Source organism: Ruminococcus sp. MSJ-25 (assembly GCF_018917825.1).
Taxonomy (GTDB): Bacteria; Bacillota; Clostridia; order Oscillospirales; family Ruminococcaceae; genus Hominimerdicola; species Hominimerdicola aceti.
In genome coordinates this window covers 1-57,671 of the sequence record NZ_JAHLPI010000013.1, presented here as the reverse complement: position 1 = coordinate 57,671, position 57,671 = coordinate 1, and the positions used below count along the sequence as shown (strand labels likewise).

50 protein-coding genes are annotated in these 57,671 nt (G+C 43.4%); 43 read left to right on the top strand and 7 right to left on the bottom strand.

What is annotated here, in order from left to right; genetic code table 11:
• Positions 1-639 precede the first annotated feature (639 nt).
• The 26 genes from KQH97_RS04140 (at position 640) to KQH97_RS04015 (ending at position 26,049) form a co-directional block, all read left to right on the top strand.
• Positions 640-945: a hypothetical protein gene (locus KQH97_RS04140; RefSeq protein WP_216552895.1), complete on the top strand. Its 306-nt coding sequence runs from the start codon at positions 640-642 to the stop codon at positions 943-945.
• Positions 946-1,024: 79 nt separating this feature from the next.
• Complete coding sequence (locus tag KQH97_RS04135; protein WP_167539803.1) at positions 1,025-1,189, top strand: hypothetical protein; 165 nt, start codon at positions 1,025-1,027, stop codon at positions 1,187-1,189.
• Between the two features lie 35 nt (positions 1,190-1,224).
• Complete coding sequence (locus tag KQH97_RS04130; protein ID WP_216552893.1) at positions 1,225-1,830, top strand: L-2-amino-thiazoline-4-carboxylic acid hydrolase; 606 nt, start codon at positions 1,225-1,227, stop codon at positions 1,828-1,830.
• 21 nt (positions 1,831-1,851) lie between these two features.
• On the top strand, positions 1,852-2,436 hold the full coding sequence (locus KQH97_RS04125; protein WP_117897619.1) for an L-2-amino-thiazoline-4-carboxylic acid hydrolase: 585 nt from the start codon (positions 1,852-1,854) through the stop codon (positions 2,434-2,436).
• 20 nt (positions 2,437-2,456) lie between these two features.
• Positions 2,457-2,894: a GNAT family N-acetyltransferase gene (locus KQH97_RS04120; protein WP_216552892.1), complete on the top strand. Its 438-nt coding sequence runs from the start codon at positions 2,457-2,459 to the stop codon at positions 2,892-2,894.
• A gap of 25 nt (positions 2,895-2,919) precedes the next feature.
• Positions 2,920-4,719, top strand: a complete 1,800-nt coding sequence (locus KQH97_RS04115; protein ID WP_216552890.1) for an HAD family hydrolase — start codon at positions 2,920-2,922, stop codon at positions 4,717-4,719.
• Positions 4,712-4,957 (top strand): acyl carrier protein, encoded by a 246-nt coding sequence (locus KQH97_RS04110; protein ID WP_022288344.1) that lies wholly within the window; start codon positions 4,712-4,714, stop codon positions 4,955-4,957. Before KQH97_RS04115 ends, KQH97_RS04110 begins: the two co-directional genes overlap by 8 nt.
• Positions 4,958-5,140: 183 nt before the next feature.
• Positions 5,141-5,704, top strand: coding sequence for a hypothetical protein (locus KQH97_RS04105; RefSeq protein WP_022288345.1), 564 nt, complete (start codon positions 5,141-5,143; stop codon positions 5,702-5,704).
• Positions 5,705-5,723: 19 nt separating this feature from the next.
• Positions 5,724-6,254, top strand: coding sequence for an inorganic diphosphatase (locus tag KQH97_RS04100; protein ID WP_038670519.1), 531 nt, complete (start codon positions 5,724-5,726; stop codon positions 6,252-6,254).
• 1,155 nt (positions 6,255-7,409) lie between these two features.
• Positions 7,410-7,829 carry a division/cell wall cluster transcriptional repressor MraZ gene (mraZ, locus tag KQH97_RS04095; RefSeq protein WP_256320806.1) on the top strand — a complete coding sequence of 140 codons (420 nt, stop codon included), beginning with the start codon at positions 7,410-7,412 and terminating at the stop codon, positions 7,827-7,829.
• The gene (rsmH, locus tag KQH97_RS04090) at positions 7,829-8,764 is read left to right on the top strand and encodes a 16S rRNA (cytosine(1402)-N(4))-methyltransferase RsmH (RefSeq protein ID WP_022288348.1); all 936 of its coding nucleotides are present in this window, start codon (positions 7,829-7,831) and stop codon (positions 8,762-8,764) included. The genes mraZ and rsmH overlap by 1 nt, the downstream gene beginning before the upstream one ends.
• Positions 8,765-8,837: 73 nt before the next feature.
• Positions 8,838-9,314, top strand: coding sequence for a cell division protein FtsL (locus tag KQH97_RS04085; protein WP_216552888.1), 477 nt, complete (start codon positions 8,838-8,840; stop codon positions 9,312-9,314).
• A gap of 155 nt (positions 9,315-9,469) precedes the next feature.
• Complete coding sequence (locus KQH97_RS04080; protein WP_216552886.1) at positions 9,470-11,803, top strand: penicillin-binding transpeptidase domain-containing protein; 2,334 nt, start codon at positions 9,470-9,472, stop codon at positions 11,801-11,803.
• A gap of 25 nt (positions 11,804-11,828) precedes the next feature.
• Positions 11,829-13,277 carry a UDP-N-acetylmuramoyl-L-alanyl-D-glutamate--2,6-diaminopimelate ligase gene (locus KQH97_RS04075; RefSeq protein ID WP_117859042.1) on the top strand — a complete coding sequence of 483 codons (1,449 nt, stop codon included), beginning with the start codon at positions 11,829-11,831 and terminating at the stop codon, positions 13,275-13,277.
• Between the two features lie 165 nt (positions 13,278-13,442).
• A complete protein-coding gene (murF, locus tag KQH97_RS04070; protein ID WP_022288352.1) occupies positions 13,443-14,804 on the top strand; it encodes a UDP-N-acetylmuramoyl-tripeptide--D-alanyl-D-alanine ligase in 1,362 nt (453 codons plus the stop codon).
• Positions 14,805-14,821: 17 nt separating this feature from the next.
• Positions 14,822-15,844 carry a hypothetical protein gene (locus tag KQH97_RS04065; protein WP_216552884.1) on the top strand — a complete coding sequence of 341 codons (1,023 nt, stop codon included), beginning with the start codon at positions 14,822-14,824 and terminating at the stop codon, positions 15,842-15,844.
• Between the two features lie 24 nt (positions 15,845-15,868).
• On the top strand, positions 15,869-17,095 hold the full coding sequence (locus tag KQH97_RS04060) for an FtsW/RodA/SpoVE family cell cycle protein (protein ID WP_117863108.1): 1,227 nt from the start codon (positions 15,869-15,871) through the stop codon (positions 17,093-17,095).
• A 15-nt stretch (positions 17,096-17,110) separates the two neighbouring features.
• Positions 17,111-18,238: an undecaprenyldiphospho-muramoylpentapeptide beta-N-acetylglucosaminyltransferase gene (gene murG, locus KQH97_RS04055; protein ID WP_216552882.1), complete on the top strand. Its 1,128-nt coding sequence runs from the start codon at positions 17,111-17,113 to the stop codon at positions 18,236-18,238.
• A gap of 28 nt (positions 18,239-18,266) precedes the next feature.
• Positions 18,267-19,172, top strand: a complete 906-nt coding sequence (locus KQH97_RS04050) for a hypothetical protein (RefSeq protein WP_216552880.1) — start codon at positions 18,267-18,269, stop codon at positions 19,170-19,172.
• Between the two features lie 61 nt (positions 19,173-19,233).
• A complete protein-coding gene (murA, locus tag KQH97_RS04045; RefSeq protein ID WP_117863110.1) occupies positions 19,234-20,493 on the top strand; it encodes a UDP-N-acetylglucosamine 1-carboxyvinyltransferase in 1,260 nt (419 codons plus the stop codon).
• An 18-nt stretch (positions 20,494-20,511) separates the two neighbouring features.
• A complete protein-coding gene (locus KQH97_RS04040; RefSeq protein WP_216552878.1) occupies positions 20,512-21,615 on the top strand; it encodes a cell division protein FtsQ/DivIB in 1,104 nt (367 codons plus the stop codon).
• 255 nt (positions 21,616-21,870) lie between these two features.
• The gene (gene ftsZ, locus KQH97_RS04035; protein WP_022288359.1) at positions 21,871-23,001 is read left to right on the top strand and encodes a cell division protein FtsZ; all 1,131 of its coding nucleotides are present in this window, start codon (positions 21,871-21,873) and stop codon (positions 22,999-23,001) included.
• A 319-nt stretch (positions 23,002-23,320) separates the two neighbouring features.
• Positions 23,321-24,310 (top strand): hypothetical protein, encoded by a 990-nt coding sequence (locus KQH97_RS04030; protein ID WP_022288360.1) that lies wholly within the window; start codon positions 23,321-23,323, stop codon positions 24,308-24,310.
• A gap of 9 nt (positions 24,311-24,319) precedes the next feature.
• Positions 24,320-24,877: a FumA C-terminus/TtdB family hydratase beta subunit gene (locus tag KQH97_RS04025; RefSeq protein ID WP_022288361.1), complete on the top strand. Its 558-nt coding sequence runs from the start codon at positions 24,320-24,322 to the stop codon at positions 24,875-24,877.
• Positions 24,878-25,113: 236 nt separating this feature from the next.
• Positions 25,114-25,674: a sigma-70 family RNA polymerase sigma factor gene (locus KQH97_RS04020; protein ID WP_046440300.1), complete on the top strand. Its 561-nt coding sequence runs from the start codon at positions 25,114-25,116 to the stop codon at positions 25,672-25,674.
• A 96-nt stretch (positions 25,675-25,770) separates the two neighbouring features.
• The gene (locus KQH97_RS04015) at positions 25,771-26,049 is read left to right on the top strand and encodes a zinc-ribbon domain containing protein (protein ID WP_022288363.1); all 279 of its coding nucleotides are present in this window, start codon (positions 25,771-25,773) and stop codon (positions 26,047-26,049) included.
• Positions 26,050-26,099: 50 nt separating this feature from the next.
• On the opposite strand, the gene KQH97_RS04010 is transcribed toward KQH97_RS04015, so the two are convergent.
• Complete coding sequence (locus KQH97_RS04010; RefSeq protein WP_242993788.1) at positions 26,100-26,954, bottom strand: AraC family transcriptional regulator; 855 nt, start codon at positions 26,952-26,954, stop codon at positions 26,100-26,102.
• 70 nt (positions 26,955-27,024) lie between these two features.
• On the opposite strand from KQH97_RS04010, the gene KQH97_RS04005 reads away from it, so the two are divergent.
• Entirely contained in the window at positions 27,025-30,027 is a 3,003-nt protein-coding gene (locus tag KQH97_RS04005) for a glycoside hydrolase family 2 TIM barrel-domain containing protein (RefSeq protein WP_216552876.1), read from the top strand.
• Between the two features lie 10 nt (positions 30,028-30,037).
• Positions 30,038-33,523, top strand: a complete 3,486-nt coding sequence (locus tag KQH97_RS04000) for a sugar-binding domain-containing protein (protein ID WP_216552874.1) — start codon at positions 30,038-30,040, stop codon at positions 33,521-33,523.
• Positions 33,524-33,560: 37 nt separating this feature from the next.
• Here the strand turns inward: KQH97_RS04000 and bsh are convergent, their stop codons facing one another.
• On the bottom strand, positions 33,561-34,535 hold the full coding sequence (gene bsh, locus KQH97_RS03995; protein ID WP_216552872.1) for a choloylglycine hydrolase: 975 nt from the start codon (positions 34,533-34,535) through the stop codon (positions 33,561-33,563).
• Between the two features lie 166 nt (positions 34,536-34,701).
• Between bsh and cls the strand changes: the two genes are divergently transcribed.
• The 7 genes from cls (at position 34,702) to KQH97_RS03960 (ending at position 42,945) form a co-directional block, all read left to right on the top strand.
• The gene (cls, locus tag KQH97_RS03990; protein WP_253286361.1) at positions 34,702-36,282 is read left to right on the top strand and encodes a cardiolipin synthase; all 1,581 of its coding nucleotides are present in this window, start codon (positions 34,702-34,704) and stop codon (positions 36,280-36,282) included.
• Positions 36,283-36,571: 289 nt separating this feature from the next.
• Entirely contained in the window at positions 36,572-38,002 is a 1,431-nt protein-coding gene (gene mgtE, locus KQH97_RS03985) for a magnesium transporter (protein WP_216552870.1), read from the top strand.
• A 311-nt stretch (positions 38,003-38,313) separates the two neighbouring features.
• The gene (locus KQH97_RS03980; RefSeq protein WP_022288371.1) at positions 38,314-38,850 is read left to right on the top strand and encodes an RNA polymerase sigma factor; all 537 of its coding nucleotides are present in this window, start codon (positions 38,314-38,316) and stop codon (positions 38,848-38,850) included.
• Positions 38,843-39,514, top strand: coding sequence for a DUF4367 domain-containing protein (locus KQH97_RS03975; protein WP_216552868.1), 672 nt, complete (start codon positions 38,843-38,845; stop codon positions 39,512-39,514). Before KQH97_RS03980 ends, KQH97_RS03975 begins: the two co-directional genes overlap by 8 nt.
• Positions 39,515-39,778: 264 nt before the next feature.
• Positions 39,779-40,990, top strand: coding sequence for an ABC transporter permease (locus KQH97_RS03970; RefSeq protein WP_216552866.1), 1,212 nt, complete (start codon positions 39,779-39,781; stop codon positions 40,988-40,990).
• A gap of 1 nt (position 40,991) precedes the next feature.
• Positions 40,992-42,269: a hypothetical protein gene (locus KQH97_RS03965; protein WP_216552864.1), complete on the top strand. Its 1,278-nt coding sequence runs from the start codon at positions 40,992-40,994 to the stop codon at positions 42,267-42,269.
• A gap of 13 nt (positions 42,270-42,282) precedes the next feature.
• Complete coding sequence (locus KQH97_RS03960; protein WP_117876409.1) at positions 42,283-42,945, top strand: ABC transporter ATP-binding protein; 663 nt, start codon at positions 42,283-42,285, stop codon at positions 42,943-42,945.
• A 216-nt stretch (positions 42,946-43,161) separates the two neighbouring features.
• Here the strand turns inward: KQH97_RS03960 and KQH97_RS03955 are convergent, their stop codons facing one another.
• The 5 genes from KQH97_RS03955 to KQH97_RS03935 all read right to left on the bottom strand — a co-directional run bounded on the left by KQH97_RS03955 (position 43,162) and on the right by KQH97_RS03935 (position 48,665).
• Positions 43,162-45,027, bottom strand: coding sequence for an AAA family ATPase (locus tag KQH97_RS03955; RefSeq protein WP_216552862.1), 1,866 nt, complete (start codon positions 45,025-45,027; stop codon positions 43,162-43,164).
• Between the two features lie 2 nt (positions 45,028-45,029).
• A complete protein-coding gene (locus KQH97_RS03950) occupies positions 45,030-45,731 on the bottom strand; it encodes a hypothetical protein (protein WP_216552860.1) in 702 nt (233 codons plus the stop codon).
• 272 nt (positions 45,732-46,003) lie between these two features.
• A complete protein-coding gene (locus KQH97_RS03945) occupies positions 46,004-46,765 on the bottom strand; it encodes a hypothetical protein (RefSeq protein WP_216552858.1) in 762 nt (253 codons plus the stop codon).
• A gap of 22 nt (positions 46,766-46,787) precedes the next feature.
• Positions 46,788-48,065: a VirD4-like conjugal transfer protein, CD1115 family gene (locus KQH97_RS03940; protein WP_216552856.1), complete on the bottom strand. Its 1,278-nt coding sequence runs from the start codon at positions 48,063-48,065 to the stop codon at positions 46,788-46,790.
• 12 nt (positions 48,066-48,077) lie between these two features.
• Positions 48,078-48,665 carry a ClpP family protease gene (locus KQH97_RS03935; RefSeq protein ID WP_216552854.1) on the bottom strand — a complete coding sequence of 196 codons (588 nt, stop codon included), beginning with the start codon at positions 48,663-48,665 and terminating at the stop codon, positions 48,078-48,080.
• A gap of 899 nt (positions 48,666-49,564) precedes the next feature.
• On the opposite strand from KQH97_RS03935, the gene KQH97_RS03930 reads away from it, so the two are divergent.
• The 8 genes from KQH97_RS03930 to KQH97_RS03895 all read left to right on the top strand — a co-directional run bounded on the left by KQH97_RS03930 (position 49,565) and on the right by KQH97_RS03895 (position 57,260).
• Positions 49,565-53,041 carry a DEAD/DEAH box helicase gene (locus KQH97_RS03930; RefSeq protein ID WP_216552852.1) on the top strand — a complete coding sequence of 1,159 codons (3,477 nt, stop codon included), beginning with the start codon at positions 49,565-49,567 and terminating at the stop codon, positions 53,039-53,041.
• A gap of 464 nt (positions 53,042-53,505) precedes the next feature.
• The gene (locus KQH97_RS03925) at positions 53,506-54,483 is read left to right on the top strand and encodes a reverse transcriptase family protein (protein ID WP_216552850.1); all 978 of its coding nucleotides are present in this window, start codon (positions 53,506-53,508) and stop codon (positions 54,481-54,483) included.
• 367 nt (positions 54,484-54,850) lie between these two features.
• Complete coding sequence (locus KQH97_RS08850; RefSeq protein ID WP_181987725.1) at positions 54,851-55,096, top strand: hypothetical protein; 246 nt, start codon at positions 54,851-54,853, stop codon at positions 55,094-55,096.
• A 161-nt stretch (positions 55,097-55,257) separates the two neighbouring features.
• On the top strand, positions 55,258-55,476 hold the full coding sequence (locus KQH97_RS03915) for a hypothetical protein (RefSeq protein ID WP_118054240.1): 219 nt from the start codon (positions 55,258-55,260) through the stop codon (positions 55,474-55,476).
• Positions 55,473-55,670: a hypothetical protein gene (locus KQH97_RS03910; protein ID WP_118054238.1), complete on the top strand. Its 198-nt coding sequence runs from the start codon at positions 55,473-55,475 to the stop codon at positions 55,668-55,670. Before KQH97_RS03915 ends, KQH97_RS03910 begins: the two co-directional genes overlap by 4 nt.
• 159 nt (positions 55,671-55,829) lie before the next feature.
• Positions 55,830-56,165 carry a hypothetical protein gene (locus KQH97_RS03905; protein ID WP_147343124.1) on the top strand — a complete coding sequence of 112 codons (336 nt, stop codon included), beginning with the start codon at positions 55,830-55,832 and terminating at the stop codon, positions 56,163-56,165.
• Positions 56,162-56,602, top strand: a complete 441-nt coding sequence (gene vapD / locus KQH97_RS03900) for a VapD family protein (protein ID WP_216552848.1) — start codon at positions 56,162-56,164, stop codon at positions 56,600-56,602. The genes KQH97_RS03905 and vapD overlap by 4 nt, the downstream gene beginning before the upstream one ends.
• A 22-nt stretch (positions 56,603-56,624) precedes the next feature.
• Positions 56,625-57,260: a hypothetical protein gene (locus tag KQH97_RS03895; protein WP_216552846.1), complete on the top strand. Its 636-nt coding sequence runs from the start codon at positions 56,625-56,627 to the stop codon at positions 57,258-57,260.
• Positions 57,261-57,671 lie beyond the last annotated feature (411 nt).

Sequence of the window (57,671 nt, the reverse complement as noted above, 5' to 3'; positions counted from 1 at the left end):
ATTTCTGCTTTGCAGAAATCCGACGTCCCGACCCCCTCGCACGTCTTTGTACATCTGCATGACTTTATGGTAAATTCAAACCTCGTCACTTCGAGCGGGCTGTCGCATTTCTGTGAGCTTGCGAACAGAAATTTCGCCAAGCCCCTACAAGCGTGATAGGATAGTTTTTTGTTCTGTCCTACAATGGTTGTAATCGTGGACTTGTTTCTTCGACGGGCGAACGATGTTCGCCCCTACAGACTTGTTGCCGTAATTTTGTCCGATATATATATTCAATTTTCAAGTTGCGTTCGGGGTGCGACATTGGGTATTATGCCCTTGGTTGCGTATACACAAAATACCGCAATGCACACCCACGCTTTGACACAAGTTCTCTACAGCCTGTTCCAGAAACGCACCTCGGTTTCACTAAGTCGCAGGGCTTGTACGTGCCCGCAAGTATCAAAACGCTTTCTACTTATCCCCGAAAATCACCACTTTTGTTGCATAAAAAATGCAACAATTGCAGAAATGTTGCCAAATTAAAATATAAATCATTTGTTTGCATAAATTTGTGGGGCGAATTTTGTGCAGGGTGATGATAAAATGTGAGCTATCAGAAAATAAATAATAGATGCTTTTGGCATAGGGGGTATGCTTATGAAGAAATTTTTGGCTATAGCGGCTCATGTTATCAGTGGTCTGGGAAATGACATTTTGGGCTGGGTGATAATCATTAGCTTTGAGCTGACAGGCAGTGAGGGGAAGTTTCCGGACGATGTTTTTCATTGGATAATTTTTGCTTGTGGTTTGATACATATTGCGGTGAGCGTGCTGTACAGTTTGTTGGTTTGGAAAAAGGGTACGGCGAATGGTCATGCTCTGTCGGGAAAAATTCTTGCAGTTTATGATATCATTATGACGCTGGTACCTTATATGTACTGGTTTGTGGTTTGTGTGCTGTAGGTTTGGGTAAGGTGAAACTAACGGACGAGGTTTGCCGTATGGCTTTTGATAATATGAGATAGGCTGGAGGTTGAGCGTTATGAAAAAATTTAGGACGGTGGCGGCTGTTGTTATCATGTTTTTTGCGGCTATGGCTGGCTATTTTGTCGGGGCAGCATTGCAGGAGGAAATGGGCGGTGCGATACTGTTTGCGGTGATAGCCGGATTTGCTTGTGTTATTTACAATATGGATAATCGGGAATAGAGTTGGCGTTGTTTAACGGATAAAAAGGTGAAAATATGGAAAATACGTTTAGTGTGAAGATGATATTTCACTTTTATCACAGTGTGGTAAAGGCGGAGCTTAAAAGGAGAGGCTTTCCTAAAGAGGTGGCTAAGAAGATAGAGGAAGAACATGGAAAGATAGTTGCGAGGGCTAAGGATATTGGCAAGTCAAAGCTTTTGAGTTCGTACATTATGGCGAGCTATTACATTGCCATGAACAGGAGCACCGAGAAGTCTGCGGAGGAGAATTTTGAGATATTCCGTGACGGGCTTTGCGCTTCAAAGCTTTTTCACAAGGTCATGGGTGATGTGGACAGTTATCTTGACCCTAAGAAGATGCCTGGGCGTTTGAAATGGTCGGAGGACAGCCACAAGAGGTTATATGAAAACGACTGGGTGGTGGACATACTGCCGGGCAATGGTGAATATGACCTTGGGTATGATTATCACGAATGTGGGGCGTGCAAGCTTTGTAAGGACGAGGGGTGTCCTGAGCTGGCGGCTTACATATGCAAAATGGATTTTGTGCTGGCGGACATGATGAACATGAAACTCGTTAGGACGGGAACTATTGCTGAGGGTGCATCATACTGCGATTTTAGGTACAGCAGGAAGAAGTGACAGCAGAAAGGTGCGGTGAAAGTGAAAATAAAACAGCAAAAGCAGATAAAGGCGTTTTTGGCAGAGAGTTTCGGCAATGACAGGGGCGGAAAGCTGTTTGAGATGCAGGACAAGGCTCTTGGGGAAATCATCGGGAACACAAAGGGCAAGACGGAAAATCAGATGAAAACGCTTATACAGACCATTTTGCCGAGGATAGCCCTTTACAAGAGTTTCATTGCGGCGGGGCTTTCTGATGATGATGTATACAAGTATATGCGCAAATATATGCTGGAGATAGTGGCGGCGAAGAAACATTCTTCCACGGTGAAAATGGAGATAGTGCCTGGGTTTTATGCGATATACAGCAGGGTATTTTTGAAGATAATGCGCACCACTGATCTTCAGGAGAGCGTTCAGGAGCATGGTAAGGATTATTTCAACGTCACCATAACAAAGTGCCTTTGGCACACGGCTTGTGTTGAAAACGGCTGTGAGGAGCTTTGCAGGCTGTTTTGTGATGTTGATGATGTTACATACGGCGGACTTAAAAAGATAGGGTTTACCAGGACTAAGACGCTGGGGTACGGCGGTGACTGCTGTGATTTTCATATGTTTAGGAAGTAGTGGACGCTTGGTGAATTATCATGCAGATAAGAAAGTTTCAAAAATCGGACATTGACAGGGTGGCTGATATATGGCTAAATGCCAATCTGAATGCACATTACTTTATTCCCTCTCAATACTGGAATGATAATTTTGAGCCAGTAAAGGATATGCTGCCGCAGGCGGAAGTTTATGTATACGAATGTAATGGAAAAATACAAGGCTTTATCGGGATAAATGGTGGATATATCGAGGGCATTTTTGTTTCAGAAGAAGTGCGGTCGCAGGGGATAGGAAAACTGTTGCTGAACTATGCAAAAGATAGAAAAGCTAAACTGTCTTTAAACGTTTATCAGAAAAATACTCGGGCGATACGTTTTTACGAGAGAGAGGGCTTTGATATCAAATGCGAGGGTCTGGACGAAGCTACCGGTGAAAAAGACTATGAAATGATATGGGAACGAAAATCGGATCTATAGGTCATATATAAAAAGCGAGGGCAATATGAAAGAGTTGGAGTATCCATTTGACAATGGGTTTATAATGAAAAAGAAAAGGTCGCTGAAAAGGCAGCTTTTGGGCGACGGAACGGTGCGGCTGAAAAAGAGGGTGGCTGTGCTGGGCGGCTCGACTACGGACGATATTGTGTCGGTATTGGAGCTGTTTTTGCTTGACATGGGCTTTGAATGTGAGTTCTATCGATCGGAATACGGACAGTTCTGGCAGGACGCTGTGTTCTCAAACGAGGAGCTTGACCGCTTTAAACCTGATATCGTTTATATACACACGAGCCTTAGAAACCTCAGCTTTTCACCTACCCCCAGGTCGGGTGAAGAGGAGATAGAGCAGGGGTTGAACGCTGAGCTTGACAGGCTTTCTCAGGCTTGGGACGGAGTGAAAGAGCATTTCGGCTGTCCTGTGATACAGAACAATTTTGAACTTCCGTTTTTCCGCCTTATGGGAAACATGGACGCTTCTGACAGGCGTGGAAAGGTGAACTTCGTCACAAGGCTCAATTCGGCTTTGTATGACAGGATAGCCCGAAGGTCTGAGGTTTATCTCAATGATATAAACTGGCTGTCAGCGGCATATGGGCTTGAAAAGTGGAGCGAGCCGAAGTATTGGTATCTCTACAAATATGCGCTAAATATCGAGGCTATACCTGAGCTGGCTTTTCAGGTGGCGAATATTATAAAGGCTATCTTTGGCAAGAACAAAAAGGCGCTGGCTCTTGATCTTGACAACACTCTTTGGGGCGGTGTCGTTGGTGACGACGGTGTGGAAAATCTGGAGATAGGCAAGGAAACGGCTGAGGCAATGGCTTATTTTGAGTTTCAGCAGTATGTTAAGGCGCACAAGGACTTGGGCGTGCTTTTGACGGTATGCTCCAAAAACGAGGAAGAGAACGCTTTGGCTGGGCTTTCCCACCCTGAGGGCGTGCTAAGACCTGATGATTTTGTGGCGATAAAAGCCAACTGGCTGCCAAAGGACAAAAATATCGTTGACACGGCTGAGGAGCTTAACATTCTTTCTGAGGCATTTGTTTTTGTGGACGATAACCCTGCGGAGAGGGAGATAGTCAGGGGACAGCTTGGGGGAACGGCTGTGCCTGAGATAGGAGAGGTCACGGACTACATAAGAGTGCTTGACCGTTCGGGATATTTTGAAACTGTTACGCTGTCGGAGGACGATCTCAAACGCAATGATATGTACAGGGCGAACGCTCAGCGTGCAAAGGCGCAGAGCAGGTTTGCGGATTATCATGATTATCTTTTGAGTCTTGAAATGACGGCAGAGATAGGGGATTTTTCGCCTTTGTATCTGCAAAGGATAACTCAGCTCACCAACAAGAGCAATCAGTTCAACCTCACCACAAAGAGATACACTGCGGAGCAAATGGAGGCGGTCTATAACTCTGATGAATACATAAGGCTGTATGGAAAGCTTTATGACAAATTCGGTGACAACGGCGTTGTGGCGGTGACTATCGGAAAGACAGACAGCGAGGACAAGGGCAGGCTTGATATCGAGCTTTGGCTGATGTCATGCCGTGTGCTGAAAAGGGATATGGAGCTTGCTATGCTGGATAGTCTTGTGAAACAGGCGAAAAAGCGTGGCATAAGGGAGATATACGGGCATTATTACCCTACGGCGAAAAATAAAATGGTGGCAGGGCTTTATGAAAGCTTCGGCTTTGAGAAGATATCTCAGGACGAAGAGGGCAACACGGCTTGGCGGCTTTTAGTTGAGGGGTATGAGGATAAAAATACTGTTATAAAGGTGAAGGAGGAGCATTATGCTTAGCAAGGACGAGATAATTGAAAGACTTGATGATGTTTTCAGAGATGTTTTTGATGACGATACTTTGGAGGTGGACGAGAACACCACGGCTGATGATATCGAGGATTGGGACTCTATCGAGCATATCACTCTTATCGGTGCGGTGGAGGACGAGTTCAAGATGAGGTTCAAAATGGGCGAGGTTTCGGGTATGAAAGATGTGGGCGAGATGATCGGCATTATTGAGCAGAGAGGCAAGTAACAGGCTGTTTGCGAAATATGCGTGAGAACGCTGCTCTTTTTCTGAATTTTGTGATCTCTAGCGGCGGTATGGCTGAAGGGCTGTACTGCTGTAAACTTTTAATGTAAATTCATAGGTTATACTTGAAATATCTGCGAAAATGGTTTATACTATTGTTAATAAAACTATTTTACGGAGGATATTATGGAAGATAATTTTACCCTCTGTCAGGGCGTATCTGTGGGCGGAGCGGAAAAACTGCGGTCTTGTTGCCACATTCAGGGGGATAATATAAGGGGTGTGCTGAGTTGTGACATCATGGCGAAGGTCGCCTGCGGTGTGATAGAGAAGCTCGCTGAGCCTATATTCTTCTTTCTGGAGCTTCCTGACAGCGAGAGAGATGGATACAAGACCTATTATCTTGATAACTGCACGAAAGAGGTCGCCCTTGCCATAATGAAGCGTTACGGCACTGTGCTTGTAAATGACGGAGTATCGAGATTTGGATTTGGCTCGCACAAGAATGACGAGGAGATATATTTCACAGACTATCAGGAATTTCAGATATACTCACGCAATCCAAAGAAGCTTGAGAAGCTTTTTGACAGACTTGGGATAGACGTTGTGGGCGAAGATGAAGTTGTAACACTGTGGGACTTGATAAACGAGGACAACGCCGGTTGTATCTCATGCGTTGAGGCGGACGGCGAAACGGTTTTTGACATACCTGAAAATCTAAAGTCTGAGGGTATGTACGAGGCTGAATAAAAATACAGGAGGAATGTACATGAACATCTGGCACGATATTTCACCAAAGGTGATAACAAAGGAAAAATTCACGGCGGTAATAGAGATACCAAAAGGATCAAAGGTAAAATACGAGCTTGACAAGACCACGGGTCTTCTGAGAATGGACAGGATACTTTACACATCGACCCACTATCCTGCAAACTATGGTTTTATCCCTAGGACGTATGCAGAGGACGGCGACCCGTTGGATGTACTGGTGCTTTGCTCGGAAACGCTTGCGCCTTTGTCTTTGGTTGACTGTTATCCTATAGGCGTTATCTCCATGCTTGACAATGGTGCGGCTGACGAGAAGATAATCTGCATTCCGCTCAATGATCCTACATACAACATATATAAGGACATTTCAGAGCTGCCTAAGCACATTTTTGATGAGATGTGTCATTTCTTCTCGGTATACAAGGCACTTGAACACAAGGACACTGTGGTCGATGATGTTAAGGATCGTGAACACGCTACTGAGATCGTGGCACAGTGTATCGACAGATACATTGAGAATTTTTGCAAGTAAATAACTGAGGCTTGGCGGACGCACTCCGGTGCGTCCGCTTTTTTTGTTTTCTGATACAAGGTTGTGAAGCCAACGGGCGAACGATGTTCGCCCCTACATTTTGGTGCTATGGTTTGCTATGCCGCAAAATCGCTGCGCTCTTTGCGGATTTACATTTGCTAAGGGATAGGGAAAACGGTGCAGATTTTGTACTCAGATATAACTTCTGTTTAAAGCACCACTTTTGTGTGCTTTTTCTCATTAAATCTGCACCTTGTCGGCTTACGCCGATTGAGGCTTTGCCTCAAACTCCACAAGGGACTCTATCCCTTGACCCTGCAAGCCCTCTAACGCCGGGCTTGAGCCTGCGTTTTATCTCTCGCTACGCTCGGTGCTGGGGCACGACTTTGGTTAGCTATGCTCATTCCTCATTTGAACGCCGCTTTCCACTGCATATTGTATCTCGTGGTTTGTTGTTGCCTTTTTTGCCACTTTATTTTGCGGTTTTGTGCAATTTTACTATTATTTTTGGCTGTTTTAACGTTAAAAACCCTCTCTCATGCTCCATTCCTCTTCAAACTTTATTTTCTTTATCTAAGCAATGAAAATTTACAAAATCGGATAGTGTAATAATTAAATTAGAAAACAAATTTCCTTGTTACCGAATTTTAACCTTTTTACGACACTATATTCTACCGTTCATCACCCTTCTTGCTTTTTCTGTCACAGCGTCAGAAATAATTGTGCTTTTTTTTGCAAAACCTATTGACGTATACTATATGTTGTGTTACAATAGCTTTATAAGGTCAATACGATGTGAATGTATGGGAGTTTTGCGGAAATATCTGCTATCTTTATACAGGTGCAAATGTTTAAAACACTACAAGATATTGTATGACGTAAAATTAATTAAAAGTTTACAAATTACAAGATGGTGACAAATCAAAAGACGAAAGTTACAAAATCCCCCTAAAATCTCTCTTAAATTGACCAAGTGTCCAAGAAAAATCCCTTGCAAAAATTCACTTTGGGAAATATTACTGTTGCAATTTTCTATAATATAGTGTATAATTATTGTACGGTGGTTAAAAGTGCAAAAAAGTGGTGATGAGTGCTTCAAAAGTGGCATTTCATTGCTTAACTCGGTCAAGGGAGGTGAACGGCTTGCAGGCGTGCTTGCTTAAAGGTACTTACAATCAGACTATGGACGCTAAGGGAAGAATGACTTTTCCTACTAAGCTCAGAGAGCTTATCGGCGAGCGGTTCATTGTAACTAAAGGTATAGACGGCTGTCTGTTCGTTTATTCCCTTGAGGATTTCGAGAAAAGAGCCGAAAAGATCAGAAGTCTGCCTATGGCTAAGGCGAGAGCTTTACAGCGAAGCTTTATGGCGTGGGCGTGCGAGGTCGAGCCTGACAAGCAGGGCAGGATACTTGTTCCGCAGTCACTGAGAGAGGTGGCAGGGCTTGAAAAGGAGATCGTTGTGGCCGGAGTATCTGACAGATGTGAGATATGGGATAAAAAGCGCTGGGACGATTTCAACAGCAGCATTGATGATAACGAGCTTATGGAAGCTCTGGAGGGGCTTGATTTTTAATGGAATTTAACCACATTCCCGTACTGCTTGATGAGTGCTTGGAGGGTCTGAACATTCGACCTGACGGCATTTACTGCGACGGCACTGCCGGAGGAGCAGGACATTCGAGAGAGATTGCTAAAAGGCTTGACGGCGAAAAGGGCGGCAGGCTTGTGGCTATAGACAGAGATCCCGAGGCGGTGAAAACTGCGACTGAGCGTTTGGCAGGCTATCCTGCGACTGTTGTGAGAGGAAATTACTCTGAGATAGACGAGATATTTGAAAGGCTCGGCATAAGCGGTGCTGACGGCATTCTTATGGATCTGGGCGTTTCCTCTTATCAGCTTGACAATGCGGAGAGAGGCTTTTCCTATCACAATGACGCACCTCTTGACATGAGAATGTCAGGGGAGGGGCTTTCTGCCAAGGACGTTGTGAACGGATATGATTATCAGAGCCTTGCGAGGATAATTTTCGAGTACGGCGAAGAAAAGTTTTCAAGAAGCATTGCTTCTAAGATAGTAAAATACAGAGAACAAAAACCGATAGAGACAACTATGGAGCTTGCCGAGATAATAAAAAGCGCAGTTCCACAGAAGGCAAGGCGTGAGAAAAACCCTTGCAAAAAGACTTTTCAGGCTATCAGGATAGAGGTAAATAAGGAGCTTGAACATTTGAATATCGCTCTTGACAAGGCATTCGATTGTCTTAACGTGGGCGGCAGGCTTTGCATAATCACTTTCCACTCGTTGGAGGACAGATTGGTAAAGCAGAGATTTCAGAGCTTCTGCAAGGGCTGTATATGTCCGCCTGATTTTCCTCAGTGCATATGCGGAAGAACGCCTAGGGGAAAGCTTGTGAACAGAAAGCCTATAGAGGCTGATGAAAAGGAGCTTGCGGAGAATAACAGAAGTCGCAGCGCTAAGCTCAGGGTGATCGAGAAGATCAAGGACTGAGTGAAATTTGTGTGAAATTGGGAATGTGTAAATAACGGGCTTGCCCGTGGATCGTGAGAGGTGTTTTACCGCAATGGCAAAGGTACATAACTTGGCATTTGATTACAGTGCCTATGACAACGCTCAGGAGGCGGAGGCTCAGAGAGCCATAAAATATAAGAAAAACCCTGCACTAAAGCAGAAAACCATATCGGTAGTAACTGTGATAGGCATTTGCCTGCTGGTGGCTGTTGTTCTTGGAACGATGATATACGGCAGAGTCGAAATATCAAGCCTATGTTCGGAGCAGACCAGACAGGAGGAACAGCTTGCTCAGCTTCAGGGAGAGAATGTAAGCTTACAGTCAGAGCTTGCTCAGAAGACCAATATGTCAAAGGTCGAGGAGTATGCTGAGAATGAGCTGGGACTTAAAAAGCTGGATAAATCTCAGATAGAGTATGTAACTGTGGATTCAGACTCGGTGGCAAAGGTGGTAAAGGCCGAGGACGACAATGTGTTCGTTAAGATAAAACACTGGTTCAGCTCTGTTCTGGAATATATCGGGGCTTAGTGAATAAAATAATTATGGGGAAAGTTAGGGACAAGATATTTGTGCTTAGCTTTCTTGTTCTATTAATTTGTATGTGTGAAAATATGATATTTGCCGTATCATGCTAAATTATTGAAGATTTTGTATGTGCGGTGATGTCCTGAGAGGAGATATTTATGACCGACAGACCAAGTGCCAGAATGAAACAACGTCTGAATATTTGGCTGAGCCTGCCTGTGGCGGCGATACTTATATATACGGTTGCGACCATATTTTCGGTGTCTATAAAGGACGGCAAGAGGTGGCAGTCCCTTGCAAACGCTCAGCAGCTTAAAAGCACGGCTGTTTCGGCGTCAAGAGGCACTATTTATGATTCAAACGGAACGGTGCTTTCTCAGAGCGCAACGGTCTATACTGTTTATGCAGACCCTCTTATGCTCAAAGAAAAGCTTGATGACAACGACAAGAAGATAGAGGAGCTTAAGGGATATATAGCCAAAGAGGACGATGCGTCCAAGAAGGCTACATATCAGCAAAGACTTGACGCAACGAAATCAGGGGACGAATGTCTTGACGAGCTTGTGGAGTTTTTGGCACTCAATCTTGAGATAGACACTAACACTGTGAGAGAAAAACTCACTAAGACGGATACTCAGTACATCGTGCTGAAAAAAGAGGTGGAAAAGACCGTTTCCACGGCTATCGAGGATAAGCTCACGGAGCTTGGCATTGACGGCGTAAGGTGCGACCCTACCACAAGGCGACTTTATCCACAGAATACTCTTGCTTCTGTTGTGCTTGGTCACACGGACTATGAGGGCAACGGCATATATGGTCTTGAAGCTTACTATGACGATTATCTCAGCGGAATTGACGGCAGGATAATCACTGCAAAGGCAAGCGACGGAACTGAGATACCATACAGATACAAGCAGAGCTATGACGCTCAGGACGGCGACGATCTTAATCTGAATATCGACGCCAACATTCAGTTTATACTTGAAAAAGAGCTTGCAAAGGCAGTTGAGGAAAATCAGCCTACTGACAGAGCCTGCGGTATCATAATGAATCCTAAGACAGGTCAGATATACGCAATGGCGACCTCTGATCCTTATGACCCTAACGAGCCTGCGGCTATCTCCGATGAAAAGACGGCGGCGGAGCTTGCGGGGCTTGATGAAGATTCAAACGATTACAAGCAGAAACAGCTTGACGCATGGTCGCTTCAGTGGAAGAACAAGGCGGTTTCAGAAATATACAATCCGGGTTCTGTATTCAAGGTCATAACAGGTGCTTCGGCTTTGGAAGAAAAGACTATCACTCTTAATGATACTTTTGGCTGCGGCACTCAGATACAGGTGGAGGACACGACTTTCCACTGCTGGTCATTTACCGACCACGGTTCGCAGGATTTTGCCCAGGCAATGCTAAACTCATGTAACCCTGTTTTCATTCAGATAGGCATGAAGCTTGGCTCTGAAAAGTTCTGTCAGTATTACAATGCGTTCGGTTTCAACGAGCTGACAGGTATCGACCTGCCTGCGGAATCAAATTCTATCAGTATGCCGCTTAGCAACATGGGTCCTGTTCAGCTTGCTTCATCTTCATTCGGTCAGACAAATAAGGTAACGCCGATACAGATGATAACAGCTTACTCGGCGGCTATAAACGGCGGTTATCTTGTTACACCGCAGGTAGTGAACAGTATAACTGATGAGAACGGCAACATTGTAAAGAAAATGGACACTGTTGTAAGACGTCAGGTCATTTCTGAGGACACCTCCGCTACTATGAGAGAGATACTCGAGGGCGTTGTTGAAGGTCAGCCTGGCTCTAACTGCTATATAAAGGGATACAGGATAGGCGGTAAGTCGGGTACTTCACAGAAAATGGACGAGGACCCGACCGGTCAGACGTATGTTTCTTCATACTGTGCATTCGCTCCTGCTGACGATCCTGAGATAGTAATGCTCGTAATGGTAGACCACCCCACAGGCGAGAAATTCTACGGAAGCCAGGTGGCAGCGCCTATATGCGTGAACGTGCTTTCAGATGTTCTGCCTTATGTGGGAATTTTCCCTGAGTATGACGAAAGCGAGCTTGCAGACTTGCAGGTATCAGTACCTAGTGTTCAGTATTATACTGTTGAGGAAGCCAAAAAGACACTTGAAGATCTTGGACTTGAGGTCAAGGTCAAGGGCGAGGGCGACACTGTTGTTAAGCAGACGCCTGTTGCCGCAAAGATAGAGCATGGCGGATCGGTCGTGCTTTACACAGAAGCAAACGCCAAGGAAGAAACTGTTACGGTGCCTGAACTTAAAGGACTTACAAAGGAGCAGGCAAGGGCTACGCTTGATATGTATGGTCTTAACTTGACGGCAGAAGGCTCAGGCTACGAGGAGGAGGGTGCAGTTGCACAGTCCGATCAGAGCGTGGGAGCAGGACAGAGCGTTCCAATGGGAACAGCTGTGTCGGTAACATTTGCAGTGACCTCGGTAGGTTCACAGTAAGAAACCATGATAAGGAATGATAATTATGAAACTATATGATATCATAAAGGACGTTGCGAAAACTTCTCTGCCTGATATGGAGATAAGCGACGTCACGAGCGACACAAGAAAGGCTGTCAAGGCAGGCTCGATGTTCGTGTGCATAAAAGGAAAGACCTTTGACGGACATGACGCTGCTAAGGACATGATAGAAAAGGGCTGTACAGTTGTAGTCTGCGAAAGAGATCTGGGGCTTGACTGTCAGATAATCGTGGAGAACACAAGAGAGGCTTTCCCTCTGCTGTGTGCGGCATTTTTCGGTCACCCTGAAAAGGAACTTACTCTTATCGGTGTAACAGGCACTAACGGAAAGACGACTATAACAACTGTTATAAAGAAGGTGCTTTCTTCATTCGGCTGTAAGGTTGGTCTTATCGGCACTTGTCAGAACGAGATAGGCGACGACGTTTATCCTACTGCAAGAACTACTCCTGAACCTTATGATCTTTATGAGCTTTTCAGAAAAATGGCTGACGAGAAGTGCGACTATGTTGTTATGGAAGCATCTTCACAGGGCTTGGAGCAGAAAAGACTTTCAGGCTGTCATTATAAGGTAGGCGTTTTCACTAACCTGACGCAGGATCATCTTGACGTTCACGGCACGATGGAAAATTACTATCAGGCTAAGAAGATACTTTTCACTATATCTGACAACGCTATCATCAATATAGACGATGAATACGGCAGAAGGTATCTCAAAGAGATAAGCTGTCCTGCGAAAACCTATTCATGCTGTACAAAGGCTGATTTCAGAGCAGAGGATATACTGCTTTCAGCAAGCGGTGTGAAGTATGTTTTCACTGACGGAAAGATAAAGCACAATGTTTCATTCAATATGCCCGGACTTTTCAACGTTTCAAACTCGCTGGCTGTTATAGCCTGCTGTGAGACCCTTGGATTTGACGTTGACAAGACTATCAGAGCTTTGGGGACTATGCAGGGCGTAAGAGGAAGAGCGGAGATAGTTCCGACGGGCAGAGATTTCACTGTTATATGCGACTATGCTCACACTCCTGACGCACTTGTGAACGTGCTTTCGGCTATAAAGAACAGTGCAAGCGGAAAGGTAAAATGCCTTTTTGGCTGTGGCGGAAACAGAGACGCTTCAAAGAGAAGCCTTATGGCTGCGGCTGCGGCGGACAATGCTGATTTTCTTATCGTCACTTCCGACAACCCGAGAAATGAAGATCCGCAGGATATCATAAACGATGTTCTGGTTGGTCTGGAGGGCAAGACGACTCCTTACATAACTATCGTTGACAGGCGTGAGGCTATCCACTGGGCTATACATCATGCGGAAAAGGACGATATCATCGTGCTTGCCGGCAAGGGTCATGAGGATTATCAGATACTTGCAGGTGGTGTGAAGATACATTTTGACGAGAGAGAAGTCGTTGCGGACGCTCTTAAAGAGCTTGAAGCTGAGGGCAGATAAGAGATAGAAAATAACATATTTGTTATGTAGTGGAGCAGCGCAATTTCTGCTTTGCAGAAATACGATGTCCCGTTTACATCGTTTCGGCGATGAATGAAAATAGATATATATTTATAAGAAAAGGGAAAGGAGATACTGCCGAGAAATTGGCGGATAAGAATTAAAATGGAAAAATTAAGCTTACAGGAGATAATATCGGCGGTTCACGGAAGCTACGGCTATCCTGCTGACGTTGAAATTTCCGATATCTCCACCGATACGAGAACAATAAAGCCAGGTTCGCTTTTTATTGCACTAAAGGGTGAGAATTTTGACGGACACAACTTTGCCGCAAAGGCTATGGAGCTTGGTGCGGAGGCTGTTGTCACGGAAAGACCTGTGGAGGGTGCAAGATGTATGATAGTTGACTCCACTGCAAGGGCATTGCTCGACATTGCGGGGTATTACAGGTCTAAATTCGATGTTAAGGTAGTTGGCGTAACAGGAAGCGTGGGAAAGACCACCACTAAGGATATGATAGCCCTTGTTGTGGCGCAGAAATACAAGACGCTGAAAACTCAGGGCAACCACAACAATGAGATAGGTATGCCACAGACGCTTTTCGGTCTTGACAGCAGTTATGAGGCGGCTGTTATCGAAATGGGTATGTCGCATCAGGGGGAGATATCGAGAATGTCAATGTCATGTCAGCCTGACGTGGCTGTTATAACCAACATCGGCATTTCACATATTGAAAATCTCGGCACGCAGGAAAACATTCTCAAGGCGAAGCTTGAGATACTTGACGGTGCGGCTTATGACGCTCCGCTGATACTTTGCCGTGATGATAAATTGCTTGCAGGGGTGCAGTTACATTCTGACAGAAAGGTTTATTACTATTCTGTATCAAAGAAGGACTGCGATGTTTATGCAAGCGGTGTTAAGACTGTTGACAACAGCATAACATTTACTATAAACTATGAGGGCGGAAAGATAGCCGCCCAGATAAACTGCCTGGGCGAGCATAATGTAAAGAACGCTCTTGCGGCGTTCTGTGTGGGTCTTGCGCTTGATATTCCTCCTGAGGATATCGTAAAGGGCATTGCTCAGTTCAAACCTGAGGGTTTAAGACAGAATGTTACCGTCATTGACGGAGTTACATATATAGTTGACTGCTACAATGCGGCGCCTGACTCAATGAAAGCGAGCCTTTCGGTGCTTTCACAGGCACAGGCGGAGGGCAAGCGCATTTGCGTGCTTGGAGATATGCTGGAGCTTGGCAAGAACTCAAAGACCTATCACAGAAATGTGGGAGAGTATGTTGCGGCTTCAAAGGCTGACCTGCTTTACTGCTTTGGCGAGGACTCAAAGTGCTATATAGAGGGTGCTGAGAAAAAGGGCTTTGCAAAGGAAAATTGCAGGCACTTTGAAAGCAGAGATGACCTTGCGGCGGCTTTGAAAGAGGTAGTTGCAAAGGGCGACGCTGTGCTTTTCAAGGGAAGCAGAGGAATGAAGCTTGAAGAAGTGTTCAATGCACTGACAAAATGAGCTGGAGCGTGCAGGCGGTGATACTGGGGTGTGAAATGGTGCTGGGATATGTTCTCGGCAGAGTGTTCATACCATATTTCCGCAGGATAAAAACAGGCAAATTCGATTTTTATATAGGCGACAGGTTCGCAAAGGACGGCTCTGAGCCAAAATTCGGCGGAGTTGTCATAATGCTCTGCGTTATATTCGGCATTGTTACGGGAGTTATATTTTATGACTCACAGGCGGTGCTGAGTTTTGAGAACGGAGAGTTTTCAAGGCGTGTGTTTATCGCTCTGGGCGGAGTTTTGATGCTCACGGCTATCGGGCTTTCGGAGGACTATGTTAAGGAGAAAAAGCTTGGCATAGGCATGAAGCCTTTTTACAAGATATGTATGGAGTATCTTATATGTCTTGGTGTATGCGTGGGGCTTAGATACTGCGGAGGAGTGCAGACGGCTGTGCTTATGCCTTTTCACTTGGGCTATGTGCAGTTCGGCGGGCTTTTTTATCCGCTTTTTCCGCTGTTTATGACAGTGGGGATAAACATGGTGAAGATACACGATTGCGCAGGCGGTAAGACCGACACTGGTACTGACGGGCTGTGTGCTGTAACGGCTTTGATATTTTCAGCAGGGCTGTCAAGCGGTCTTGCGGCAGGGGCAGGCTCTGACGCCGCTCAGCTTTTTGCTGTTTGCACAATGGGTGCGGCAGGAGGCTTTCTCTTTTGGGGGTGCAGTCCTGCGAAGCTTTATTTGGGCGAGTCGGGTGCGCTGGCGCTTGGTGGTCTTATGACTATGGCGGTGCTGCTTTCGGGAGAATATTTCGTTTTCCTGCTGGCAGGTGCGGCGGTGGTCGTTGACGGAGCTTGCGGGCTTTTGCAGTATATCGTGTTTAAGATAAGAAAAAAGCTGCTTATGAGAGGTTACACGCTTCATGAGCATTTACAGAAAAAAGGTCACGGAGATCACGCCGTGATAGGGATATTCGCTGTGATATCTGTGGCAGGGGCTGCGGCGGCGATAGCGTTTTTGATATATTCGGGAAAGTTTTTCATATAGAGATTTTGTTGGGAGGTTGTTTGTTTGGCTATAAGAGGTCCTAGACGTGAACGTGACGGAAGCATAGTGTATAATAGTCACGTTCCTCTTAAACAACCTGTGGCACAGGCAAAAAGAAAACATAGATTCAGATTTATACTTACGGAGATAGACAAGCCGTTTTTTATTCTTGTAATGGTATTGCTTGTATTCGGACTTCTGATGATGTTTTCTGCAAGCTATGCGTGGGGGCTGAGTGAATATAACGATGGATATTATTATCTGGTGAGCCAGCTCAAGTCTGCCGGACTTGGTCTTCTTCTGATGTTTGCCACGAGCTATCTTGATTATCACTTCTTTCAGAACACTAAGATAGCATATATTGCGTTTATCGCCACATATCTTCTTACGTTTTATACAGCTCTTTTCGGAATAGACGTTGCCGGTGCAAAGCGTTGGATACAAATAGGTCCGATCAGCTTTCAGCCGTCGGAGCTTCTGAAGGTAACGTTCATTATTATTTTCGCATACATAATGTCGGTGAATTATCCTAAGTTCAAGGATTGGAAATTCTGTATTATACCGTTTACTGTGATAATGGGCGCGGTGGCGCTGGTGCTTATTTTTCAGAGGCATATGTCGGCTGTTATGCTGGTGGGTATCATGGGCGTGTCTATGATGTTCATAAGCGGTATGCCAAAAAAGACCTTCTGGAAATTTATCGGTGTGTGTGCTGTTTTCGGGGTGCTGCTGCTGATATATAAAATGGCGTCAGGCTCAGGCTTTTCTTATATTTCAGATCGTATACAGAGCTGGAAAAATCCTGAATCCGACCCTAGCGGAAAGACCTTCCAGACCTATGAATCTCTATTGTCTATAGGCTCGGGCGGCTGGTTCGGTCTTGGATTTGGAGAGTCAAGGCAAAAATACTATCTGCCTGAGTCGCAAAACGACTTCGTTTTCGCAATTATCTGCGAGGAGCTTGGCTTCGTGGGTGCAATGGTAGTGGTACTGCTGTTTGTGCTTTTTATAATCGAGGGCTTCATGATCGCTTCAAGAAGCAAGGATCGTTTTGGTATGCTTCTTGCGGCTGGTATAACAATACAGATAGGCTCGCAGGCACTTTTCAACATTATGGTAGCCTGCAACGCTTTCCCTAACACGGGTATTTCACTGCCTTTTTTCAGCTACGGCGGTACTGCACTGATGATACAGCTTGCAGAAATGGGTATCATGCTCAACGTTTCACGTCAGTGCATCAAAAAAAAGTAAAGAGGTATTAGTTCTATGCTCAGAGTTTTACTTGCAGGCGGCGGTACGGCAGGTCATGTAAATCCTGCTCTTGCCATTGCGGAGATCATAAAAAAACATTATCCTGACGCTGAGATAAGCTTTGCGGGAAATCCTGAAAAGCTTGAGGCTAGGCTCGTGCCTGCGGCGGGATATAAGTTCTATCCTATAAAGATAGAGGGCTTTCGGAGAAAGCCTAACTGGGTAAATCTCAAAAGAAATATCCATGCGGCAGGGTGTCTTGTAAAGTCAGGAAGCACTGCAAAGAAGATAATAAAGGAAGCAAAGCCTGATCTTGTTATAGGAACCGGAGGCTATGTTTCAGGACCTATAGTTAGAAAAGCCGCTAAAATGGGCATAAAGACGGCTATTCACGAGCAGAACGCTTTTCCGGGCGTGACAAACAAGATACTTGCAAAGTCTGCGGACGTTGTTATGCTCACTGTGAAGGAGGCAGAAAAGTATATGCCCGAAAATGCTAAGACGGTGGTGACAGGTCTGCCTGTAAGGGGAGCTTTCAACACCATGTCAAAGGCGGAGGCTAAAAAACAGCTTGGTTTTGATGAGAACGAGATATGTGTGCTTTCAACAGGCGGAAGTCTGGGTGCGAGAGTGCTTAATGAGAATATCGCAAAGCTTTTGAAATGGTATCAGGACAATGATGTTAAGGTCTGTCATATACATTCCTACGGCACTTATCAGGGATATAAGGATTATCCTGAAAAGCTCAGGGCTATGGGTATAGATATCAACAACAGCAGACGTATCATAAAGGATTATATCAATATGCCTGTGGCAATGGCTGCGGCTGACCTTGTTATATCAAGGTGCGGAGCAGCTTCGCTGGCGGAGCTTGAAGCAATGGGCAGAGCTTCTGTGCTTATCCCGTCGCCTATGGTGGCTGAAAATCACCAGTATTACAACGGCATGGTAATGCAAAACGCAGGAGCAGGCTTTGTTATCGAAGAAAAAGACTTGACGGAAAAGCTTTTCATTGATACTGTAAAGGGGCTTATAGAAGATCCTGAGAAACTCAGACAGTGCTCGGAAAACGCTGCAAAGCTTCATGTTGCCGATACTGAGGACAGGATATTCAAGGCTTTAGAGCCACTTATTAAGGGATAAGGAACGCAAAATTTAAGGGGATAAAATAATGGATAAGAATTACAGACAGTATAACAAGAGGGCTTCAATGGACAGCATTGAAGTGCCTGATGTTGACAAGATAAAAAAGCTGTCAGATAAAAAGTTCAAGGGCAGCGGAGTGAACCGCACCGCCGACGAGATTTTTGACGGAGAAAAGTTCAACAAGGCAGGGGAGTTCGACCGTGCCACAAAGACTTACGATGACCCTACCAAGCACAAGGAAGAGGACGATGAGGACGATTTCCTTGAGGACGCTGCGGCTATGCCTGCACAGGCGGCGACAGGTCTTAGCAAGGGAGTAAAGGTGGGAGATTCATATGTTAAGCGCGGCAAGATAATAAAGACAGTTGTGGCTGTTATTATTGTGCTTGTGCTTATGGTGTTCTTCTTCCCACCGCTGTTTTTCAATGACGCAGACAAGAGCGTGGTTAGATATGATGACAACGTGTTCAAAACAATGGGTATGACGGATTTTAAAACATATGCGCTGTCAAATTATTCTGTATACAACGAAGAAGCTTTTGGTTCTGAGTTGAGTTCAAGCTACCGTTTTGCAGATATAGTGTTCAATATCAAAAACCCGTCTCCTTTTGAGATAAAGATACCGCAGTATGAGATCAGCCATGTTTCTTCTGAATATGACAACGCGGTATGCTATGCGACCAGCGTTACGACAAACAGCGACGGCGAGGTCATAGGCGACACTGTTCCTCCGTTTTCCAGCAAGGAGGTCACTGTAAGGATACTTGTGAATATCACTGATATGGACGATAGTACGTTTGACGATTGCGTTACTGGCATGATACTTTCAACTAAGGATATGAAAAAGAAGATAGGCATGGACTCCTATCTGCCTTGTTTGCCTGCTTTTATGCCTGTTTCAAACGCTACAGAGATATATATCAACAGATAGCTTTAACCTATATGGGCGGTCCTGCATAAGATAAGTCAAAACCTTAAAAGGAGCGACGCTTATGCAACGGCTTATCATTCAGGGAGGAAGCAGGCTGAACGGAGAGATAACCGTTCAGGGAGCAAAAAATGCAGCTCTGCCGCTGCTGGCAGGGTGTGTTCTTATAAACGGAGAGATCAGGCTACATAACTGTCCTGCACTTTCGGACGTATTTGCGGCTTGTCGCATTCTGTCGGTGCTTGGGGCAAGGTGCAGCCGTGAGGACGGCTGTGTTACTGTGGACGCAAGGGGCGCTGTAAAGACCTTTGTGCCAGATGAGCTTATGAGAGAGATGCGTTCGTCTATCGTTTTTCTGGGAGCTGTTCTTGGAAGAACAGGTGAATGCAGGCTGTCATTCCCGGGAGGGTGTGAGCTTGGTCCGAGACCTATAGATATGCATCTGTGCGCACTTAGAAAAATGGGCGTCAGGATAAACGAGGAGTATGGCGTGCTTAGCTGCACCTGCCCGAGAGGGCTTAGAGGGGCTAGGATAGACCTTTCGTTCCCCTCTGTGGGAGCGACTGAGAACATCATGCTTGCGGCTGTTCTGGCAAAGGGCGACACAGTGATATACAATGCGGCAAGAGAGCCTGAGATATGCGATCTTGCGGAGTTTCTGAACTGCTGCGGTGCAAGGATAAGCGGCGCAGGGGGCGGAACGATAACAATAAGCGGTGTGGAAAAGCTACACGGCTGTGAATACTCTGTCATGCCCGACAGGATAGTTGCGGCGACTTTTATGAGCGCGGCGGCGGCAACAGGCGGTGAGATAGGTCTGCTTGGGGCAAGGGCAGGGGATATCCGTGCGGTCATACCTATATTTGAGCAAATGGGCTGTCAGGTATTTCTATATGAGGACAGGATATTTATAAAAGCGCCTAAACAGCTAAAAGCTGTGCGGACGGTGAGGACTATGCCTTACCCGGGATTCCCTACGGACGCTCAGGCGATAGTCACGGCAGCACTTGCTAAGGCAAAAGGCACCAGTGTGGTGGTGGAAAATATTTTTGAAAACCGCTACCGCCATGTTGACGAGCTTGTGAGAATGGGTGCGGATATAAAGACAGAGGGAAAAGTGGCTGTTATCGAGGGCGTGAAGGAGCTTTACGGAGCAAAAGTCCGTGCGCCTGACCTTAGAGGCGGTGCGGCGTTAGCTGTGGCGGCGCTTTCGGCAGAGGGAGAAACATCTCTCACTAATATAAAGCTTATGGACAGGGGCTATGACTGCATTGAAAATGCTTTTACGCTTCTGGGCGGAAACATAAAACGTGTAAATTACTAGCAGTTAGGAAAGAGTAAAATGAACGGAACTTACAAGGAAAACAGAATGAACTCACAGCGGCCTGCGGCACGTCGGCAGACAGTGAATATGCGCAATGTGTATGTTGCCAGCTTTTTTGCGGCTGCGGCGCTGCTGCTGGTGCTGAGTATGTTTTTGTTTTTTAATGTGTCGGAGATAAAAATAGAGGGCGTTACCCTTTACGAGCAGGATCAGATCCTTGGCGTGGGCGGCGTTTCAACGGGACAGAACCTTGTGAGGACGAATACGGATATAGTTGAAAAGCGTTTGAAAGATACTCTTGTGTATCTTGATGATGTCAAGGTCACAAAGAAATTTCCGTCAACACTTGTTATAACCTGCACAGAGGCCGAAAAGGCGGCTGATATCGAGTATAAAAATTCATACTATGTGCTGTCTGCTTCGGGAAAGATACTTGAAACGAAAAATCCTGCTCCGACAGGGGATATACCTGTTGTAAAGGGTTTTGAGCTTAAAAGCCTTAGTCAGGGCGACAAGCTTGCTTCTGAGGATTCATTTAAGGCGGATATCCTTAAAGAGCTTCTGAATGATCTTCATGACCTGAAATTTAAAAATATAGACTCTATTGACCTGACCACCCGTTCGGATATTAAGCTTATGTATGACGGCAGGCTTGAAATAAAGCTTGGAAGCTCAGTGGATATGGAATACAAGCTTACATATCTTAAGGCGGTAATTGACAAGAGCATTACTGACGATTACGAGGGTACGCTTATTTACAACGGTGCTGACAGCGGCATTTCGGCTATTCCGAAATCGCAGGACGAGTCGTCAAAACCTGACGACACAAGCTCTGCAAAGCCAGATGACAGCAGCAGTGCGGTATCGGCTGATACTAATATTGATGACGGCAGCACATGGGACAGTGATAACTCATGGTCAGGGGACGATAGCCAAGGCTACAGCGACGATACCAACGCATGGGACGGCAATGATGATGCTGACAATGCAGGCACAGATCAGTGGACAAACGAGAACGGAAACACCGACTGGGGATATGATAACGGCGGTGATCAGGGCTATACCGACAATGGATATGCTGACAACGGCTATGTGGACGGTCAGACTAACACAGGCTGGTAGTGGTCAAGTAAACTAATTGTATAGTATACACAAATGAAACTGAAAAATCAGTCGTTTTATTGATAATTAATAAAAAGTTTATAATGGTTTCATTTAAGTTCTTTACTTTTTGACAAAAGTATGATAATATATTATTGTATCTATTTATGTGCATATTCGGCACATAGGCTTTTTTGCATTTTATTTTTGATTTGATAAATTGATATGTAAAAATACGGAGAAGTATGAAAATTCGCTTTTAGGAGGAGTTCTATTATGGGTTACGAGTATGTTGAAGAGCCAGTCGTAGGCGCAAAGATCAAGGTAATCGGTGTCGGTGGCGGCGGTGGAAACGCACTTAACTGTATCGCACAGGCCGGTATCGAGGGAAATGTTGAATATATCGCTGTTAATACTGATATCCAGGCACTGCATAAGTCAGCTGCACACACACAGATCCAGATAGGTGAGAAGCTTACTCACGGTCTGGGCGCAGGTGCAAAGCCTGAGATCGGCGAGGCTTCCGCTCAGGAAAGCAAGGACGAGATCGAGAACGCTATCAAGGACGCTGACATGGTATTCATCACAGCAGGTATGGGCGGCGGAACAGGTACCGGTGCTGCACCTGTAGTTGCTGAGATCGCACAGTCACTTGACAAGCTCACTATCGCAGTTGTTACAAAGCCTTTTAAATTTGAGGGCGCAAAGAAGATGGAGAGAGCGGAGAAGGGTATCGAGGCTCTTATCAAGCACGTTGACGCTCTTATCGTTATCCCTAACCAGAACCTTATCACAAACGAGATGCGCCTCACTATGAAGCAGTCTTATGCTATCGCTGATGAAGTTCTTAAGACAGACGTTATCGCTATCGCTGAGATCATTACAAGACATGATGAGATCAACGTTGACTTCGCTGACGTTACTACTATCCTCAAGGGTGCAGGCAGAGCGCATATTGCTATCGGTCACGGCGAGGGCAAGGATAAGGTACAGGATATCATCAATCAGGTCATTTCTTCTGACCTTCTTGAAACTTCTATCAAGGGTGCGAGAAGACTTATCGTAAACGTTACAATGAGCGAGGATCTCCTTATCAGTGATATGGACGAACTTACTGCTGCTATAGCAGACGCTGCTGACGATAATGTTGAGATCATTTTTGGTAACGGCACAAATCCTGATACCAAGGACGCTATGGACGTTACTGTTATCGCTGCTGACTTTGTTGACAGAGATGACGTTCCTGAGGCTGCTGCACCAAAGGCTGCGACAACATATACTGCAAATTTTACTCAGAAGGCTGACGACGCAAAGGCTGATGCTGAAGCGATGCACAAGGCTGGCGTTAAGGCTGCTGATAATCCAAATTATTACGACGATATCTTCAATATCTTCAAGAACAAGTAATAATGCTTTCAAAGGCGGATCGGCGTTTACGCTGTCCGCCTTGTTTGAACCAAAATCAGAAAACGTTTACATAATTAAAGAGGTTTTCGTATTCTCAGAAAATTATCATGATATTGAAAATTTTTCGCAAAAGCACTTGAAATCTTACGGAAAATTTGATATAATTATTCTGTGATAAATATGATTTTAAGACATTTTGTATAAATTTCAGTTGCTATTTTGTATGGAATAATGAAATTTTTGAAAACGGCTTAAATCAGTTGAAAAATAACGTGGTTTATTGTATAATAGAGATAATCACTAATGTGGAGGGATTGAAATGGCTAGTAATGGTTATTTAAGAACGGTTAGAGTCGGCGGATTTGATAAGCAGGACGTTCTTGCTTATGTAGACGACCTTACTTCTAAAATTTATACTCTTGAGGCTCAGGTCAATGACCAGAACGAAACTATCGAACGTCTTGAGAAGCAGGGCGGCGCTCAGAAGCAGGACTTCGAGGGCAAGAAGGAACTTGAGAAAAAGGTAGAAGAGGCTAAAAATAAGATAGCCGAGCTTATGGCTAATACTGATACAATGAAGGTTCGTATCGCTGACTATGAGCAGCAGGTAACTGAAAAGGACGCTGAGCTTGAAAAGCAGAAGCAGGAGATCGAGGATCTTAAAGAGAAGCTCGAAACTGCTGAGGCTAATGCCGGCACAGCCACTCCTGCATTCGATCTTGGAAGCGTGTTCATGGAAGCTCAGAACACAGCTAATAAGGTCGTTCAGGAAGCTAAGAAGGCAGCTAAGCAGATGGAAGATGAAGCTAAACAGCTTCAGGATCAGGTTCTTGCTGACGCAAACGCACAGGCACAGAAGCTTGTTACAAATGCTCAGACAGAGGCTGATACTACACTTCAGACAGCTAAGTCAAGCGCTGCTGCAATGACAGCTGCCGCTAAGCAGGAGGCTGAAGCTGTTACAAGTGCTGCAAACAAGCAGGCTGCCGAGGTAACTTCTAAGGCTAATGCAGAGGCAGAGGCTGTTACATCAAAGGCTAACGCAGAAGCCGCTGACGTAACATCAAAGGCAAATGCTGAGGCTGCAAAGGTAGTAAGCGACGCTAAGAACGAAGCTAAGAACATCAGAGCACAGTCTGCTGATCTGAGAGAGTCTGTTAAGACACAGTTCACAAGTCTGAGCGAAACTGTTCAGCAGCTCGTTACATCACTTAACGATCTGTATGGCAATAGTATCGGTGCTGTAAACACTGCAAGAGATCTTATTGACGATGGTCTTTCTCTTGTAAGCGATGATGACGCTGAATAACAGTTTGTCATGTCGGAAATAAGAAAGGTGCGTTCCGAGGAGCTTAAAGCGGTGAGCGGAGAGCTTAAATGCGGTGACAAGATATTGCTTTCGGGCGTTGTGTATACTGCAAGGGACGCTGCACATAAAAGATTCAATGCTTTGCTTGACGAGGGAAAGGAACTTCCTATCCCTTTGAAAGACGCTGTTATCTACTATGCCGGACCTACTCCTGCACCTGAGGGAAAGCCTATCGGTTCATGCGGACCGACCACTTCAGGAAGAATGGACAGGTTTGCTCCGAGGCTGCTTGATCTTGGATTGGGCGGAATGATCGGCAAGGGCGAGAGATCACAAGAGGTAAGGGACGCCGTGATAAGAAATGGTGCGGTCTATCTCTGTGCTATAGGCGGTGCGGGCGCACTTGCCTGCAACTGCATAAAGTCTTGTGAGGTAGTGGCTTTTGAGGAGCTGGGCTGTGAATCTGTGAAAAAACTTTACGTTGAGGATTTTCCTCTTGTTGTGGCTGACGATTGCCACGGAGGGGATATTTTCAGCGATGGCAGAGCAAAATACTGCCGTGTATAACATCAAAGTTGCGTAAATTGCGGTCAGCCGTGTATTTCGACACGGCTGACTTTTTGTTTGTTGAAAATCACAAGAATACATTCTTAAAACTGTGGTATGTTACAAATATTTTCACAGGGACGGCGGATTTCGTCAATTCTCTTGACTTTTATGGTCTAAAATGGTATTATAACATTACGCAGTGGCGTCAGAATGGGGCTTTGCGGTAATTTCTACGATTAGGTGGGCGGTATTTTTTGAGAGGCGATCGGCAGGATCAGCAGAAAAAGCTTTCAGATGAGCAGCTTGTGCTAAATGCACAGAGTGACAAAACGGCTATCGGTGAGCTTATTGCGAGATATATCTGTACGGTGGAGTTTCTGGCAAAAAAATATGGCGCCGAGGTTCACGAGGATCTTGTCCAAGAGGGGCTTATGGGGCTTCTGGGTGCGGTCAGGACCTATCGTGAAGACAAAAATGCGAAGTTTTCAACTTACGCTACAAAATGTATAAAAAATAAGATCATTTCGTCTGTTCACAGAAATGCACTTCTTTCAGGCGGCGAGGAAGCTGACCTTGAGGCTATTCTTGGCGGTGGTGGCACTGTACCTGAGGAGGTCGTAGTGGAGCGTGAGGAGCTGAATGAGCTTTATGATAAGATCACTTCTGCACTTTCGGAGCAGGAATGGCAGGTATTTCAATCGTTTTTGAGAGGAATGTCATACAATCAGATAGCATTAGGCTTGGGCACGTCGGAAAAGGCGGTAGACAATGCAATGCAGAGAGTCAGACGGAAATTGAGATCACTGTTGAGATAGGAATATGGCCGTATAGCTTAATAGCAGAGCGTTGTTTATTCAAAGGTGTCGGTGCAAATCCGACTAGGCACAATTTTATGTAATGAGGTAAGAACCATGTACGAAGACAAGACATTAGTATGTAAGGAGTGCGGAAACGAGTTCGTTTTCACAGCAGGCGAGCAGGAGTTCTATGCTGAGAAAGGTTTCGTAAACGAGCCACAGAGATGTAAAGCTTGCAGAGATGCAAGAAAGGCTGCTACAAAGTCTGAAAGACAGACTTATACAGCAACTTGTGCTTCTTGCGGCGGCGAGGCTGTTATTCCTTTCAAGCCAAGAGAGGACAGACCTGTTTACTGCAGCGAGTGTTTCGCTAAGATGAAGGAGCAGGGCTAATTTTTCTGCATAATTGAGCTGCCTTTGGGCGGCTCTTTTTTTGTTTGTTGTTATTTGATCTGGCGGAAAGCGGAGGGGGTCATGCCCTCGTATCTTTTGAAAAGCTTGCAGAAATAGCTTTCTGAGCAAAAGCCTGTTTCCTCGGCTACCTGCTCGATGCTTTTTTCTGTACCGGTAAGCAGGGCTTTGGCTTCTTGGATACGACGTTTTGCGATGTATTCCATTGGACGCATACTGAGTTTTTTGCGAAAAAGCAGACAAAGGTGCTGTTTAGTTACTCCTGACACACTGCAAAGCTCGTCCATTGTGATAGGTGAAAAATAGTTGTAGTTTATGTAGTCCAGTGCTTTCATAAGGGCGGAGGATACTGACGTGGCAGGGTCCTTGTAGGCGATAAGGCGGTAAAACTCCATAAGAAAATCATACAAATAGCCAGAGGCTTTGTAATTGCCGAAAATACTGTCGGTTCGCAGAGCATTGTGCATTTTGCGGAAAATATGCTCGAGCATTTTTGTGTCGCTGAGGTGAAAGGTTTTAAGCTCGGTAAGGCCGAACTGGGCAAGAATATCCCTGGAGGCATATCCGCAGGGGACTATCCAGTGGATATCCCATATATCCTCTTCCGGATAGTATTCGTGGGGCGTTTCAGCGGGTATGAATATGGCGGTATCATGTGGTATGGGAATGGCTTTATTCTCAAAGATAAGCGTGCCGCTGCCTTTGGTGCAGTAGAGTATCTGGTCATAGTGATAGCCCTCGGGTCTTATAAGGTGATCCTGACAGTGCTGCTGACCCATATTTTGCAGATATAGTGGCAGGGACTTTTCGTTTCCCAGGATAGGATAATCGGCAAAGAACAAAAATATCAACTCCATATTCATATTGTTATAAATTAATAATATCATTCATTGACTTGCCTGTCAATAGCTGATAAAATAATTACAGTAATTTATAAACTTGTAAAGGAGAACAGATATGGATATTTTAAAGCTGGCGGCGGAAAATTCGCCAAGATCGAAAATGATATATCATGAGGATACTCAGGCGCTGCACATTGGCACGCTTGACAAGCACTGCTATTTTGTGCCGTTTGCAAAGGGGCAGGATCCTTTTGAGGACCGTGAAAACTCGCAGAGAATGGAGCTTTTAAACGGCAACTGGGGTTTTCGTTATTATGACAGCATAATAGACCTAGAGGACGATTTTATTCATGAAAAGTTTGAGAACACTATCCCCGTGCCGTCAAACTGGCAGCTTTACGGCTATGACAAGCCGCAGTATACGAACGTGTGCTATCCAATACCATTTGACCCACCTTTTGTGCCTGACGATATACCTGTGGGAGTTTATCAGCGTGAATATGATTATTCCCCTGACGGCATGGACAGGGTGCTTGTGTTCGAGGGCGTGGATAGCTGTGTTTATTTGTATGTGAACGACAGCTTTGTGGGATATTCGCAGGTTTCTCACGCTACGGCTGAGTTTAATATCACGCCATATCTCGCTGAGGGCAGGAATATCATTACTGCCGCTGTGCTGAAATGGTGCGACGGAACTTATCTTGAAGATCAGGACAAGATAAGGCTTTCGGGAATTTTCAGAGATGTTTATGTGCTGTCAAGACCGAAAATGCGTCTTGAAAATTATATCGTGAAAACTATACTCGGTGAGAATGGCTCTGCAAGGCTGGAGTTTACGGTATTCGGCTGTGATGTTTCGGCAAAGCTTTGCGATGATGATGGTGTTACAATGGCTCAGTTTTCGGCTTATGACGGTGAGAGCGTTGAGACAAAGTTAGAGAACGTCAGGCTTTGGAGTGCTGAAACACCTTATCTTTACAGTCTTACTATCAATGCAGGCGACGAGGTTATCGGCGAAGAGGTTGGCTTCAGAGATGTAAAGGTGGATAAGGGCGTTGTTAAGATAAACGGCAGGGCAGTGAAGTTCAAGGGTGTAAATCGTCATGACAGCTATCCTGACACGGGATATTATGCTTCTTATGAGCAGATGAAAGCTGACCTTGTGCTTATGAAAAAGCACAACATAAACGCTGTGAGAACGTCACATTATCCTAACTCTCCTGTGTTTTATCAGCTTTGCGACAGGCTGGGGCTTTATGTTATTGATGAAGCGGATCTGGAGTCACATGGCTGTGTGGAGGTCTATTATGACTACAAGTGGGACTATTCAGATTACAACGGCATTGCGATGCTTGCCTCTGACGAGAGGTTTGGCAATGCCATAAAAGATCGTGCGGAATGTCTTGTAAAGCGTGACATCAACCGCCCTTGTGTGGTGTTCTGGTCATTGGGCAATGAAAGCGGATATGGCAAAAATATGCTTGAAGAGGCAAAGGTCATAAAAGCTCTTGATGATACAAGGCTTGTGCATTATGAAAGCACACACTGCCTTGACGGAACTTCCGACAGCGTGCTTGACGTAGTTTCGGGTATGTACTGGGATCTAAACGGGCTGAAAGGCTATCTTGAAAAGCCTGAGGAAAACAGACCTCTTGTGCAGTGCGAATACTGCCACGCCATGGGAAATGGTCCGGGAGATCTGGAGGATTATCACAATGTGTTCTATTCCAATGAGCGTTTCTGCGGTGGCTTTGTGTGGGAGTGGTGCGACCATTCTGTACCGCTTGGCAAAACGGCTGAGGGAAGGATAAAATACGGCTACGGCGGAGATTTTGGGGAAAGACACAATGACAGCAATTTCTGCATGGACGGTCTTGTTTATCCTGACAGAACGCCACACACGGGACTGCTTGAGGTAAAGCAGGTATACAGACCTGTGCGAGTAACAAAAGGGGAAAGCGAGGGAAGCTTTGTTTTTTCAAGCACGCTGGAGTTTGAGAACGCTGGGGATATTCTCGATTGCCGCTATGAGATAACGGACAAAAACGGTATTATACATATCGGCAGGGTGGATTTTGACATCGAGCCTATGGGAAGCACTGTGGTGAATGTTCCCAATGATACAGCGGAGTATGAAAATGAAACATTCATAAGGTTTATTTTCACTGCAAAGGAGGACACTGACTATTGTGAAAATGGCTATGAGGTGTGCTTTGACCAACTGAAAATAGCTGATGGCAGGAAAGCGGTTGTGGAAAAGGCGAAAGCTAAGGTAAAGGCGGAGGAAACACCACTTTGTATCACTGTGACAGTGGGAGATGTTGTTTACCGCTTTGACAAGCGTAAGTCGGCGTTTATTTCTGCGAAATTCGGCGGCAGAGAGCTTCTTGACAGACCTTTGCAGTATAACTTCTTCCGTGCGCCTACGGATAATGATGTCATGAAGTACAATTGGTACAAGGTGCATCTTAATGACTTTGATGTGAAAAGCTACGGCTGTGAGCTTTCAGCGAGCGAGAACAGAGCGGAGATAAGCGTCACACAGTCTTTTGGCTGGTCCATACAACAGCCGTTTTGCAGGCTGAAAGCTGTTTATGTTATTGACGGCAGTGGGCTTGACATAAAATGCGAAGCGGAGTTTTCAAATAAGATAGATATGCTTCCAAGGTTCGGTATAAGGCTTTTCATGCCAAAAGATTTTTCAAGGGCGGAATATTTCGGATATGGTCCTACAGAAAGCTACATTGACAAGCGTCAGGCTTGCTATGTGGGCAGATTTGCGGCTGATATCGGGGATATGCACGAGGATTATATAAGACCGCAGGAAAATTCATCACACTATGGGTGCAGATATCTCACTGTGTGCGGTGGGGACACTAAGGTGAAGCTTACCGCTGACAAGGAGTTTTCATTCAACGCTTCTCAGTTTTCGCAGGAGGAGCTTGCGGCAAAGGCACATAACTATGAGCTTGAAAGGTGCGAGAGCAATGTTATCTGCGTTGACTATGCAATGGCAGGGGTCGGTTCTAACTCCTGCGGACCAAGGCTTGCTGAGAAATATCAGCTTGAAAAGCCTTTGATAAACGCACATTTTCATATTCAGATAAGTAAAATATAAAGGAGTTTTTATGGATATCTGTGAAACATACTCAGACAGAAAGCTTTTTTGCAACGATTGGGAATTTTACAAGGCGGTTTTCGGCTCTGACTACTCAGAGAACTTTGCTTTCAAGCCTGTGGACATTCCTCACGATTGGCTTATTTATAATACAAATGACCTATATGAAACTTCTACAGGCTGGTACAGAAAGAATTTCTCTTACCAAAAGAAAGAGGGCATACGCACTTTTATCCGCTTTGACGGAGTTTACATGGACAGCAAGGTGTATGTGAACGGTGATTTGGCAGGGGAGTGGAAATACGGCTACTCGGCATTTATGTTCGATATCACCGACCTTGTTAAGGAAGGTGAGAACATTATTACTGTCCGTGTGGATCACCACTCGCCAAACTCCAGGTGGTATTCAGGAGCAGGCATTTTCAGAAAGGTTTGGCTTTGCGAAAGCCCTGAGATACGTTTCGGCAATGACGGCATTTATATCACCACGTCAAAGCAGGAGGACGGCTGGCAGGTGACTTTGAAGGCTGAGATGCTCCGACCTAAGGGCACTCCTCTTGGGGGAATACGCATTAAAAACACTATCCTCGACAAGAACGGCAAAAAGGTGGCAAGCTATGAGTCTGACGCTTGTGGGGCGGATATTTCCTGCATACCTGAGGCGGTGCGTGTGAAAGGCGTGAGCTATTCTCTCATCGCTCAGACCATGACAGTGAAAGACCCTGAACTTTGGGATATCACCTCGCCTGTGCTTTACACCATGGTGTCGGAAATTCTTGTGGACGGCGGCTGTGTTCAGCGTGTAAGTCAGAAATTCGGCTTCAGGACTATCAAATTCAAGTGCGACAGCGGTTTTTATCTCAATGGCAGACACGTTAAGCTCCACGGCTCATGCGAACACCATGACAACGGCTGTCTTGGGGCAGTTTCCAATCCTGCGGCTATAAGGAGAAGATTTAAAAAGCTACGCAAAATGGGAATCAACGCTATCAGGACCTCTCACAATATGCCAGCGGAGGAGTTTATGGACATCGCTGACGAAACAGGTATGCTCATTCTCTCTGAGGGCTTTGATATGTGGGAGAGGTCAAAGACCGACTATGACTATGCTAGATTTTTTGATGAGTGGGTAGAAAAGGACGTTGCTTCATGGGTGCGCCGTGACAGAAACCGCCCTTCAATCATAGGCTGGAGCGTGGGAAATGAGATTTTTGATACACACGCTGACGAGAGAGGTCAGGAGGTAACGGCTTGGCTCAAAAGGCTCGTTAGGCTTCATGACCCTGATGGCAACGGCTATGTCACATTCGGCTCTAACTATATGCAGTGGGAGAACGGTCAGAAATGCGCTGATATTCTCAAGCTTGCAGGCTATAACTACGGTGAGAGGCTTTATGAGGAACACCACGCCGCTCACCCTGATTGGATGATATACGGAAGCGAAACGGCTTCTGTTGTTCAGACCCGTGGAATATATCATTTTCCGCTGTCTGAAACCTTGCTAACTGACGATGACGAGCAGTGTTCATCTTTGGGCAACAGCTGTACAGGCTGGGGCGCAAAGAACACTGAGGCTTGCATTATCCCTGACCGTGACGCTGAATACTGTGCAGGTCAGTTCATTTGGACAGGCTTTGACTACATAGGCGAGCCTACTCCATACAGCACGAAAAATTCCTACTTTGGTCAGTTCGACACAGCAGGCTTTGCAAAGGACAGCGCATATGTTTTCCGTGCAGAGTGGACAGACTATAAGGACGACCCGTTCGTGCATATTTTCCCATACTGGGATTTCAGCGACGGACTGCCTTGTGACGTGAGAGTTTGCTCAAATGCTCCGAGAGTTGAGCTTTTCAAGGACGGCGTTTCAATGGGGGCATATGATATAGACCACAAGCACGGCAAGGAGCTGACAGCGAACTATATCATACCATATGAAAAGGGCGAGCTTAAAGCTGTTGCATATGACGAGAATGGAAATATCATCGCAGAGGATATACAGCGTTCATTCGGGGACGCTGTTAGAATAGAAGCTGTCCCTGACAAGACAGAGATACTTGCAGACGGCTCTGACCTTGTTTATATTGAAATATCCGCATTTGACAAGGACGGCACTTTCTGCGCAAACGCCAACAATCGTGTGAACGTGAGCGTTGAGGGTGCGGCAAGGCTTATGGGTCTTGACAACGGCGACAGCACAGACTATGATCAGTATAAGGGTACGTCACGCAGGCTTTTCTCAGGAAAAATGCTTGCTGTTATTGGCTCAACAGACAAGACAGGGGAGATAAGGGTAACGCTTACATCAAAGGGTCTGCCAGACTGTGTTGTTACCCTTGATGCTGTTGAGGCAGAATATGACAGCGGTACATCATCGCTTGAAAAAGTGGGCTTTGCTCCTGTCGAGTGCGGAAGAACAGACGAGATACCGGTGAGAAAAATAGAGCTTTATACTGATACTCTTACTCTTGACAAGGATAACCCTGAGATAACAGTGAAATATAAGGCACTCCCTGCCAATTCGGATTATGCTGAGGATATAGAGTTCAGGGTAACAAATGAAAAGGGCATAACATCTAATCTTGCAGAGTGCGAGGTAACAGCAGACAGCATTAAGGTGAAAGCAAAGGGTGACGGAAGCTTCTGGCTCCGTGCAATGTGCAAAAACGGCACTGAGCGTTATCACATCATTTCTATGCTCAAATTCACTGCTGAGGGGCTTGGAAGTGCTCTTACCGACCCTTATCAGTTCGTTATCGGCGGACTTTTCACAAGGGCGAGCGACAACGTTTCAAGCGGCATGAAGAAGGGTGTAGGCTTTGCAATGGGCAAGGTAACATCATGGGCGGCTTATGATAATCTTGACTTTGGCAGTGCAGGCTCTGACACTGTTACAGTGCAGATATGGGCGAACACCCTTGACCCTGTTAAGATAAGCTTTTATGACGGGATACCGGACGAGGGCGGAAAGCATCTGGGCACGTTCAGTTATCACAAAAAGCCTGAGTGGATGATCTTCAAGCCTGAAACCTTCAAGCTTTCAAGAAAGCTCAAGGGTATTGAGACCCTTTGTATTCTTACTGAGGACGGCTTCCAAGTGGGCGGTTTCAACTTTGAAAAGGTGAGCCGTGAATTTGCAGTGAATAATGCGGCTGATGCTGACAACATTTATGGTGACAAATTTACAAAGGGCGAAAAGTGTGTGACCGAGATAGGCAACAATGTTATGCTTGATTTCGGCGAGTTCGATTTCTCTGAAAAGCAGCCGAGCAGGCTCGTTATAAGCGGAAAGTCACCGCTTGCACTCAACAGCATACATCTTATTTTGAATGGCAGCGAGGGAGAAAACCGAATACTCTGCGAGTTCAGGACAGGTGACAGCGAAAATTATGCCCAGAAGAGCTTTGATATCTCAGGTATCAGCGGCAAACAGAAGGTTTCATTTGCGTTCCTGCCGGGAAGCAACTTTGACTTTGAATATTTTAGATTTGAGTAATAAAAACGCTCCGTACAGATTTTGTACGGAGCGTTTGCTAGTTCTGAAAGTTTATTATCTCGCCCGTTATCATAGGGTAGGCAATAAGCTTGGCGGAGTTAAGGTCTTCCTTGTGCATATCAACAGCGGATATCTGATGTCCGTTGTAGGTGGTGTAATAGTAAATGCCCTTGTCGGTATTGCAGCAGCTTGTATAAATGGTTATCTCATACTTTCCCTCTGCCACCTGGCAGCAGCCTCTTTGCTGGTCAACTGAGTTTAAGATGTGGAAGAACTGGCTCACACTGCTTTGCTCGTCAGGGGCGGAACGTGAGTTCATTTTCACAAATGCTGCTCTTATAAATCTTGACTGCGAGGACAGGTCGCCGGGCAGACCCATTGCACCCATGCCACGGCTGTAGGAAGTAAGGTCAAGCTTGTCTGAAAAAGTGTTTTCGGGCTGTTTAGGGGAAAGTCCACGGAAATCGTTGAGCCTGAACATCTGCATATCGAATGGAGGATTGTTCGTGAGTACGCCCACTGGGTCGTTATAGACCTTTATGCCTTCTTTTACAGATTCCACTACGATACAGTCGTTCTTGTCTGCTATTATCCAATGGAGCTGACCTGACGGCATTTGCGGGCTGAACTGAGTTTTGGTTATGTTTATCTTTTCTATAAGCGTCCTTGCTTCTGTCACGTTTGCACACTGACAGAGAATCCATGGGATAAACTCAAACTGCGCAACGTTGTCTTTGCCGTCTATATCATCACGGTAAAAGGAATTGCCAACAAAGTTAAGACCTGCCATGGCAAGACCTTTTTCATTGGCGGCGTCATAGAAAAGAGGATAATCCTGAGCGACATGAGCTGTGCCTATTACCGCATAATGGGTAGCTATCCTGCCCATATTAACAAAGTTAAGGGGAAAGTTTCTTGGCATTATGACTATTTCCTCGCCATAGGAGCTTTCATAGTCAAGAGTTCTTCCAAAGTAAAAATCGTTCGTTTTATAAGTTGCCGCAGTACACATTTTGTTACCTCCAATTAAATTGTTTTCGTGGGTGCGAATCGTTCGCCCGCCTGCTGACAAAGCTATCCGCAGGACTCGTTATATTTAATATAACACTTTTTGCAGTTAAAATCAATGGCATTGACTTATGTTAAAAAAATTGTTATAATAATGGTAACATCGCATAATGATAGTATTTTGTTGCCCTAAGATGATAAATGAAAGGAGCGAAACGGAGTTGACGTGGAACAATGTAAAGAAAATAGCAGGCAGAGTGGTGGCGGTGATAGTTCCTGTGGCGATGCAGTTTTTGTGGTATCTTCTCATACTTAAATGGCTCAGCAAGGCGGCAGGGCTTCTCAGCATCGTGCTTACTGTGCTGTCATTTCTGTTTGTGCTTTATATCAACACAAAGCGTGAGGAGAGCAGCTACAAGACCCTTTGGCTTATTGTGATACTTACTTTTCCCGTGCTTGGTGCAGTTATGTATATAATTTTCGGCAATAACAATACTGCGAAAAAGCTTGAAAAGAATATCACAAAGGCAAGGCTTCACATGGACTATGAGCTTCCTGACGGGGAAAAGTGCATAGGGGAACTTGAACGTGAGGACAAAAGGCTTGCTCAATCGGTGAAAAGGATAAGCGACGCAACGGGATTTCCTATGGTGAAGCTTGACAGCGCAGAGTATTTTTCCGTGGGCGAGGAAATGTTCGCTGATATGTGCAAGGAGCTTGAAAAGGCTGAAAAATATATTTTTGCGGAGTATTTTATTTTGCAAAACGGCAAGTTCCTTAACACTGTGGTGGATATCATGGCGAGAAAGGCGGCTCAGGGCGTTGACGTCAGGATAATGTATGACGACCTTGGAAGTATCGCAACATATTCTCTTGCAGACGCTTTGAAGCTTGGTGAGAAAGGTATAAAATGTGTGCCTTTCAATCCGTTCCTTTTTATAAAATCACAGCTCAACAACCGTGACCACAGAAAAATAATGGTGGTGGACGGCAGAGTTGCATACAGCGGCGGAATAAATCTTTCGGACGAGTATATAAACATAGGCTCGAAATATGGTCACTGGAAAGATATCGGCTTTAAGATAACAGGCGAGGGCGTAAAAAGCTACACCTATATGTTTATGGAGTTCTGGAACGCTTTTTCAAATGACATGATACCTCATGACCTTGTGGGGGAGAGCTTTGAAAAAGAGGGCAAGGGCGGTGACGGCTATGTTTTGCCTTATTATGATTCCCCTATGGTGGACGAAAATGTGAGCAACACGTTTTTTTCTGAGATGCTCTATGCCGCAAGCGATTATGTGTGGTTCTACACACCGTATCTTATGCTTGGTGACAGCCTTTTTGACGCTTTTATAAGGGCGGCTAAACGTGGGGTCGACGTGCGCATCATAATGCCAGGTATCGCTGATAAAAAGGTGGTTTTCAGGCTTTCGAGAAGCTATTATCGTCAGCTTATCGAGGCAGGAGTGAAGATATATGAATACACCCCTGGGTTTGTTCACGCAAAGGGCTGTATATGCGATGACAAGCTTGCGGTTCTTGGTTCGGTAAATCTTGACTATAGAAGTCTGTTTTTGCATTTTGAGTGCAGTTCTATATTCTATGATTCGTCTATAATAAAGACCTTTAAGGCGGACATTCTGGACACTCAGAGCAAGTGCAAACAGCGCACGCTTGAGGACACAAAGCGTGGTTTCTTTGGACGGCTCATTGACGGCGTGCTAAGGATATTTGCACCATTGCTTTAACAATATTTTTATAATAAGATAAGAATTATGCATTGATGATTATTATGAAATGTGGTACAATATTAAACAGACAAGATCTTACGGAGGTGAATAAAGTGGCAAACAGCGACAGTTGCGGGTCTAACGGGCGATTATGTATATATTTGAACACAGCCGACGGGCTTCGCTTTGCGTTGCCGTTTTATTCGTTGTGATCTGATATATCTGCCCGTGTGTGACCTGTCATGCACGGGCATTTTTATGCCTGTTTGTCCCTCACGTCATAAAAAATGAAACGGAGGACAAGCAAATGAAGAAAAATGAACTGAACAAAAATGTAATTTCAAACGAGGATGCAGTAAAGAACATTCACTGCGACGAGATAACCGCTGTCATCAACAGCAATGATTCCCCGAAAGCCATGATGAACAAGCTTGACGATTATCATGGCAGTGATATCGCAGAGGTAATAAGTACGTTTTCTGTTCTTAACAGAAAGAAATTCTACCGTGTGTGCAGTCTTGAAATGCTGTCGGAGATATTTGAATATCTTGACGAAAAGCAGGCAGGGGAGTATCTGAGAGAAATGGATATCCACAAGGCTTCGGAGCTTATATCGGAGCTTGACACTGATACAGCGGTGAACATTCTGTCTGAAACGGACAAGGACAGGAGAAGCCTTATTATAGACGCTGTTGCACCTGATGTGCGCAGTGAACTAAAGCTTATCGCTTCTTTTGATGATGATGAGATAGGAAGCAGAATGACTACAAACTGCATTATCATTGATGAGGACATGACTGTAAAGCAGGCAATGAATGCTCTTGTTAGTCAGGCGAGAAGAAATGACAACATCTCAACGTTGTTTGTGGTGGACGAAAATAAGGTTTTCAGCGGAGCTATAGATCTGAAGGATCTTATCACGGCTGACAGCGAGGTGGAGCTTGAGAGCATAACGGCAACTTCTTTTCCATATGTTTACGCCAACGAGCAGACTGCCGATTGTATCGAAAAGCTGAAGGATTATTCAGAGTATATCATACCTGTGCTTGACGATTCAAACAGGCTGCTGGGAGTTATCACGGCGCAAAATATCATCGAGGCGTCAGATGATGAAATGGGCGAGGATTATGCAAAGCTTGGCGGTCTTTCCGCAGAGGAGGATCTTAACGAGCCTGTGTTGCAAAGTGTGAAAAAGAGATTGCCGTGGCTCCTTGTGCTGTTGGGACTTGGCATGGTGGTGTCAACAGTGGTGGGAGCGTTTGAGAAAGTTGTTGCACAGCTCACTCTTATTGTGGCGTTCCAATCGCTGATACTTGACATGGCAGGAAATGTTGGTACACAATCCCTTGCAGTGACTATCCGTGTGCTTACAGACGGAAGCCTTACTGCAAAGCAGAAGCTTCGCCTTGTGTCAAAAGAAATGCGAGTTGGACTTCTAAACGGCACTCTTATAGGCGTGCTGTCGTTCATAGCAGTGGGGCTGTATATTTTCTTCTTCAAGGGCAAGGGACTGGTATACTCCTTTGCGATGTCGGGTTGTATAGGCATTTCACTTATACTCGCTATAATAGTATCCAGTGCAGTGGGAACGCTCACGCCGCTCTTTTTCAAAAAAATAAAGATAGATCCTGCCGTTGCGTCAGGCCCTATGATAACCACGCTGAACGATCTGGTGGCAGTTGTGGCTTACTATGGAACTAGCTGGATATTCCTGCTGAATGTTTTGAAGCTGGGGTAGAAAAAAATAGAATAAGATAAAAAAGCCGATTGCATCCATTTGGGTGCGGTTGGCTTTTTCAGGTTTGGCTATTAGATTCAAGGTAATGCCTATCTTATTGAATAATTCTGCATTTTGTGCATCATATTGTTGATTTATATTTGAATTTTTGCAGTTTTAACTAAATTGAATGGCTCAATCATGTTAGTTTTATACAAGTATAAATCGCAAAATGTATTATAATTTCGGGTTATAAGTTTATTTGTTGGTATCTTGAAAAGTATGTCAATATGTGTTATACTTAGTAACATAAGTAACTCAGGGGGAATCAAATGTTAGCTGTATGTATGACCTTGATAGACAACGATAAGGATCAGACGTCTTTTGAAGATTTTTATTACAGAAATCGTCAGATAGCCTATGCTTTTGCATACAAAATCTTGAATAATTCTGCGCTGGCAGAAGAGGCTTGTGCAAATGCTTTTTTCAGCATCGCAAAATGTTTTAAAAAAATTCACAATTATTCTTTGCACGATATGGACGCATATCTTATTAGAACTATTAGAAACGCCTGTTATGCGATCTACAATAAGGAAAATCAAAATCCAACATCGTCTATATTTGATCTTAAGGTGGAAGATGAGCCGAGTGAGGATTTTTATGATGATATTGACTTAGATCTGCTTATAGATGCGGTAAGAAAGCTGGATGATAAACTAAAGTCTGTGATAGCATATAAGGTTTATTATGATCTGACCGCTGATGAGATCGCACAGATCATGGGCATTTCTAAGAGAACGGTATTTAATTATCTGAATAAAGCCAAAAGACAAATTTTAGATTTGATCGGTGGTGATCGTTTTGAGTGATAAGTTAAGACGGGCAATAAAATTAGGCATAATTGATGAAGACTATAAGGATTATTTGGCTGTTGAGAAAATTCCACATGATTTTTCGGAAAAATATGAGCAGAGAATTGGCGAGCTGATAAAAACTAACAGAAAAAGCGGTCACAGACATATAAGGATCACTCTAAGATTTGCTGCGGCGATAATAGCTGCGGTGCTTGCGGTCGGCTCTGTGACAGTCGCCGCCGTACCGCCGCTGCGTGAATGGTTTGTTGGAGTTTTTGTACAGGATAATAATAGAAACGCTGAAATAACGCATATAAAAGATAATTCTTTGGACGATTTTAGCATTTATAATTTTGTTAAGTATGTACCGACATTCGTACCTAGCGAATTTGAAATCAAATCTGTTGTCACTACCGATACAAGGCATGAAATACATTATATATCAGGCGATAAATACATCAACTATTCGCAAAGTTCTTTGACAGTGTCTAATCAGGTAGATACCGAAAATATGAAGACTGAATGGGTAGATATTAACGGCAATAAAGCATTCATTTCATATGACAGTGAATATGCAATAATTGCATGGACAGACGGAACTTATGCTTTTGAAATAGACGGTAATTTGTGCAAAGATGACATAATTCACATAGCAAATTCAGTTAAGTCTACAAATTAAAAATTCGTGATTTATTGCGAAACGAGGAAGGAAATAAGTATGATTATTAAGAAAATTGTTACGGGAATTGTTGCATTGGCTATTGTAAGCACTATGGCTGTTACTACTGCATTAGCAACTACGTCAGCAACCAAAGAGGTATATGGTCAGTAATATGTTTATTATATTCATCGTGTAAAAGTTAAAACCGATAAGGATAATCAGTATACTATAGACGATGTTTATTATCGTATAAATCAAAATAAGTAATATTAAGGGGACTAAATGAAATACGTTTTTATTAACCTGAAAAATTTTGCCGTAAAGAATGTGCTTATCTTTATTCTATTTATTGTTTGCGCCGTTACTGATGTGCTTATAATATTGTTTTCACATGGTGCATTTCAGAATTTTAAAGCAAGCAAGGATATTGAAAAGCAAAAGAAGTATGTATTTAACTATACTTTTTCATTTGGCGATATAATAGATACTCAGGAAGACAGTGATGGCAGGATCTTGTCTTATTTTGGAACAGATTCTATAACTCCTGTTCAGCTTCGGGAGGTGCTTGACAAGCTTGATGATAATTCTAAAGCGTCAATGCCAGGTATGTATTTTAGTATAAATTTTGATCAGAACGAGCTTAAAATTGATGAGTGTTTTGACGACGGTCAACCGTATCTTATGTCTGCGGTGCGCATTCAATATGATAAGGAGCTGAATGATTATAGTTTATACGAATCGTATGTCGACAACATGAGTATACGCAAAGGCAGATATTTTACTAAGGAAGAATATGCTTCAGACGAAAATCTGGTCGTGCTGCCCAGCGGCGCAAAAGACGATATGATCGGCAAGAATGTTGAACTGCTTGGCAAAAGCTATAAGGTCATAGGCATATTCGGTAATACTGTACAAGAGGAATTTCAGGTGCCATTTAAAACGTTGGGTGATAACTGCACTATTTCAAGCATAAGTTTTCTTGATGACAATGCTCTCGATACAGAAAGCTTTTTTAAGCTGAAAAAAGCTTTCTGCGAAGTTCTAACGTGTAATGTTAATTTTCCTCCGATAGATACGGTCGATATGTCTGAAATAAAATTCTACAATTCCGTTATATTTATGTCCGTAGCTGTTGCGATAGCTTCTGCAATAAATCTTGCAATGCTTTTCAGATACATAATAAGATCCCGAGCTAAACAGACTGCTATATTCATGCTGTGTGGCTGCACGTCAAATAAAATAAGACGGATGTATATAGCCGAGATAGGTATGATATCAGTGACGATATATGTGATATTTGCATTGGTATTCAATTATGCGCTGCTTCCTAAGCTTACTTTGTTTTTTGAGTATATCAAGGTCGCATATAATTTCAGGGTATATATGACCATATTTGGAATATATATTATTTCTATTTATTTGTTCCTTAACATTGTGATATTGTTTACAAATAAAAGATCCCCTGTGAAAATGATGAAAGAGAGGGGAAAATAATATGATAAAATATGGTTTAAAAGAATTTGCAAGAAATATCTACAGCAATATTTTTATCGCTGTTCAGCTCGCCATTGCATTTATTATAATGACGGCGGCTGTTTCTTCTGTTCTTTCAAGAATAGAGATGTATACTCCTGTAAAGAAATACTTTCCTGATGGCAAGGGCCTATATATATGTAATATATATGATGCTACTTCTCTTGACAGTGAGCTTAAAAATATTGATGATGTGGAGTCGGTGACAAGCGGATATGATACAAGCTTGTATTATTCTCCGTCATCAAAAGATCTATCTAATGGACTTGGTGACGATAGAATGAGCGTTAATGCTTTATCTGAAGATATGATAAAGTCATTTACGCCGCAGATGAGTTCGGGAAAATGGCTGTCTAATGCGTCGGCTAACGGAGATTTGATACCTGCTGTTGTGACTGAAAACAGCAACTACAAAACGGGTGACATAGTTACCATTATGCACAAAGAGAAAGTAGGGGAGATGTCCCCTGATGATGAGAATTTTGACTATGCTGATCCTTATAAGTATGAGTATGTTAAGAACAAGGTGGAAATTGTCGGTGTCATAGCTGACGGCTCACAGTTGCTGGGGTTTTCATCTGCATATTTAGGCACTGAGGATAGTATAAAAGAAAAGCCTGATTTCAGAGATCTTTATGCTAATGTCAATAAGCATGGCAACATGATGCTGATAGTTCCGACAGACTGTCTTAAAGATATAAACTGTAAAATATATCCTTGTGGCAATCAAATAGTAACGTTAAAGGATAATGTAAGCAATGAGCGTTTTAAGGAGATTGAATTATATCTGAGGGATTATGGCAGGGTTTTTGACTTTGAGGATTTCAAAGAAAATTCGCTTGTCTATATTAATGGTCAGCTTATCAAGCTTGTTCCAATGCTTATATGCGTGATAGTTCTTGTTATTGTAAGCTCAGTTTCGGCTTCGGCAGTGAACATAAAAAAGAGACTTGGAGATTATGGTATCTATTATCTCTGCGGAGCAAAGTGGAACGCATATATCAAGATAGATCTTGTGTGTGATCTTATGACCGCAGTTATGGCAGCCGCCATTGCAGTGTGTATTTCAAATGTTCTTACTATGAGCAAATTTATGGGAAATACAGTGATAAGTTTTGGTTGGCTGCACTTGATTGGCTGTGTATGTATCGTTATCTTGAACATTCTGATCTCACTTTTGATACCGGGCGTTATAATGAGACGAAATACACCAAATGAGATCTTGATGATAAATGAATAAGAGAGGCATTATAATGATAAAGCTTGATAAAATAATAAAGATATATAATCCAAAGAAAGCCAATGAATATGAGGCTTTGCATGGGGTATCATGCGAGATATCAGACGGTGAAATGGTAGCGATAATTGGAAAATCAGGCGCAGGAAAATCCACACTTTTGCATATCCTTGCCTGCATAGACAGCTATCAGAGCGGTGAGTACACAATTGACGGCACTTTGGTAAAAAATTTATCGGAGGGGCAGTATGCAAAGATAAGGAATGAAAAGATAGGCATTGTAATGCAGGACTTTGCACTTGTTGAGGATTTTTCTGCCCTTGAAAACGTATTGATTCCATTGGATTTTGCAAAGAAAAAGATAAAGAATAAAAAAGGAAAAGCTCTTGAAGCATTAAAAGCTGTTGGTATGGGGGATCTTTCTAAGAAGCCTTGCAACAAGCTTTCGGGAGGACAGAAGCAGCGTGTTGCTATAGCCAGAGCAATTGTCAACGAGCCTGCCATGATACTTGCGGACGAGCCTACAGGAGCGCTGGACACAAAGACCTCGGCCGAGATAATGGAGCTTTTCAAACGCCTTAACAAAGAGGGAAAAACAGTCGTTATCGTTACTCACGATCCAAAAGTCGCAGAACAATGCAGTCGTGTTATCGAAGTGTCTGACGGTAAGATCATATAGAAAAAATCCAATTCCCGCACATCAAATGCAAAAATCACATTTTGATATTGGCTGTTTAGCGTGATATTCTGTGGGTGTGACATATCCTAATAACATAATTCGAGCTTTTTTTATCTTTCTTTTCTTTATATCTGTTTAATAAGAGTAAAATTGTCAGAAGTAAAAAAATGACCGCGCCCGTGAAAGGTGCGGTCATTAGTATTTTGTGGCGGAGCGTTAGTTTTGGTTTGGCCTGTATGTTTTTGCCATGCGTGAGAAGTGTGAAAGAAGCTTGCTGTCAATGAACTTGCTCACTGCTGTGACGGCAGGTCTTGCGCCTGATTTGATGTTGTAGGTGTCGGCTGTTATCTTATCTACTGCCTTTGCAAGCTCGTCTGCACTGAACATGGGGTCCATATTCAGCTCAGGGTGAAGCCTTTTGATGACTTTTATTTCGCTCGCAAGCCGTTTTTCAACTATCTTTCTGTACACCGATCTTGATATCTCGCTGAAAGTGTATTTCTGTGAGAAGCGGTTGATAAGCTCAACGTCAAAATAGTCGGAAAGGTCGCTTATGAGCTGTGTGTCTGATGTGCTGTCTGAGTTGAAGCCGATGCTTCTGCTCTTTGCGGTACAGCTTGCATTGGTGGTGGCTATTATTATGGACTTCGAGAAGTCTATAACACTTCCTTGACTTGTGGTGAGAACACCCTCATCAAAGACAGACATGAATAGTCTTTGCACGGATCTGTCGCACTTTTCAAACTCGTCAAGAAGTATCACCTGATAGGGATTTGATTTGAGCTTGTCAAAGGGCAGTTCAACATTGCTGTCGCTTCCAAGATAGCCTGCAGGCGAGCCTATAATGCGGTTTATGCCTGCGTCATAATAGAATTCCGACATATTCAGTGTGATAGGTTTCTCGCCTGCACAGTTCTTCGCTATTATCTTTGCCACCTCTGTTTTGCCCACTCCGCTTGGTCCGATAAAAAGCATTGTAAAAGGCTTTTTGGTCGGTCTGATGTGGAGAGAATGGAGCTTCAGCGCATTGACAAGGTCGTCTATGACAGCTTCCTGACCGCAGACGGCTGAGAGGTCACGGCGCAAGGCTCTTTCGTTAAAGGCGTGGGGCGTGCTGTGACCTGATGTCATGCGGAAAGCCGTTTCTTTTATATGGCGGTCGGTGAGAGTAATTTTCATCTTCTTGTCAGAAGCGTTTTTCACCACGGCGGAAGCTATAGAGCGGTTAAGAAGCGTTATGGCGTTGTCAGGTCGGTGTGAGCCTGAGTAGCAAAATTCGTCTGCGATATCAACAATGCGCTCTGCCTTGCTTCTGCTCAAAGCAAATGAGATGTTATAGTGGCTTGCAAAATGCTCGTTCATGCTGAGAAGGATCTCCACTGTCTGCTCATGGTCTGCTTCGTCAACTATTATCTTTGTCATACGCCTGCAAAAGGCAGGGTCGCTGTCGATGAGATTTGCTTCCTGGGTCGTTGTTGCTCCTATGAGCTTTATTTTTCCACGGCTCAGAGCAGGCTTCAAGATCTGTGCGACGATCCGATATGCCTTTTCCTGAAAAAGCATATGTATTTCGTCGATAAACAAAATTCGCTTCTCGTCCTGGTCGCTCATATAGTTTATGAGCATTTTGACCTTGTTTTCAAGGTCGCCCATAAGACCTGAATCTGCCACGATATCAGAGAGTTGGAGGGCATATATCCTATAGCCTTTGAGCTGTGGTACGATGTTCTCGCTGTTTTTGAGCCTGTAGGCAAGCTCCTCCACTATCTTGGTTTTTCCACAGCCTGCAGGACCGCAGAGCAGTGCGTTGGGCTTGTCAGAGCTTATGAGAACAGACATCATCATAGAGAGTATGTTCTCTCTGAATTTTGTTTCTGTCTTTCTTGCTTCGGCAAGGTCGAAAAGCATTGTTTCGGGGTCAAATACCTTTGCTGTAAATGGATTTTGGCTTGTGTTTTGAATCTCCACAGGATCAGGCTCGTAAAGCTCGTCCAGTGGGTCAAAATCATCGTCCTCGGAGGTGTTGATACAATCATACGCCTCATATTTCTTGATGTATTCTATATCTTCTGTTTGTGGCATTTTTATTCCACTCCTTTCTTGGTGTTTTGTTGACGTCTTCTGCGCCTTTTGAAATTTTCACGCATACGGGCAATGCTGAACGGCGCTAATATCAGCTCCTCAAATATCATGTATGCGCAGTTGCTCGGTATAGTGTCTCTTGCCGCTATAAGCATTTTGCCCACTGTACAGCCAACGTTGTTCACAAGCTTACTGCAAAATGGATATACGTCAGGGGTGATGTTATAGAGTCTGCCTACCTGTGCAAAATAGTCGTTCAGCTCCATTGAGCAGAGGACGTTCAGTGCGCATATCATCTTGGCATTGTCTGTGAAGCCCTTGATGTTTATTGGGAGCGGTGCTTTGCCTTCCATGACAAGCCTTATTTTGCCTATCCTCTCGGCTTGCTCAGCCATATTGCACATATACTCTATGGTGTCGGCAAGTTCGATGTATTGGTCTGCGGCAGACCTTATTTCGCCCCTCATTGTCATACCTGTGTCTTTGAGAAAGCTTGGATATACGTCTATGAAGTCTCTGAACGTGAACTTGTCACGAGCGGTGGCATAGTTACATTCAAGCTCGCTGAAAACTATGTCCTTGTCATTCTCCGTTAAGTTAAGAAGCTTTGGCAGAGGTGTGTCCATTATCACAGTAATGGCGTTTTCGAGAGTCATGTTCTCGTATTCCTGAATGATGTCTTTAAGGTTTAGTGTTTTAGTCATGAGTTTTATATCCTTTCTAATAATTTTGTTTAACAGGCTATTGCCTATCATTGTGTAAATTGATGCGGCTATGCCGCATGGAGCGTTCACACCAGTGTAAGGCGATGAACGTTTGTAAAGAACAATGCCGACATGGCTGTGCCGAACAGCAGTGAGCCATGTCACTTGTTCTATTTGTACCCTCAGAACAGAGAGCAGATCATTTAGCAGAGCATAGAATCAGGTGATTGAAAAAATCAAGGTAAAGAAAATTAATGATCGTTGGTTATATGTTAATGTCCTTTTTCTATGCTCTGTGATGATATGGCGGTCTGTTCGTCGGGAATGGGGGCTGTGGTAAGCGGCAGGTCGCCCTTGTAGCGCTCTATTATATCTGCCGCATTATAGGGGTATGACAAGATGATGTCAGAAGCTGAGGCTATGAGCCACCACCTCATGTCATATGCGTAGCGTATCTGTTCGGTGTAGTTATCAATAAAATTGCACCATGGTATCCAGAATGCGCAGGCTTTCCTGTCAAGGATATCAAATGCACTGCCTAAGCTCATGTTAGGGTCTTGTTTCAGCACTTTTTCAAGCTGTATCTGAAGTTTGGACAACAGAAATCTGTCATTGGCAGGGTATCTGGTGTTTGAGCCCATGCAGAGTGTGTTCAGATAGCCTAAGTATTCTTTGACGTTTATGGCGTTGTATATCTGCACTTCCGGAAGCTGACGATTTAAGACGAGCATTTTTCTTACATATGCCGAATAGCATCTTATCTCGTCCTCACTGTCAGTATCAGCGCTTATTATCTGCGCATATGTGTCAAGCTCGTCCATAAGAGCCACAAGCTCGCCAAGGGTCATATCCTTGCAGTCACGGATATTGATATGGAAATATTTCTCTATCTGCTCTGCGATGATGTCAATGCCTTTCTTTTCACCTGTTTGGGTGCTGTAAGATGCCAGCTTCACAAGCGGCAGTTTCATTAGATCTCTGACGGCTTGCTTTATAAAGTGCAGGTCAGAGAATTGATCTATATTTAGTATCATTGTTTTTGCTCCTTTTCGTTTTTTAAATACTTATCTGATGATCTTTTTGAAGCATACTGTATGGTGCTATCTTGTCTGCAAGCATAGCCTGTCTGCCTGAGAATATCACATAGACCTTGTCCCTTGGCATACAGAGTATGTTGTCCATGGTCTTTGACGCTCTGTCCGCTATCATTCTTGCAGTGTCAGGGTCGTTGCAGCCCATGAAAAGCAGTGTGTCGCAGTTGTTTATGATAGTCTTGGCGGCGTTTGCGTCATACATGGTGGCAAGCTGTGACAGGCTCTGTATTATCAGCGATGCGTAGATATCTCTCGACCTTATGGTGGAGATGTTCTTGTCGAAGTTACTGATATATGCGCTTGTAGCACCAAAGTCGTCAAGTATCATATGCACAGGCACTGGAAGCCTGCCTTTAGGGCTGTTATCAGCTTCTCTGCACAGTGCCTGCAAGGTCTGGGTATAGAACAAGCTCACAAGATTGTCGAGATTATGCTCTGTGTCACTTGTCTTTATGAATACTGCGGTCTTTCTTCTCCCTATATCCGCAAGATCAACGGATATCTTGTTGTTAAAGATGTATCTCAGCTCTTTCATGTTGAAGCAGTTGAGATGTGAAGCGGCTATTCCTGCGGTGGAAGCGAATGTTCTGTCGGAGGGTCTGGTCGCCTGTGTTTCTGAAAACAGCCTTGTAGACAATGTGTTGGGATTGTCTTTTATCCATTTGACGAAATAAGCGTCGCCGTTGTTTTGGATATATGTGTGGAAAAGCTCCAACACTGATGTCATGTTGTGATACTCTTTTGGCAGGGCCTCAAGAGCGTATGCTATCGCGAACTCTATCATTGAGGCGGCGCTCATATCCCAATATGGCTCTTTACAGCCACTGCTCACAGGAGATATTGCGTCGGCGATAGCTTTAACGTCAGGCTCGTATATACTGCCGTCTTTGTTTCTTTTTACCGCCGCCAATGGGTTATAGCCCTGACTTTTCTCAGGCTCTGTAAAATCGAGTTTTATAATGTTATAGCCTTTAGCCCTCAGTTCGCCTGCGAACATATCATAGAGCAGCCCCTTGACGTCCTGCAATATGACTGATGATTTGATGTTTTTTAGCACAGAGCAGATGTAAGAGCCTGTTTTGCCGCAGCCTGAATTGCCTATAACAAGGACGTTGTTATTAAGCCCTGTGACCTTTGTGTCCTCCAAGAGTTCAACGCCCTTGGCGAGAGTTCTTTTACCGTATCTTTCTCTTGGTGCAGTGTAAGTAGGTCTGTCGCATGTGATTCTTTGTTTACTCATGATTTTGCTCCTTTAAATTAATGTGTTGATGATTTTGTGTGCAAGACCGAAGTCAACAGCTTCTTTCGCTGTGTAGAATGAGTCATACTGTGTGACCTCGTAAATCTCTTCAAGAGTTCTGCCTGTGCGCTCTGCTATTATGGAAGCGAGAGTTTCACGCATTTTGTTCAGCCCTGCAAGATGTTCTTCTATCTCTTTTGACTTCTGACCGCTGAAATCTGCTTTGCCGAAGCTGGGGTCATGTATCATTATGCGGGAGTGCGGAAGTATCTCACGCTGGTCTGCCGCAAGGTATATGACAGCACCCATTGAAGCGCAAAGTCCCACGCATACGGCTCTGACCTTTGAGCGTGTCATTCTTATAGCGTCATACAGTGCAAGACCGCTTTCGCAATCACCGCCGGGAGAGTTTATATATAGTGTTATCTCCTTATCTGCCTGACTGTCCATTAGCATAAGAGCCTTGATGATGTCAGTGCAGTTTTCAGAGCGGATATCCCCCTCAAGAAATATCTTTCTTTCACTTAGCAGGTGATCGTCAAGATTTATGCGTTCGATACCTCTTGAACTTTCGACTATTTTGTTTAGATCTGATCTCATTTTTATCTTTCCTTTCTTGGTGTGTGATGAATTAGTAAAGTGTTATTTTCTTTCATTATACAAGTAGGAGTGGCTTTGCCACTCGACCCTGCCTGCATAGCATTAGCGTCAATACTCAGGGACGTTTGAAGAGAGAACGTCCCTTTTCTTGACATTGACGTAGTACATAAGTACAGGAGATGAAAAATATTTAGTAGCAGACTTATTAGCTGTCTACCATTATATCCACCGGAGCAGCCATGCTGCTCCCACCCCTCGTTCCTATAACAAGTCCCAACAGTGTGTGTGACAGGAACGTCTGAAGAATAAAAGTAAAGTCATACCTGCGTGCACAAATATGACTTTATCAAAAAAGATAGGAGAAAAAATTATATGTGGTAATCACCATTCTTACCAATATACCCATAGGAGCAGCGTAGCTGCTCAGCGTTCGTCCTACCAGCGTACGGCATAGGAACGGATATGTGACAGAAAAAAGAAGTCATACCTGCGTACACAGATATGACTTTAAAAAAAGGAAATGTATCGAAAAAATTGGAGAGGATGATAGGTTGGAGTACCTATCAATAAATATACAGGAGCAGCCTGCTGCTCCATAGAGTGTTCCTGTAATGTGGGAATTAAAGTTGAATTGAAGCGGCTGAGCCGCTTAGAAAAGAATAATAATTCGTTTGATTTGTGCATACAAAGACGAATTATAAGAGTATTAGAGATAGAATAATATTGTGCTAAGCAAGTTTTAATAAAATACTTAGGATAAATATCTTGATGATAAGCTCTGTGAAATAGCCGATTTAAAGGCGTTTTAAAAATATTTGATGTGCGGATATTGATTTTTTTGAAAATGTGCAGTATAATATAGGAAAAGCCGTAAATACGTTGATATAGGGGGATGAAAAATGCGTTTCAAAAAGGCAGAGCTTGATGTCAGAACAAGATACATTGCTGACTTGGAGAAAAGTCTTACTACATATTTCAAGGATTATAGGAACGAGCAGAAAAGCATAATAGAGTCACTGCTCAAGGGGCATGATACTGTTGTAAGGCTGAGAACCGGCGGAGGCAAGTCGCTTTGCTTTCAAGCCCCTGCTATCATATCTCATGGCGTGACTATCGTGATCTCTCCATTGCAGGCACTTTGCAACGATCAGGTGGATAACTTCAATAAAAAATACTGCACTGAAGCTGTGACGGAGTTCAATAAAAAGTATGCGGAGGCTCACCCTGAGTGTGCAGGCTTTCTGTCTGATAAAATGCCTAGGGCAGAATTTGACCTGTCTGTAAGCAAGCTGGTCAAAAATAACAACGATGATAACACGGAATGTAAGCTTTTGTATCTTTCCCCTGAAATGCTCAACAAGCCAGTATACAAGCAGGAGCTTATTGAAGCCGTCGCTTCTGGCAAGCTGAAAATAAGCATGATAATATTTGACGAGGCACACTGCTTATCAGAGTGGGGCTTTAATTTCAGAGAGAGCTATTTTCAGATATGCAGTACCATAGCTCGCTTGAAAAAATATCAGGAGATACCTATGGGTGTTTTTTCTGCATCACTGACCCCTGCAAATGCAGATCAGCTTAAAGTTTTGCTCGATATGAAAAAAACAAAGGAGTTCGGCATTTGCACTGATAGGTCTGCTGACATGGGAGAAAGCTCGCTGTCGGTGAAGCGTGACGACCTGAATGTTTTTATCCTAAACTGCGATAAGAGCAATTTGGATAATGATAAAGACCTGCCAAAGCTTTATTATCTTTTGGTGCTTCTTAATAATATAAGCTTCAAAAAGTGCATCGTATACTGCAACACTGTAAAACAGGTCGAATATATAAGTAAGCGTATTTCAAAAAATCTTGCGAAAAAGGGCGGGAAGCTGTCAAAGGGCAGTATAAGCTATCACGGCAAAATGTATCACAGTGCAAGGCTCGGTGCGGAATATAAATATGCAAGCAAGGAGTTGGGTTATAACATTATCGTTGCAACAATGGCGTTTGGAATGGGTATAGATAACAGCGACGTTGACCTTGTTATACATTATGCTATTCCTGAAAGCATTGAAACATATTATCAGGAGATCGGCAGAGCAGGGCGGTCTGCTGATGATAGAAATAACAACGTAATAATGCTGTATAAAAATGAAGATAACTCGAAAATAGAAAAAGGCAATGAAAAAGAAGAAACAGCGAGCCAAGAGGAGAAAAAGGAAAACGATACAGCCCAGGATCAAAATGAAGTCAGAAAAAGACGTTTGGTGAGAATTGAAACGAAGAGAAGGTATGTGTATACTGTAAATAACGTGTTCTTGGAATCGTCTGTTATATCAAGACTTGATGACCGCACAAAGGGCGCTTTTAAACTGTCAAGAAGATATTCCTTTGACATGATGAAGCGGTATGTTATGGAAAATCTGGAGCATCAGCCTGTAACAAAAGAACAGGCGGTAGAGTGTCTTGGCAACAAAATGCAAAAATGCTATGATAAAATGGCACTCATACCATGCGATCAAACTGTTATTGACGAATATTTCAATGGCACAGAGCTGGAAAATATCATAAACGAATATATACGAAACAGTATCATGAGGGCAGAAGTTCCAAAGAAAAAATTACTGCTCCAACGGGTCAAGCCGAAAAAACAGACCTCAAAGATAACCTCTGCCGATGAAGTAAACAAGGACCTTAGGCGTGTTATCGGTCAGATAAACGAGCTTTATATAAACAATACTCTTCTTGCCAATGAGATACGCAATTTCAATTGGTTTTATAAGCCTGATGAAAATGGGACAGTTTGCAATAAAGGAAATGTCATAGCAGAAAGGGTCTTTCTTGAAGCTGAGGTCGGCAATATAGAGGGCTGTCGCTTTTACGACAGGTCAATGGAATGGAAAAAAGAGCTTGAAGGGGATTTCATGCTTGAAAGGCACGTTTTTAATGACAGTGCGTTTATATACATAAGACCTGCAACATTGTCGGGGAAAAAGGAATTTGAAATAAGATATCATGCGCAGAAGATACTTATGGAGGATCTGAAAAGCCAGAGGGAAGAATATTCTTTGAGATATGTGTATTTTTACACCGACGTGAACAGGGGAGGTGCTACTAAGGGCAGACAGAGATTTGACCTTGTTATCACTGCGGCTTATAAGATAGATAAGGATATCTTTGACGGCATTATAAGCAGTAATAAGGATAGCACCGACAAGGATTTTTTGCAGGTATTAGGTTACACACAAGGCGATAAGTATGATATCCGGCTTGGTTTTAACAAATGGGAAACGGACAGGCTCATAAGAAAATATAAAAGGGAAAATGATGACCTTTCAGAGATAAAAGAGGACGAGCGTGCGGTATCATATATAGACAAGAAAATAAACAGGCTTTTGGGAGAGAAAGAGATACAAGGGCTTTATGACGGGCTGTCAGGCAAAAGAAACGATCAAGAGGACTATAACTACAGAGTAGCTTTTGTGAAAGGTCAGCGCAGAAATGATATCTGTTGTACCTTATGGTATCAAGACTGCACGGCTTATGAAAAAGCACCGCTGACATACTTTGATATGTGTGTGTTTGACGCTGTTTGCACTATATGGAACAATAACAGAAAGGATTTTTATCTCAACACCATATTGGAGATACTCAGCGGAAACGAGGACATTAGATTTTCACGAAATGCACTTAAAGACAAGCTAAGAGAAAGCGTAGAAAAGCTCCAAAGGCTGAGGATCTTTATAGCCAGCACTGAAAATGCTCCGCAGAAAGTAAGTGACGGCATTTGGGAACGTTTTATCAACGTGCAAAGGGGCGAGGATTCCAGCGGCAGAGAGGTCTATGAGATAAAGTCCTGCCCGAGGCTGTGGACATATGCAGTGGAGGCGCAGGAAGGGCAGATAGCACGAGTGCCTTTATACAAACTAGACGGACGGAGATATTTCAAGCTGGACAGTGGGCAGGACGGTTTCGATTGTTCTAATATCTCAGCGCTGTGCGACCTTTTGAATGATCCCGATGAACGTATTAAGATCATCAGGAGAATGAAAAAAGAGTCAATACTTGACCCAGAATACAAATGCAGCATATGGAAAGTTGTTTTGCATTTTTATCTTGCCCACAGGCTGTCCATAATAAAAAGAAAGAACAAGATGAGATTTATAAGCTATGATACGATAGTGAAGCTTATGGAGGACTATCTGCCTGAAAGTCTGAAAAACGGCAAGGAGAAGGAATTGCTTCGCCAGTGGAGCTTTTGCTATATGACGTGGGCGACCCTGCCAAGGCAAGAGTATCATTGGTGGGTCTGCGAGGAATACTTTGACGAAAAAACGGATAGTCCGGTGGGGATAGTGATAAAAAGAAAAAAGCTCGAGAGGTGGGGGAATTGATAGGTGATAAAAGCAAGGCTCGGCTTTTTTTCCCTATCTTCGTGTGCTTTTTTTGTGCATTCATATAAAATATTGGCGTTTGGCGCAAAATGTCAGGATAACCCATTGACGTGTCGTGCATAAATTGGTAAAATGATATCAGAGTGTTTATATACAGCCATTTTTTTAGTTGTACTCTGCGAGATGCACCAATTGTTGTGCATTTCGCGTGATATAATTATCTCATAAAATAAACAAGGTGCTTTTATCATGAGTACATAACATGGTTTAGTAAAATATGACAAGCGTCAGCAGCGATATTGCAAAACGCATAACTACAGCGAGTCGCTGTGGAAGTTTCAGGGAATAGTAGCTTTATCAAAAGCTTTTTCACCGAATCGGATTTAATTCCATTAAATAAAATTCGGCTCCAAAGCATTTGAATCTTGTGCTGACGCTTGTTATTATTTTTTTGAGGTGACAAAATGAATGATATTGATAATGATATCATAAGGATCTCAGAGGAGCTTGATGTTCCTTTAAAAAAGCTTTATATGCTTAGCAACAACCGAATACGCTATCATAAACGAAATCAGAAAAAGTGTTATTCAAATTACCGCAAGGTGATAATACATCGTGGCAGAGGGCATAAAAACAGGGTGTTAAAAGTGCCGAACGAATATCTCAAGCTCGTTCAAAGAAGGATACTTGAAAGGTATCTTTACACGCTGTCCGTATCTGAGTATGCCACTGCATATTGCAAAAACTCCTCGCTTTTGAAAAATGCAGAGCCGCATATTGGTCAACAGAGAGTGCTTAAACTCGATGTTTCAGGCTTTTTTGATAACATTGATTTTGGCAAGGTCTATGGGGTCATGTGCGAGCTTGGATTTTCTAAGCCTGCTACAACGCTGCTGACAAATATATGCACTTATAACAGCATACTGCCACAGGGTGCGCCAACATCTCCGCAGATATCGAATTTGGTGATGAAAAGATTTGATGAGAGGATAGGCAGGTGGTGTGGAGAGCGTGGCATAAATTACACAAGATATTGTGATGATATGACATTTTCAGGCGGAAAAGCTACGCTTGACGCCAAAGAGATAACGCAACTTGTGAGCAGGGCGTTGCGGAAAATGGGTTTTAAGCTGAACATGAAAAAAACGACGCTTATCGGTTCATCGCAGCGTCAGCAGGTAACGGGGATAGTGGTCAACGAAAAGGCGCAGATCTCGTCGAAGCAGCGTCGGGAGATACGTCAGGAAATATATTACTGTGAGAAATACGGAGTTTCCCAAAGCCTGTTTTTCAAAGGTGCTGACATTACGCCTGAGAAGTACATAAATTCGCTACTTGGCAGGATATCCTTTGCATTGCAGATAGACCCTGCGGACGTGAAAATGCATGAGTATTTCAAGGTGGCGAAAAAACTCAAGAGTGAGGTGTGCGGGGAAAAGTAGGGCAGAACATGGAAGGTATGAAACTTCAGATAACAAAAGCTCGGAAACAGCACAATGTGCTATCTCCGAGCTTTAAGCTTTGGTGACCCGTACGGGAATTGAATTAAATTTTTCAGTTTTTCTAACTTGCCGTGATATGGATTTTATCCCGTATCTACGGCGTTTTTTAGTTTTAACGTGTTTTATAATCCTGCCCTTTATCGTAACTTTTCGGAACGTGTAAAGGGCAGACAAAGGACAACGTTATGGTCATACTCCTGTTATTTTCTTTTGAGAAGAACATCAACCAAATAATATGGAGGACACGAAAATGAAAAAAATATTCTCGATGAACTTTACGACTATGACCTGTTCCACCTGACCGAGATTGAAGATATGGACGGTTCATACAAGGCAGCCCTTAATCGTAACATCAGAAGTTGACAAGAGTGGTAATCCGATAATTGCGAGCATAAAGCCAAACGGCAAAGGTAGATATGAAGTTGAAAATGTCAGCTCTAATTTCATTACAAGTGTGTATGGGAGAAATAATTTTTCTGAGTATTTTAGGAGAATAGTTCAATCTGATAATCTCCTTTTTTGTGACAAACAAAAAAAGCCAAGCAATGTTTGAGAGATGGGGAGAACAATACTCCGAATTAACAAACAATCTTGACTTCAATATCATTGTACACCAAAGTCGCAATATTGTCAAGGGTATGCAGAAGAAAAATAATGCAGAACAACTCTCTTTCTTTGAAAATTCGACATTGGAAGATACGGAAGTTGAGAACAATGGCTGAACATCATCTCGGAGCAATAGATTTTGAACTTTCTAAGTTCAAGAACAAGTCAAGAATAGAGGGCTACAGAGCCGCATTCTTCAAGGACGATGAACATCATAGTGGCTCTATGACGCAGATTTTTCTGACCTTTCTCATATACCGATTGCCTACACTACCGATGAGATACTTGAATTTCCGATTAATGTTTTTGTTGACCTCGAAAAAATGAAGTTGGTGAAGCGGTATAATAATAACAGCGAATTTGACAGCGGAGTATATTTTGGAGAAAGTAAAGACAAAATGTATATGATTTTGGGTAATCTTGAATTTGATGAACTGGTGAGCGTCCCTGATTATGTTAGAGAAGAAATTGGAAAAGACGATGCGCTTGACATGACAAATGATAGATCGTTGTCATTATAATTTTTTCTCGAGAGTTTTCCCTGAAAACAAGTCCATAAATGTTTTAATCAATTCAAAAATGCACAATATTTGGTGTGAAAGTTTGGCTATTCTGCCGTTGACGTGTTTTCTTGCTGTATGGTATAATATAGGTGTAGAAAACATATGGGAGGTATTATTTTGGCATACAGATATAAGATTGAAATTGAAGTCGATGAAAAGAAAATCAAGACTGAAAATAATTTCACCTTTGATGAAGTTTGTGAAAAAATTCGCTCTATTTTTGCAAAACAGGGAATAGATGAAGATAAGAGCAGTAATAACGTGCTATCTTTTTTCAGTAATAAGAGAGATAGCAATGAACTTGCTAAATTTGGCGTAGCTGAAAAAGATTTGATTGACAAGCAAAACGGCATTTTAGTTTATTTGAAGAAAATAATTTGGTATGATACATTGCATGGAGCAGAGTCAAAAGAAGATGTTCTGGAGGTTGCCAAACGGCATAATGTTATATGAGTGTATCTACTTGCAAAAAGGCAATTAATTTTGATTTAGATACAAATGCACTTAAAATTAATTATGGTGGAAGTAATTATCGTGAAGCATATATTGATATAGAAACTTTCATGGAACATAATGGTTTTGAGCATAGGCAATGGTCGGGGTATATATCAAAATATGAAATGAGTACGCAAGATATTCAGATGATAGTTATAAACATGGGCAAAACTTTTCCGTGGCTTGGTTCATGTGTAAAAAAGTTTGATGTGACAGACATAGGACAGCAACACGATCTAACCGAATTGATTAAAAGTTGTTCTGCACATATGAAAAGCCATGAAAATATTAAACTTTTTGAGTGGCAAAATAGCTATGAAACCTCATGTTCAGACATCTCAATGTTAGACGATGAACCATTAGATTTGATAGAGAACAAACATAGAACTTTGTAGAAAACATATGGGAGGTATAACAATGGTAAAAGATTATAAGTATTATAAAAACTTGCCCGAACTTGATGAAGCGAAGATAGAGAGCCTTATCAGACCGAGCAATGAAGTTGATGATTTTATCAAAAAAGGGAAAGAAAAGCTCAATGACCCTGAGTTTGATAAAAAAACAATGCTTCTTTACACCATTGACGAAATAAGAGATTTTGTCGGTGAGGAGTTTTGGTCGGCTACGGAGCAGCCACAGCACATAGCAATGACCGAAGAAGAACGTTGTCTTGAACGAATGAAAGCATACTATGATAAGATTTTCAAAGCATACTATAATCAGCTTGACGGCATGGGTGAGAACCATGATTTCAGTGGCTCAAGAAAAGCTTTTTTACGCACATCGAAAAAATTCGAGATACAATTCAAGAATATGCTTTTTGAGATGAAAGTCAGCGAAGAAGATTTTTGGAAAAGGTTTGACCGCAACTCTGAAAGATACTGGCTGTCACTTTACTATCCACTTCTTCATACGCAGAGAGAACTGCCCTCAGAAGAACCGATAGAAATGCTCAGAACACACTATATGTTCTGGATAAACCATATGATAAAGGAATTTATGGACGATATGTACATTTATTCGCTTAATCTTCAAGCAGGATATTTCAGCTAAATTTGTCCACGGACAAAATGAAAAATTGACACAAAGAAATGATTGTGATATAATCTAGTTTGGAAAAGGTAAACTTAAACGGTAGGCGGTGTCCTCCCACACGGAATGGTCTGAATATTGTCAGCCGAAAGGCTCAGGCAAAATAGGATATTCGGGAGGTGATAGAATGGACTTAGCTTTCTTTGTCTTGACTATCGTGCTGATTGTCGCTCTTAACGAGCTGATAAAAAGCATAAAAAAATAACCGCCCCTCTGCAAAAGTAGCGGTTATTTTTTAATAACAATTACATATAAGGCGTTGTAAAAAAACATCGCTCAAAGAGTCGAGATTTCCTGCTTTTGGGAAATCTCGACTCTTTTTTATGCCAGATCGCAAAAATAACTATTTTGGCTGAATTTTGGGCACAGCAA

Coding starts and splice junctions, on each gene's coding strand:
- KQH97_RS04140 (WP_216552895.1), top strand. CDS start 640: ATGAAGAAATTTTTGGCTATAGCGGCTCATGTTATCAGTGGTCTGGGA.
- KQH97_RS04135 (WP_167539803.1), top strand. CDS start 1,025: ATGAAAAAATTTAGGACGGTGGCGGCTGTTGTTATCATGTTTTTTGCG.
- KQH97_RS04130 (WP_216552893.1), top strand. CDS start 1,225: ATGGAAAATACGTTTAGTGTGAAGATGATATTTCACTTTTATCACAGT.
- KQH97_RS04120 (WP_216552892.1), top strand. CDS start 2,457: ATGCAGATAAGAAAGTTTCAAAAATCGGACATTGACAGGGTGGCTGAT.
- KQH97_RS04115 (WP_216552890.1), top strand. CDS start 2,920: ATGAAAGAGTTGGAGTATCCATTTGACAATGGGTTTATAATGAAAAAG.
- KQH97_RS04110 (WP_022288344.1), top strand. CDS start 4,712: ATGCTTAGCAAGGACGAGATAATTGAAAGACTTGATGATGTTTTCAGA.
- KQH97_RS04105 (WP_022288345.1), top strand. CDS start 5,141: ATGGAAGATAATTTTACCCTCTGTCAGGGCGTATCTGTGGGCGGAGCG.
- KQH97_RS04100 (WP_038670519.1), top strand. CDS start 5,724: ATGAACATCTGGCACGATATTTCACCAAAGGTGATAACAAAGGAAAAA.
- rsmH (WP_022288348.1), top strand. CDS start 7,829: ATGGAATTTAACCACATTCCCGTACTGCTTGATGAGTGCTTGGAGGGT.
- KQH97_RS04085 (WP_216552888.1), top strand. CDS start 8,838: ATGGCAAAGGTACATAACTTGGCATTTGATTACAGTGCCTATGACAAC.
- KQH97_RS04080 (WP_216552886.1), top strand. CDS start 9,470: ATGACCGACAGACCAAGTGCCAGAATGAAACAACGTCTGAATATTTGG.
- KQH97_RS04075 (WP_117859042.1), top strand. CDS start 11,829: ATGAAACTATATGATATCATAAAGGACGTTGCGAAAACTTCTCTGCCT.
- murF (WP_022288352.1), top strand. CDS start 13,443: ATGGAAAAATTAAGCTTACAGGAGATAATATCGGCGGTTCACGGAAGC.
- murG (WP_216552882.1), top strand. CDS start 17,111: ATGCTCAGAGTTTTACTTGCAGGCGGCGGTACGGCAGGTCATGTAAAT.
- KQH97_RS04050 (WP_216552880.1), top strand. CDS start 18,267: ATGGATAAGAATTACAGACAGTATAACAAGAGGGCTTCAATGGACAGC.
- murA (WP_117863110.1), top strand. CDS start 19,234: ATGCAACGGCTTATCATTCAGGGAGGAAGCAGGCTGAACGGAGAGATA.
- KQH97_RS04040 (WP_216552878.1), top strand. CDS start 20,512: ATGAACGGAACTTACAAGGAAAACAGAATGAACTCACAGCGGCCTGCG.
- ftsZ (WP_022288359.1), top strand. CDS start 21,871: ATGGGTTACGAGTATGTTGAAGAGCCAGTCGTAGGCGCAAAGATCAAG.
- KQH97_RS04030 (WP_022288360.1), top strand. CDS start 23,321: ATGGCTAGTAATGGTTATTTAAGAACGGTTAGAGTCGGCGGATTTGAT.
- KQH97_RS04025 (WP_022288361.1), top strand. CDS start 24,320: ATGTCGGAAATAAGAAAGGTGCGTTCCGAGGAGCTTAAAGCGGTGAGC.
- KQH97_RS04015 (WP_022288363.1), top strand. CDS start 25,771: ATGTACGAAGACAAGACATTAGTATGTAAGGAGTGCGGAAACGAGTTC.
- KQH97_RS04010 (WP_242993788.1), bottom strand. CDS start 26,954: ATGATATTATTAATTTATAACAATATGAATATGGAGTTGATATTTTTG.
- KQH97_RS04005 (WP_216552876.1), top strand. CDS start 27,025: ATGGATATTTTAAAGCTGGCGGCGGAAAATTCGCCAAGATCGAAAATG.
- KQH97_RS04000 (WP_216552874.1), top strand. CDS start 30,038: ATGGATATCTGTGAAACATACTCAGACAGAAAGCTTTTTTGCAACGAT.
- bsh (WP_216552872.1), bottom strand. CDS start 34,535: ATGTGTACTGCGGCAACTTATAAAACGAACGATTTTTACTTTGGAAGA.
- cls (WP_253286361.1), top strand. CDS start 34,702: ATGATAGTATTTTGTTGCCCTAAGATGATAAATGAAAGGAGCGAAACG.
- mgtE (WP_216552870.1), top strand. CDS start 36,572: ATGAAGAAAAATGAACTGAACAAAAATGTAATTTCAAACGAGGATGCA.
- KQH97_RS03980 (WP_022288371.1), top strand. CDS start 38,314: ATGTTAGCTGTATGTATGACCTTGATAGACAACGATAAGGATCAGACG.
- KQH97_RS03970 (WP_216552866.1), top strand. CDS start 39,779: ATGAAATACGTTTTTATTAACCTGAAAAATTTTGCCGTAAAGAATGTG.
- KQH97_RS03965 (WP_216552864.1), top strand. CDS start 40,992: ATGATAAAATATGGTTTAAAAGAATTTGCAAGAAATATCTACAGCAAT.
- KQH97_RS03960 (WP_117876409.1), top strand. CDS start 42,283: ATGATAAAGCTTGATAAAATAATAAAGATATATAATCCAAAGAAAGCC.
- KQH97_RS03955 (WP_216552862.1), bottom strand. CDS start 45,027: ATGCCACAAACAGAAGATATAGAATACATCAAGAAATATGAGGCGTAT.
- KQH97_RS03950 (WP_216552860.1), bottom strand. CDS start 45,731: ATGACTAAAACACTAAACCTTAAAGACATCATTCAGGAATACGAGAAC.
- KQH97_RS03945 (WP_216552858.1), bottom strand. CDS start 46,765: ATGATACTAAATATAGATCAATTCTCTGACCTGCACTTTATAAAGCAA.
- KQH97_RS03940 (WP_216552856.1), bottom strand. CDS start 48,065: ATGAGTAAACAAAGAATCACATGCGACAGACCTACTTACACTGCACCA.
- KQH97_RS03935 (WP_216552854.1), bottom strand. CDS start 48,665: ATGAGATCAGATCTAAACAAAATAGTCGAAAGTTCAAGAGGTATCGAA.
- KQH97_RS03930 (WP_216552852.1), top strand. CDS start 49,565: ATGCGTTTCAAAAAGGCAGAGCTTGATGTCAGAACAAGATACATTGCT.
- KQH97_RS03925 (WP_216552850.1), top strand. CDS start 53,506: ATGAATGATATTGATAATGATATCATAAGGATCTCAGAGGAGCTTGAT.
- KQH97_RS03915 (WP_118054240.1), top strand. CDS start 55,258: ATGGCTGAACATCATCTCGGAGCAATAGATTTTGAACTTTCTAAGTTC.
- KQH97_RS03910 (WP_118054238.1), top strand. CDS start 55,473: ATGAAGTTGGTGAAGCGGTATAATAATAACAGCGAATTTGACAGCGGA.
- vapD (WP_216552848.1), top strand. CDS start 56,162: ATGAGTGTATCTACTTGCAAAAAGGCAATTAATTTTGATTTAGATACA.
- KQH97_RS03895 (WP_216552846.1), top strand. CDS start 56,625: ATGGTAAAAGATTATAAGTATTATAAAAACTTGCCCGAACTTGATGAA.